At 72.3% G+C, this 57,671-nt stretch carries 50 protein-coding genes (1 of these 50 running past the window's edge); 31 read left to right on the top strand and 19 right to left on the bottom strand.

From position 1 onward, the window contains the following. Positions 1–549: the 5' portion of an aldo/keto reductase gene (locus OO60_RS09940; protein WP_003096817.1), read on the bottom strand. Its footprint begins 417 nt before the window's first position; only the first 549 of its 966 coding nucleotides appear in the window; the start codon lies at positions 547–549; its stop codon lies off the left edge, out of view. Position 550: 1 nt separating this feature from the next. Next, complete coding sequence (locus OO60_RS09935; protein WP_003096815.1) at positions 551–1,336, bottom strand: SDR family oxidoreductase; 786 nt, start codon at positions 1,334–1,336, stop codon at positions 551–553. A gap of 204 nt (positions 1,337–1,540) precedes the next feature. On the opposite strand from OO60_RS09935, the gene OO60_RS09930 reads away from it, so the two are divergent. From OO60_RS09930 to OO60_RS09910, 5 genes are read left to right on the top strand one after another with little or no spacing between them, the layout of a single operon-like run. Then, positions 1,541–7,369 (top strand): type I polyketide synthase, encoded by a 5,829-nt coding sequence (locus OO60_RS09930; RefSeq protein WP_003096813.1) that lies wholly within the window; start codon positions 1,541–1,543, stop codon positions 7,367–7,369. Continuing rightward, positions 7,363–11,181 (top strand): beta-ketoacyl synthase N-terminal-like domain-containing protein, encoded by a 3,819-nt coding sequence (locus tag OO60_RS09925; RefSeq protein ID WP_003096811.1) that lies wholly within the window; start codon positions 7,363–7,365, stop codon positions 11,179–11,181. Before OO60_RS09930 ends, OO60_RS09925 begins: the two co-directional genes overlap by 7 nt. Next, entirely contained in the window at positions 11,178–11,468 is a 291-nt protein-coding gene (locus OO60_RS09920; RefSeq protein WP_003096809.1) for a phosphopantetheine-binding protein, read from the top strand. Before OO60_RS09925 ends, OO60_RS09920 begins: the two co-directional genes overlap by 4 nt. Then, the gene (locus tag OO60_RS09915; protein ID WP_033261247.1) at positions 11,456–12,232 is read left to right on the top strand and encodes an alpha/beta fold hydrolase; all 777 of its coding nucleotides are present in this window, start codon (positions 11,456–11,458) and stop codon (positions 12,230–12,232) included. Before OO60_RS09920 ends, OO60_RS09915 begins: the two co-directional genes overlap by 13 nt. Further along, the gene (locus tag OO60_RS09910) at positions 12,229–13,338 is read left to right on the top strand and encodes a glycosyltransferase (protein WP_033261246.1); all 1,110 of its coding nucleotides are present in this window, start codon (positions 12,229–12,231) and stop codon (positions 13,336–13,338) included. Before OO60_RS09915 ends, OO60_RS09910 begins: the two co-directional genes overlap by 4 nt. Before the next feature lie 24 nt (positions 13,339–13,362). On the opposite strand, the gene OO60_RS47740 is transcribed toward OO60_RS09910, so the two are convergent. Next, positions 13,363–14,145: a helix-turn-helix transcriptional regulator gene (locus tag OO60_RS47740; RefSeq protein WP_081655919.1), complete on the bottom strand. Its 783-nt coding sequence runs from the start codon at positions 14,143–14,145 to the stop codon at positions 13,363–13,365. Between the two features lie 101 nt (positions 14,146–14,246). Between OO60_RS47740 and OO60_RS09900 the strand changes: the two genes are divergently transcribed. Continuing rightward, the gene (locus OO60_RS09900; RefSeq protein ID WP_155848955.1) at positions 14,247–14,741 is read left to right on the top strand and encodes a hypothetical protein; all 495 of its coding nucleotides are present in this window, start codon (positions 14,247–14,249) and stop codon (positions 14,739–14,741) included. Here OO60_RS09900 and OO60_RS09895 read toward each other — a convergent pair whose 3' ends face one another. Together OO60_RS09895 and OO60_RS09890 are read right to left on the bottom strand one after the other, a co-directional pair. After that, entirely contained in the window at positions 14,742–15,575 is an 834-nt protein-coding gene (locus tag OO60_RS09895) for an ABC transporter permease (protein ID WP_003096796.1), read from the bottom strand. It lies immediately after the preceding gene. Then, entirely contained in the window at positions 15,572–16,501 is a 930-nt protein-coding gene (locus OO60_RS09890; RefSeq protein WP_003096794.1) for an ATP-binding cassette domain-containing protein, read from the bottom strand. The genes OO60_RS09895 and OO60_RS09890 overlap by 4 nt, the downstream gene beginning before the upstream one ends. Before the next feature lie 251 nt (positions 16,502–16,752). On the opposite strand from OO60_RS09890, the gene OO60_RS09885 reads away from it, so the two are divergent. From OO60_RS09885 to OO60_RS09825, 13 genes are all read left to right on the top strand, one after another. Then, positions 16,753–18,327, top strand: coding sequence for a DUF6801 domain-containing protein (locus tag OO60_RS09885; RefSeq protein ID WP_033261244.1), 1,575 nt, complete (start codon positions 16,753–16,755; stop codon positions 18,325–18,327). A gap of 8 nt (positions 18,328–18,335) precedes the next feature. Next, positions 18,336–19,055, top strand: coding sequence for a hypothetical protein (locus OO60_RS09880; RefSeq protein WP_240490658.1), 720 nt, complete (start codon positions 18,336–18,338; stop codon positions 19,053–19,055). Then, positions 19,052–19,846 carry an MlaE family ABC transporter permease gene (locus OO60_RS09875; protein WP_003074743.1) on the top strand — a complete coding sequence of 265 codons (795 nt, stop codon included), beginning with the start codon at positions 19,052–19,054 and terminating at the stop codon, positions 19,844–19,846. The genes OO60_RS09880 and OO60_RS09875 overlap by 4 nt, the downstream gene beginning before the upstream one ends. Further along, positions 19,847–20,662: an MlaE family ABC transporter permease gene (locus OO60_RS09870; RefSeq protein ID WP_003074741.1), complete on the top strand. Its 816-nt coding sequence runs from the start codon at positions 19,847–19,849 to the stop codon at positions 20,660–20,662. It abuts the gene before it with no gap. Beyond that, positions 20,659–21,855, top strand: coding sequence for an MCE family protein (locus OO60_RS09865; protein WP_003074740.1), 1,197 nt, complete (start codon positions 20,659–20,661; stop codon positions 21,853–21,855). Before OO60_RS09870 ends, OO60_RS09865 begins: the two co-directional genes overlap by 4 nt. Further along, entirely contained in the window at positions 21,852–22,868 is a 1,017-nt protein-coding gene (locus OO60_RS09860; protein ID WP_033261242.1) for an MCE family protein, read from the top strand. Before OO60_RS09865 ends, OO60_RS09860 begins: the two co-directional genes overlap by 4 nt. Further along, complete coding sequence (locus tag OO60_RS09855; RefSeq protein ID WP_033261325.1) at positions 22,865–23,860, top strand: MCE family protein; 996 nt, start codon at positions 22,865–22,867, stop codon at positions 23,858–23,860. The genes OO60_RS09860 and OO60_RS09855 overlap by 4 nt, the downstream gene beginning before the upstream one ends. Further along, positions 23,860–24,858, top strand: a complete 999-nt coding sequence (locus OO60_RS09850) for an MCE family protein (protein WP_003074734.1) — start codon at positions 23,860–23,862, stop codon at positions 24,856–24,858. The genes OO60_RS09855 and OO60_RS09850 overlap by 1 nt, the downstream gene beginning before the upstream one ends. Beyond that, complete coding sequence (locus OO60_RS09845) at positions 24,855–25,826, top strand: MCE family protein (RefSeq protein ID WP_003074732.1); 972 nt, start codon at positions 24,855–24,857, stop codon at positions 25,824–25,826. Before OO60_RS09850 ends, OO60_RS09845 begins: the two co-directional genes overlap by 4 nt. Next, a complete protein-coding gene (locus tag OO60_RS09840; RefSeq protein WP_003074729.1) occupies positions 25,826–26,932 on the top strand; it encodes an MlaD family protein in 1,107 nt (368 codons plus the stop codon). The genes OO60_RS09845 and OO60_RS09840 overlap by 1 nt, the downstream gene beginning before the upstream one ends. Continuing rightward, entirely contained in the window at positions 26,929–27,426 is a 498-nt protein-coding gene (locus tag OO60_RS09835) for a hypothetical protein (RefSeq protein ID WP_003074727.1), read from the top strand. The genes OO60_RS09840 and OO60_RS09835 overlap by 4 nt, the downstream gene beginning before the upstream one ends. A gap of 131 nt (positions 27,427–27,557) precedes the next feature. After that, entirely contained in the window at positions 27,558–28,025 is a 468-nt protein-coding gene (locus OO60_RS09830) for a hypothetical protein (protein WP_240490657.1), read from the top strand. A gap of 103 nt (positions 28,026–28,128) precedes the next feature. Continuing rightward, complete coding sequence (locus OO60_RS09825) at positions 28,129–29,205, top strand: KR domain-containing protein (protein WP_051767667.1); 1,077 nt, start codon at positions 28,129–28,131, stop codon at positions 29,203–29,205. Between the two features lie 173 nt (positions 29,206–29,378). Here the strand turns inward: OO60_RS09825 and OO60_RS09820 are convergent, their stop codons facing one another. The 3 genes from OO60_RS09820 to OO60_RS09810 all read right to left on the bottom strand — a co-directional run bounded on the left by OO60_RS09820 (position 29,379) and on the right by OO60_RS09810 (position 33,078). Further along, entirely contained in the window at positions 29,379–30,572 is a 1,194-nt protein-coding gene (locus tag OO60_RS09820) for a PucR-like N-terminal domain-containing protein (RefSeq protein ID WP_004559192.1), read from the bottom strand. Between the two features lie 38 nt (positions 30,573–30,610). Next, the gene (locus tag OO60_RS09815; RefSeq protein ID WP_004559193.1) at positions 30,611–31,957 is read right to left on the bottom strand and encodes a PucR-like N-terminal domain-containing protein; all 1,347 of its coding nucleotides are present in this window, start codon (positions 31,955–31,957) and stop codon (positions 30,611–30,613) included. Between the two features lie 215 nt (positions 31,958–32,172). Further along, positions 32,173–33,078, bottom strand: coding sequence for an alpha/beta fold hydrolase (locus OO60_RS09810; protein ID WP_004559194.1), 906 nt, complete (start codon positions 33,076–33,078; stop codon positions 32,173–32,175). A 223-nt stretch (positions 33,079–33,301) separates the two neighbouring features. Between OO60_RS09810 and OO60_RS46390 the strand changes: the two genes are divergently transcribed. Then, complete coding sequence (locus tag OO60_RS46390) at positions 33,302–33,475, top strand: hypothetical protein (protein ID WP_155849014.1); 174 nt, start codon at positions 33,302–33,304, stop codon at positions 33,473–33,475. A 154-nt stretch (positions 33,476–33,629) separates the two neighbouring features. Here the strand turns inward: OO60_RS46390 and OO60_RS09805 are convergent, their stop codons facing one another. Further along, positions 33,630–34,829: a PucR family transcriptional regulator gene (locus OO60_RS09805; protein WP_004559195.1), complete on the bottom strand. Its 1,200-nt coding sequence runs from the start codon at positions 34,827–34,829 to the stop codon at positions 33,630–33,632. A 192-nt stretch (positions 34,830–35,021) separates the two neighbouring features. Between OO60_RS09805 and OO60_RS09800 the strand changes: the two genes are divergently transcribed. Continuing rightward, complete coding sequence (locus OO60_RS09800; RefSeq protein ID WP_033261240.1) at positions 35,022–36,218, top strand: PucR-like N-terminal domain-containing protein; 1,197 nt, start codon at positions 35,022–35,024, stop codon at positions 36,216–36,218. On the opposite strand, the gene OO60_RS09795 is transcribed toward OO60_RS09800, so the two are convergent. Next, entirely contained in the window at positions 36,201–36,668 is a 468-nt protein-coding gene (locus OO60_RS09795; RefSeq protein WP_003099459.1) for a GtrA family protein, read from the bottom strand. The two genes, OO60_RS09800 and OO60_RS09795, sit on opposite strands and share 18 nt — an antisense overlap. A gap of 39 nt (positions 36,669–36,707) precedes the next feature. Between OO60_RS09795 and OO60_RS09790 the strand changes: the two genes are divergently transcribed. Next, positions 36,708–37,298 (top strand): hypothetical protein, encoded by a 591-nt coding sequence (locus OO60_RS09790; RefSeq protein ID WP_003099462.1) that lies wholly within the window; start codon positions 36,708–36,710, stop codon positions 37,296–37,298. A gap of 299 nt (positions 37,299–37,597) precedes the next feature. Here OO60_RS09790 and OO60_RS09785 read toward each other — a convergent pair whose 3' ends face one another. Together OO60_RS09785 and OO60_RS09780 are read right to left on the bottom strand one after the other, a co-directional pair. Next, positions 37,598–38,782 carry a lipase family protein gene (locus OO60_RS09785; protein WP_003099465.1) on the bottom strand — a complete coding sequence of 395 codons (1,185 nt, stop codon included), beginning with the start codon at positions 38,780–38,782 and terminating at the stop codon, positions 37,598–37,600. Next, the gene (locus tag OO60_RS09780; protein WP_240490773.1) at positions 38,779–39,342 is read right to left on the bottom strand and encodes a hypothetical protein; all 564 of its coding nucleotides are present in this window, start codon (positions 39,340–39,342) and stop codon (positions 38,779–38,781) included. The genes OO60_RS09785 and OO60_RS09780 overlap by 4 nt, the downstream gene beginning before the upstream one ends. Positions 39,343–39,675: 333 nt before the next feature. On the opposite strand from OO60_RS09780, the gene OO60_RS09775 reads away from it, so the two are divergent. From OO60_RS09775 to OO60_RS09765, 3 genes are all read left to right on the top strand, one after another. Further along, complete coding sequence (locus OO60_RS09775) at positions 39,676–40,905, top strand: DUF6801 domain-containing protein (protein ID WP_003099472.1); 1,230 nt, start codon at positions 39,676–39,678, stop codon at positions 40,903–40,905. Positions 40,906–40,982: 77 nt separating this feature from the next. After that, positions 40,983–42,023 (top strand): DUF6801 domain-containing protein, encoded by a 1,041-nt coding sequence (locus OO60_RS09770; protein ID WP_003099474.1) that lies wholly within the window; start codon positions 40,983–40,985, stop codon positions 42,021–42,023. A 34-nt stretch (positions 42,024–42,057) separates the two neighbouring features. Further along, positions 42,058–43,395 carry a DUF2252 domain-containing protein gene (locus OO60_RS09765; RefSeq protein WP_240490774.1) on the top strand — a complete coding sequence of 446 codons (1,338 nt, stop codon included), beginning with the start codon at positions 42,058–42,060 and terminating at the stop codon, positions 43,393–43,395. Here the strand turns inward: OO60_RS09765 and OO60_RS09760 are convergent, their stop codons facing one another. After that, positions 43,396–43,755 carry a hypothetical protein gene (locus OO60_RS09760; RefSeq protein WP_003099480.1) on the bottom strand — a complete coding sequence of 120 codons (360 nt, stop codon included), beginning with the start codon at positions 43,753–43,755 and terminating at the stop codon, positions 43,396–43,398. Positions 43,756–43,952: 197 nt separating this feature from the next. On the opposite strand from OO60_RS09760, the gene OO60_RS09755 reads away from it, so the two are divergent. From OO60_RS09755 to OO60_RS09735, 5 genes are read left to right on the top strand one after another with little or no spacing between them, the layout of a single operon-like run. Beyond that, on the top strand, positions 43,953–45,155 hold the full coding sequence (locus OO60_RS09755) for a PP2C family protein-serine/threonine phosphatase (protein ID WP_003099482.1): 1,203 nt from the start codon (positions 43,953–43,955) through the stop codon (positions 45,153–45,155). Beyond that, a complete protein-coding gene (locus tag OO60_RS09750; protein WP_003099486.1) occupies positions 45,145–46,707 on the top strand; it encodes a sensor histidine kinase in 1,563 nt (520 codons plus the stop codon). The genes OO60_RS09755 and OO60_RS09750 overlap by 11 nt, the downstream gene beginning before the upstream one ends. Next, positions 46,704–47,144 (top strand): response regulator, encoded by a 441-nt coding sequence (locus OO60_RS09745; RefSeq protein ID WP_003099490.1) that lies wholly within the window; start codon positions 46,704–46,706, stop codon positions 47,142–47,144. The genes OO60_RS09750 and OO60_RS09745 overlap by 4 nt, the downstream gene beginning before the upstream one ends. A 34-nt stretch (positions 47,145–47,178) precedes the next feature. Continuing rightward, positions 47,179–47,535, top strand: a complete 357-nt coding sequence (locus OO60_RS09740; protein WP_003099492.1) for an STAS domain-containing protein — start codon at positions 47,179–47,181, stop codon at positions 47,533–47,535. Between the two features lie 11 nt (positions 47,536–47,546). Continuing rightward, the gene (locus OO60_RS09735; protein ID WP_003099493.1) at positions 47,547–47,960 is read left to right on the top strand and encodes an ATP-binding protein; all 414 of its coding nucleotides are present in this window, start codon (positions 47,547–47,549) and stop codon (positions 47,958–47,960) included. A gap of 44 nt (positions 47,961–48,004) precedes the next feature. On the opposite strand, the gene OO60_RS48175 is transcribed toward OO60_RS09735, so the two are convergent. Beyond that, positions 48,005–48,136, bottom strand: coding sequence for a hypothetical protein (locus OO60_RS48175; RefSeq protein ID WP_276204589.1), 132 nt, complete (start codon positions 48,134–48,136; stop codon positions 48,005–48,007). Positions 48,137–48,291: 155 nt separating this feature from the next. Here OO60_RS48175 and OO60_RS09730 point away from each other — a divergent pair, with 155 nt between their 5' ends. Next, a complete protein-coding gene (locus OO60_RS09730) occupies positions 48,292–52,086 on the top strand; it encodes a tetratricopeptide repeat protein (RefSeq protein ID WP_033261238.1) in 3,795 nt (1,264 codons plus the stop codon). A 40-nt stretch (positions 52,087–52,126) separates the two neighbouring features. On the opposite strand, the gene OO60_RS09725 is transcribed toward OO60_RS09730, so the two are convergent. From OO60_RS09725 to OO60_RS47735, 5 genes are all read right to left on the bottom strand, one after another. Continuing rightward, the gene (locus OO60_RS09725; RefSeq protein WP_003055401.1) at positions 52,127–53,749 is read right to left on the bottom strand and encodes a phospholipase C; all 1,623 of its coding nucleotides are present in this window, start codon (positions 53,747–53,749) and stop codon (positions 52,127–52,129) included. Between the two features lie 29 nt (positions 53,750–53,778). Beyond that, positions 53,779–54,972, bottom strand: coding sequence for a Dyp-type peroxidase (locus OO60_RS09720; RefSeq protein ID WP_003055399.1), 1,194 nt, complete (start codon positions 54,970–54,972; stop codon positions 53,779–53,781). Then, positions 54,969–56,174: an EfeM/EfeO family lipoprotein gene (locus OO60_RS09715; RefSeq protein ID WP_051767666.1), complete on the bottom strand. Its 1,206-nt coding sequence runs from the start codon at positions 56,172–56,174 to the stop codon at positions 54,969–54,971. The genes OO60_RS09720 and OO60_RS09715 overlap by 4 nt, the downstream gene beginning before the upstream one ends. A 177-nt stretch (positions 56,175–56,351) precedes the next feature. Then, positions 56,352–57,128 carry an ArsR/SmtB family transcription factor gene (locus tag OO60_RS09710; RefSeq protein WP_003055395.1) on the bottom strand — a complete coding sequence of 259 codons (777 nt, stop codon included), beginning with the start codon at positions 57,126–57,128 and terminating at the stop codon, positions 56,352–56,354. A gap of 78 nt (positions 57,129–57,206) precedes the next feature. Continuing rightward, positions 57,207–57,671: hypothetical protein (locus tag OO60_RS47735; protein ID WP_244885506.1), on the bottom strand; the 465-nt coding region annotated here is incomplete at its 5' end.

Here is a 57,671-nt window from a genome sequence, read left to right as displayed (position 1 = left end):
CACCTGCGCCTCGGGCACCCGCCACAGCATCGAGTAGTGCGGCTGGTTGGCGATCAGCGGCACGTCGTACCGCTGCGCCGCCTCGTGCGCCTGGAGCAGCTGCTCGGCCGTCCACTCCGACGTCCCGGCGTACCGGATCTTCCCCTGCCGCACCAGGTCCGACAGCGCGAGGAACGTCTCCGCGACCGGCGTCCGGTAGTCGAAGCGCAGCAGCTGGTAGACGTCGACGTAGTCGGTGCGCAGGCGGCGCAGCGAGCCTTCGAGGGACGCGAGCACGTGCTTGCGGCTCAGCCCCGCGTCGTTCGGGCCCGGGCCCTCCGGCCAGAACACCCCCGTGCACAGCACCAGATCGTCGCGGCGCACCCCGGTGAACGCCGCGCCGAACGCGGCTTCCGCGGCGCCGCCGTCCCAGGCCGCCGCGGTGTGGAACGTCGTGACGCCGGCGTCCAGCGCCGCGGCTACGCAGCCCGGTGCGTCGTGCGTGAGCCAGTTGCCGTAGGCGATCTCGCTGACGGCGAGCCCGCTCGCGCCGACCCTGCGGTACTCCACTTCAGCCTCCCACGGCCATCTCGTCGATCCACGCGTCGACCGCGCCGGCCTTGCGGGCGAAGGACTCCCGGACCGATTCGTGCGGCAGGATCAGGAATTCCTCGGTGCCGAGCCCGCGGACGACCGCCTCGGCGACGTCGTCGGGCTCGATGAGCGGGGCCGCCGCGGCGATGGCCAGCGCGGCCGGGTGGCCGGCCGCGATGCCGGGCTCCAGCAGCGCCGTCCGGACGCCGAGCGGGCACAGCGCGCTGACCCGCACCCCGCGCGGCCGGTAGGTGATCGCCAGCCACTCGGCGAGGCCGACGGCCGCGTGCTTGGTGACCGAGTACGGTGCGTCGCCGGGGATGCCGAGCAGGCCGGCGCCCGACGCCGTGATCAGCAGGTAGCCTTCGCCGCGCGCCAGCATCGCGGGCAGCACCGCTTGTGCGGCGTGGACGTGCTGCATGACGTTGATCTCCCACGACTTCTGCCACTGCTCGTCGGCCGCGTGCACCCCGGTGCCGAACGCGGCGCCCGCGTTGGCGCAGAACACGTCGAGTCGGCCGAACTCGGCGCGAGCCGCCGCGACCAGCGCCTTGAGGTCCTTTTTGGACGTCGCGTCGGCGGTCACCGCGACGGCCCGGCCGCCCGCGGCCGCGATCTCCGCCGCCACCCGGGCGGCCCCCGCGGTGTCCACGTCGGACACGACCACGCCGGCCGCCCCTTCGGCGGCGAAGCGGCGGGCCATGGCGGCCCCGATTCCGTGTGCCGCGCCGGTCAGCACGACCACGCGTCCGGTCAGTTCCACGCGGGCTCCAAAATCTTGGGTTCGAATTGTCACTCAGGTGCGGGAAATGCATTTCACGGTTGCGATCCAGGTGATAAAAGTGCTGGTAGGAGCGGTGATCCGGCCTGTTCCACGGTTTTGCACGTTAGCACGGCTATTGCGTTTCGGGTATCGGGTGCGTTATTCCTGAAGATCGCAACGACCCGACTGCAGGAGGTCCCGCCGATGGCCGAGCTCGTCCCGCCGTCGCACGTTCGACGGCTGCGGTGCCTGGGGGTCGGTGGTCCCGGCGAGGTCGCCGCGGTCGCCCGCGGCGGTGGCCTCGGCGTGCTCGACGGCGCCGATCCGGAGGACCTGCGGCTGGTCGCGGCCCGGGTGCGCGTGCCCTACGGGGTGCGCACGGACGGTCCGTTGCCCGATGGCGCCGCCTTCGCCGTCCGCACGAAAGGACCGTGGGCGGGCGCGCTCGCCGAGGTGGCGGACCTGGCCACGGCCGCCGAGGCCGTTCACGGCGGCGCGCTGGGCCTGGTCGCCCGCGGCGGCGAGTTGAGCGACTTCGTTCTGCTGCAACAGCTTCTGGGCGCCTTCGACGTCCCGGTGTGGGGCAGCGTGGCCGGGCCGCGGACGGCGGTGGGCGCGCTCGCCGGTGGGGCGGCCGGGGTCGTCGTCAAGTCCACAGAGGACGTTCGGCGGATCGTCGGCGCGCAGGTGCCGTCGCCGGTGCTCGGGACGCGCCTGTGCCGGACGCTGGGGACGCCGCTGCCGGTTGTCCAGGGCCCGATGACGCGGGTGAGCGACCAGCCGGGTTTCGCGGCCGCGGTCGCCGACGCGGGCGGGTTCCCGTTCGTCGCGGTGGCCACGGCGAACGGTGCGCGCACCACCGACCTGCTCGCCCGGACCGCCGAGCGCCTCGGCGACCGGCCGTGGGGCGCGGGCATCCTCGGCTTCGTGCCCGACGATCTGCGCGCCGCCCAGCTCGCCGCGATCCGGGCCGCGCGGCCGCGGTGCGTGCTGGTCGCGGGCGGGAAGCCGGGCCAGGCCAAGGCATTGGAGGCCGACGGGATCGCCACGTTCCTGCACGTGCCGTCGCCAGTGTTGCTCCGCCAGTACCTCGACGCGGGGATCCGCCGGTTCGTCTTCGAGGGCGCCGAATGCGGCGGGCACGTCGGCCCGCGCTCGAGTTTCGAGCTCTGGGAAGAACAACTGGCCGTCCTCGGCGCGGCGGACGACGTCGAGGTGCTCTTCGCGGGCGGAATCCATGACGCCCGCTCGGCCGCCATGGTCGCGGCGATGGCGAAGCCGCTCGACGCCGTCGGCGTCCTGATGGGCACGGCGTACCTCTTCACCGCGGAAGCCGTGGAGCACGGAGCGATCACCGGTCTGTTCCAGGAGCGCGCGCTCGCCGCGGACACCACCGTGACGCTGGAAACCGCGCCGGGCCACCGCACGCGCTGCCTGCCCAGCCCGTACACGGCGGAGTTCGAGCAGGTCAAAGCCGGTCTCGACGCGACACCGGAGGCGTGGCAGCGGCTGGAAGAGCTGAACACCGGACGGCTGCGCGTCGCGAGCAAGGGCGTCCGCCGCGACGGCGAGCCGATCGACGCGGCCACCCAGCTGGCCGAGGGGATGTTCATGGCCGGCCAGGTCGCCGTCCTCCGGGACCGCCGGACGACGATCGCCGAACTGCACCGCGAGGTCACCGCGGGGAAAGCCTTTACTCACGCGGAAGAGCCGGTCACCGGGGACTCCCGTGACATCGCGATCATCGGCCTGGCCTGCACGTTCCCCGGTGCGCGCGACCTCGGCGCGTTCTGGTCGAACGTCCTGCGCGGCGAAGACGCCGTCACCGAAGTTCCCCGCGAGCGCTGGGACCCGGACGTCTACTTCGGACAGTCGACGTCGAAGTGGGGCGGGTTCCTGCCCGCGCTGGACGTCGATCCGCTGGAATTCGGCATCCCGCCGTCGGCGATGGGAAGCATCGACCCGGCCCAGCTGGTGTCGCTGGAAACGGCGCGCCGCGCGCTGGCCGACGCCGGGTACGCGGACCAGAACTTCGACCGCGAGCACACGAGCGTCGTGTTCGGCGCGGAGGCGGGCGGCGACCTGGCGAACGCGGGCACGCTGCGGTCCCTGCTCGACGGCTACTTCGACGAGGTGCCGCCGGAGCTGCTCGCCCAGCTGCCCGAGCCGTCCGAGGACAGTTTCCCCGGCACGCTGGCGAACGTCATCTCCGGCCGGATCGCCAACCGCCTCGATCTCGGCGGCGCGAACTACACGGTGGACGCCGCGTGCGGCTCGTCGCTGGCCGCGCTCGACCTCGCGGCCAAGGAACTGCGGGCGGGCACGAGCTCGCTGGTCCTCTGCGGCGCGGTCGACCTGCACAACGGCATCCACGACTACCTGATGTTCACGTCGGCCGGTGCGCTGTCCCCGACGGGCCGCTGCCGCCCGTTCGACGCGGCGGCGGACGGCATCGCACTGGGGGAGGGCGTGGCGTGCCTGGTCCTCAAGCGACTGTCCGATGCGGAGCGTGACGGCGACCGGATCTACGCGGTGGTCAGAGGAATCGGCGCGGCCAGCGACGGAAAGGCGCTGGGGTTGACGGCGCCCCGCCCGGAAGGCCAGCACCGGGCACTGACGCGCGCCTACCGGGACGCGGGGGTGTCGCCGGCGGAGGTCGGGCTGGTCGAGGCCCACGGCACGGGAACGGTGGTCGGCGACGCCACCGAGCTGCGGACGCTGACGGATTTCTTCGCGGCGGCGGGAGCCCGCCCGGGGTCGTGCGCGCTGGGCTCGGTGAAGAGCCAGATCGGCCACACGAAGTGCGCGGCGGGCCTGGCGGGGTTGATCAAGGCGGCGCTGGCCCTGTGGCACGAGGTGGTCCCGCCGACCCGGCACCTGACGACCCCGAACGCGGCCTGGGACGCGACGGCGAGCCCGTTCACGTTCACCACGACGGCCCGGCCGTGGGCGAACCCTGCCCGCCTGGCGGCGGTGAGCGCCTTCGGCTTCGGCGGGACGAACTTCCACGCGGTCCTGGCCGCGGGCCCGGTGGCCCCGGATCGGCGACACGGGTTGCGGGACTGGGCACCGGAAGCGGAGGAGCTGCTGACGGAGCTCCAGCGCGAGACGGCGGCCGGGCGCGCGGGTTCGGCTGCCGCTGCCGCGCGGCCCTTGGGCGCAGCCGCCTCCGGTCTGCCGCCGGACTCCGCTGCTCCCGCCGAATCCTCCGGCGTGCCGCGGCCGGACTCCGCTGCCCCTGCCGATCCCGGCAAGGTCGCCTTCCTCTTCCCCGGCCAGGGCAGCCAGCGCCCCGGCATGCTCGCCGAACTCTTCGTCCACTTCCCCGAACTCGCCGAAGTCCTCCGCCTCGCACCCGACGTCGCCGCCACCGCCTTCCCTCCCCAAGCCTTCACCGCCGACGCCGTCGATGCCCAAGAAGCCGCCCTCACCGACACCCGCGTCGCTCAACCCGCCCTCGGGCTCGTGGAAACCGCCGTCGCCCGGTTGCTCACCCAGCTCGGCGTGCGCCCCGACTTCCTCGCCGGGCACTCCTACGGCGAGCTCGTCGCCCTCTCCGTCGCCGGTTCCTTCGACACCGAGACCCTCCTGCGCCTCAGCCGGGCCCGCGCGCAAGCCATCGCCCAGGTCGCCCGGCCCGGGACCATGGCTGCCGTCAAGGCGAACCGGGATGCCCTCACCGCCACCCTGATCGGCCCGGATGTCGTCGTCGCCAACCACAACGCACCCGAACAGGTTGTCCTTTCCGGACCGGTCGCCGCCGTCGAGCGGGCCGTGCGGCGGTTGCGGGAAACCGGCATCTCCGCCCAGCGGATTCCGGTCGCCTGCGCCTTCCACAGCCCGCTCGTCGCCGCCGCGGGGGACGTCTTCGCCGCGGAACTCGCCAAGGAAGCCATCGAACCACCACAACGGCCGGTGTGGGCGAACCGGACCGCCGCACCGTACACCGACGTCCGCAGCGAGCTCGCCGCGCAGATCGGCGCCCCGGTCCGCTTCCTCGACCAGATCGAGGCGATGTACGCCGCCGGTGCCCGGACCTTCGTCGAGGCCGGACCCGGTCGCGTGCTTTCCCGCCTGGTCAAGGAGATCCTCGGCGACCGTCCGCACACCGTCGTCGCCTGCGGTCCCGACCTCAACGGCTTCCTGACCGCCCTGAAAACCCTTGCGCGAGCCGGTGTCGACGTCCGGACCGAACGTCTGACGCGGCCGCCGCGGCCGGCGCCGTCCAGCACCGCCTGGGCCGTGGACGGGCGGTCCGCCCGCGCGCCGGGGTCCGATCTTCCCGCCCTGCCACCGGCCCGACGAATCCGGAGTACCGCCATGACCCAGCCCGCCGGCCGTGACCAGGTGATCGTCGACTTCCTGCGCACCACCCGCGAACTCGTCGCCACGCAACGCGAGGTCATGCTCGGCTACCTGGGGGCCGCGGTCCCCGCTCCGGCTCCGGCGCCGGTGGTGATCGAGGAACCCGAGCCGGAACCCGTGACCGAACCCGCGCCGACCGACGTCCTGAGCACCGTGATCGGCGTGATCAGCGAACGCACCGGCTACCCGCCCGAGATGATCGCCGTCGACCTCGACCTCGAAGCCGACCTTTCGATCGACTCGATCAAACGCACCGAAATCGCCGGGACGCTGCTGAGCCGGCTGGGCCTGCCCGCCGACGACCGCACCGACCAGCTCAGCCGCGACCGCACGGCCGGGGCACTGACCACGCACCTCGAGAGCTGGCTGTCCCCGGCACCCGCGGCCGCCCCGCCGCGCCGGTACCGCCTCGAACGGGTTCCGGTGCCGCTCGACCCCGATCCGGGGCGGCTGCGCGGCAAGACCGTGGCCGCGCCGGACGACGCCGTTCGAGCCGCCTTCGCCACGGCCGGGGCGGAGGTCGTCGCCGGGGACGCGGACATCACCGTGCTGTTCGCCCGTGACCTGACGGAGGTGTTCACCCGGCTCAAAGCGCTGCGAGGGACGGTCCTCGTGGCCGCGGAGCCGGACACCGTGCCGGGGCTGCGCGGCCTGGTGCGGTCGGCCGCGCTGGAGCGCGACGGCGTCACGCGGCTCGTCGAGGTCACCCAGGACGTGGCGAAGACGCTGGTGGACGAGGCCCTCAGCGACGGCCCGGCCTTCGTCGGCCACGACGACGCCGGCCGGTTCACGATCGAGCCGCGGCCGGCGGACCTCCCGTCGATCGCCTACGCCGGCGCCGGTCCGGGCGGCGGCGAGCTCGCCGCGCTGGGTCTCGGCCCGGACTCCGTCGTCCTGCTGGTCGGCGGTGCCCGCGGGATCACCGCCCGCGCGGCGGTGGCCTTCGCCGCGTCCGGGTGCCGGCTCGAACTCGCCGGGCGGACCCCGTGGCCGGGCGAGCCGGACGACCTGCCCGAAGACCCCGCGGCGATGCGGGCGGTGCTGGCCGGCCGCGGCGGCTCGGTCGCCGGCATCGAAGCCCGCGTGCGGACCGTCCTGGCCCAGCGGGAGATCGGCCGCACCCTCGGCGAAATCCGCGCGGCGGGCGGGAACGCCGGCTACACCTCGCTCGACGTGCGCGACCCGGACGCCGTGCGGCGCCTCGCCAAGGACCTCCCCGGCCGGCTCGACGGGGTCGTCTTCGCCGCCGGGGTCATCGACGACAAGCTCATGGCGGACAAGGACGAAGCGTCGTTCCGCGCGGTGTACGAGACCAAAGTGGACGGTGCGCGGATCCTGCTCGACGCCCTCGACGCCGAACCCGGGTTCGTCGCGTTCTTCGGCAGCATCGCCGCGGTGCTCGGCAACCGCGGCCAGACCGACTACGCCGCCGCGAACGACGCGCTCGAAACGCTCGGGGCGAACTGGCCCGGCCGGGTGGTGACCGTCCACTGGGGACCGTGGGCGCCGGACGGCGACCACGGCGGCATGGTGTCGCCGGAGCTGGCGCGCGAGTACGAACGCCGCGGCACCGGCCTGCTCGACCCCGCCGAGGGCACCGCCGCCCTGCTGCGCGAACTCGCCTACGGGACGGACCGGTCGGTGCTGTACACGGCGTCGCTGTGGTGATCCCGGTCGCCGTCGTCGGCATGGGCGTGTTCCTGCCCGGCGCATCCACAGTGGACCAGTACTGGCGGAACCTGGTGGACGGCACCGACGCCGTCACCGACGTGCCGCCGCACCGCCGGGACCCGGAGTTCCACGGCCGCGACGGCGCCGCGCCGGACCGCACCCACGGCCGCCGCGGCGGCTTCACCCCGGACACCCTCGACTTCGACCCGGCCGCCCACGGCGTCCCGCCGACGTCACTGGCCGGCACCGAGCCGGACCAGCTCACGGCGCTGGCCGTCGCCGTGACCGCCGTCGACGACGCCGGCGGCACCGGCCGGCTCGGCGACCCGGAGCGGGTCGGCGTGGTGCTCGGCCGCGGCGGGTACCTCTCGCCGGGGCTGCAGGGCTTCGACCAGCGGGTCCGCACGGTCCGGCAGATCACGCGCACGGTCGGCGAGCTGCTGCCGTCGGCCGGGCCGGACGTCCTCGACCGCCTGCGGACGGCGCTGCTCGAACCGCTCGGCGAGTTCCGGCCCGAGACCGCCGCCGGGCTGGTGCCGAACCTCGCCGCGGCCCGCGTGGCCAACCGGCTCGACCTCGGCGGCCCGGCGTACACAGTGGACGCCGCCTGCGCGTCCTCGCTGGTCGCCGTCGACCAGGCGATCGGCGAGCTGACCCGCGGCCGCTGCGACGCCGTGCTGGCCGGCGGGGTGCACCAGACGCAGGACGACACGCTCTGGTCGCTGTTCACCCAGCTCGGCGCGCTGTCGCCGAGCCAGCGGATCAGCCCGCTGTCCCGCGCCGCCGACGGCATGCTCATCGGCGAGGGCACCGCGATCGTCGTGCTCAAGCGGCTGGCCGACGCCCGCCGCGACGGCGACCGGGTGTACGCCGTGATCCGGGGCAGCGGCACCTCGAGCGACGGGCGGGGCGCGAGCCTGCTCAGCCCGTCGGTGGCCGGGCAGACCCTCGCGCTGCGGCGGGCCTGGGCGGGCCGCGATCCCGCGGAAATCGGCCTGCTGGAAGCCCACGGCACCGCCACCCCCGCCGGGGACGCCGCCGAGCTGACCACCGTCGCCGACGTCTTCGGCCCGGCCGGCGGGCCGCGCGCGGTGATCGGCTCGGTCAAGTCGATGATCGGGCACACCCTCCCGACCGCCGGAGTCGCCGGCCTGGTCAAGGTGGCGCTCGCCCTGCACCACGGCATCCTGCCGCCGACGCTCAACTGCGCCGACCCCCACCCGCTGCTGGACAAGACGCGGTTCCGGGTGCTGGCCGAGGCCGAGCCGTGGGGCGCGCTGCCGCGCGTGGCCGCGGTCAACGCGTTCGGCTTCGGCGGGGTCAACGCCCACGTCGTGCTCGAAGCCGGTGACCCGGCGCCGAAGCGGCGGGTCCGCGTCGACGAGCCGGAACGCGTCCTGCGGCTGGCCGCGCGCACCCCGGAGGAACTCCTCGACCGGCTCGACCGGCCCGGCCCGGGTGACGGCCCGTGCCGGCTCGGGATCGCCGGCCCGGACGACCGCAAGCTCGCCACGGCCCGCCGGGTGCTCGCCAAGGTGGCCGCCACGGGCCGGTCGTGGCACGGCGGCGGCGACGTCTGGTGCAGCGTCGACCCGCTGCTGCCCGGCGGGAAGACGGTGTTCGTCCACCCGGGACTGGAAGCCGGCGGCGAACCCCGGCTCGACGACGTCGCAAAGCACTTCGGCCTCGATCGTCCACAGTGGTCGACGGCGAGCGTCCTCGACCGCGCGGCGAGCGTGTCGGCGGCCGGGCTGCTGCTCGACGACGTCCTGCGGCGGCTGGCGGTCCGGCCGGACGCGCTGGCCGGGCACAGCGTCGGGGAGTGGACCGCGATGCAGGCCGCCGGGATGTACACCGCGGCGCCGGACGCGCTGGCGCGGTACTGGCCGGACGGCTTCGAGCTGCCCGAAGCGGACTACCTCGTGCTGGGCGCCCCGGCGGCCCGCGTGGCCGGGCTGCTGTCCGGTGACCTGGTCGTCTCCCACGAGAACGCGGCGCGGCAGACCATCGTGTGCGGGCCGCCGGACGCCGTCGCGGCCTTCGCGGCGACCTGCCGTGACCAGGGGATCGTGGCCACGACCCTGCCGTTCCGGTCCGGGTTCCACACCCCGCTGATGCGGCCGCACCTCGCGCCCTTCGCCCGGCTCGTCGCGGACCTGGACCTGCGCGCACCGAAGCTGCCGGTGTGGTCGGCGACGACCGCGCGGCCGTACCCCGCGGCCCCGGACGGCGTCCGGCGGCTCTACCTGGACCACCTGCTGCGCCCGGTCCGGTTCCGGGAGCTGACCGAGGCCCTGCACGACGCCGGGTTTCGGGTGTTCGTGCAGGTCGGCGCGGGTCAGCTCGGCTCGTACGTCACCGACACGCTCGGCGAGCGGCGGCACCTGGTCGTCGCGGCCGCGTCCGGCACCCGGCCGGGGCTCGCGCAGCTGCGGCGCCTGGCCACCGCGCTGTGGACCGAGGGCGGCGACCCGGACCTCCCGGCGCTGGAACCCCGGCGGATCCGGCTCACCACCGGGAACTCCCTGCTCTCGCTGGGGGAATCGGCCCGCGGGCTGCTCGACGCGCCGAGCCTGCCCGCCGGGGTCCCGGACCCGATCGTCGCCGAGTTCACCGCGTTGCTCACCGAGACCCGCCGGGCCGCGGCGGACGTCGTGGCGGCCGCCCGCCGCCGCGTCGAGTCCACAGTGGAGGTTTCGACGGCGGCCATGCCGCACCTGCGCGACCACCGGTTCTTCCGGCAGCGCGACGGCTGGCCCGACGAGTCCGACTTCCGGCCGGTGGTCCCCGCGACGACCCTCGTCGACCTCGCCTGCCGGACGGTCGAGCGCACCTGGCCGGGCACGACGGCGGCCGCGGTGCGGGACGCGGTGTTCTCGCGCTGGCTGATCGCGGCTCCGGCCCAGCGGGTGCCGCTGTCGCTGACCCGCGACGGCGACCACGTCACCGTCGAAATCGGGCCGTACGCGCTGATGACCGTCGAGCTGGGTGCGTTCGCGCCGCCGCCGTCCCGGGCCGCGGTGCCCGGGCCGGAGGCCGCGCCGCCGCTGACCGCGGCCGAGATCTACGCGCGGCGGGAGATGTTCCACGGCCCGGCCTACCAGGGCGTTGCCCGGCTGACCGGCCTCGGCGAGCAGCACATCCGCGGCGAGCTCGTGGTCCCGGACGCGCCCGGCGGGCTGCTCGACAACGTCGGCCAGCTGCTCGGCTGCTGGCTGATGGCCACCCGGTCCGACGACCTGCTCGCGTTCCCGCGCTCGATCGGCAGGCTCACCTGGCACGGGCCGGAACCGGGCCCGGGGACGCGGCTGGAGTGCCTGGTCCGGGTCCGGCTGCCGCGGCCGGACGTCCTCGAAATGGACGCCGAGCTCGTCCGGGACGGTCGGGTGCTGGCGAGCGTCGAAGGCTGGCGGGACGTCCGGTTCCCGTGCGACCGCGCGGCCCACCGCGTCTACGCCTTCCCGGCGGAGCACCTCCTGGCCGAACGGCGGCCCGACGGCTCGGTCGCGGTCACCGACCGCTGGCCGACGGTCGCCGCCCGGGACATCTACGCCGGGATCTACCTCGGCGCGGCCGAACGCGCGGAGTTCGCCGCCGTCCCGCCGCGGCAGCAGCGCGGCTGGCTGCTGACGCGGATCGCCGTGAAGGACGCCGTCCGGGCGCGGCTCGGCGAACCCGTCTACCCGGCGGAAATCCGCGTCCACGACGACGGCACGGTGTCCGGGCGGTACCGGGACCTGCCGGGCTTCGCCGTCTCGACCGAGCAGATCGGTGACACCGCCATCGCACACATCAGGAGCACGCCATGACCATCGACCACGCGTCCGCCACCTTCGACGTCGTCGCCGAGCTGCTCGCCGAGCTCGTCGGCGACGCCGAAGTCCTCGGCATCGAGATCACCCCGGACACGACGTTCCACGAGGACCTGCAGCTGGAGAGCATCGACCTGGTGACCTTCGCGAGCATCCTGGCCGAGCACTTCGGCGCGGACGTCAACCTCGCCGAGTACCTGGCGGAAAAGGACCTCGACGACGTCATCGGGCTCACCGTCGGCGACATCGCCCGGTTCGTGGGGGAGCGCACGTGCCCACGATGACCGTCAACGGGCTGCGCACGAACGTGCAGCTCGTGCCCGCCGGCGGCACCGAGACCGTGGTGTTCCTGCACGGCATGGGCACCGACAGCCTGGCGAGCTTCTACCTCACGCTGGCGCCGCCGGTCGCGGCCGCCGGCATCGACGTGATCAGCTACGACCTGCGCGGGCACGGCAAGACCGAACGGCCGGAACGCGGGTACACGCTCGGGGACTTCGTCGCCGACCTGGACGACCTGCTGCGGCAGCTCGGCGTCGACCGGCCGGTGCACCTGGTGGGCAACAGCTTCGGCGGCACGCTGGCCTACAGCTACGCGGTCGCCTGCCCGGAGCGGGTGCGCAGCATCGTGTGCATCGAATCCGAGCCCGCGACCGAGAGCTGGGCGGAGAAGATGAGCGCGATCCTCGCCCACACCGTGCGGTTCCTGCAGGTGGAGGAGAGCTTCGACTGGATCGAGGCGAACTTCAGCGCCCACCACCGGCGGCTCGCGCGGCTGGCGGCCGAGCGGATCACGTCGACGAAGATGGCCGAGGAGGTGCCGCTCGGGCCGTTGCTGACCTGGGCGCAGGTGGCCGCGATCGGCTGCCCGGTACTGTCCATTTTGGGCAGTCACGGCTACCAGGCCGACGACCTCGGAGCGCTGACGTCGCTGCTGCCGCACGGCGAGCTGCACGTGTTCGAGGGGCAGGGGCATTCGGTGCTGGTGGAGCAGCACCGGGAGGTGCGCGAGCTGGTGCTCCGCTGGATCGAGCGGCACGCGGCGTGAGGTTCCTGCTGGTCGTGCCACCGCTCGCCGGGCACGTGACGCCGTTGCGCGCGGTGGCTTCGGTGCTCTCGTCGCGGGGCCATTCCGTGGCGTGGTGCGGTCCGGAGCCTGCACTGTCCACTTTGGTTACGGGCCCGGTGTTCCCGGCCGGGGATTCGGCGCCGTTCTCGTTGTCGTTGCGGCCACCGGGACTGCGCGGGTTCGCCGCGCTGAAGTACCTGTGGGAGTCGTACCTGGTGCCGCTGGCGGACGCGATGGTGCCGGGGGTTTCGGCGGCGGTGTCGGCGTTCGCCCCGGACGTGGTCGTGGTGGACCAGCAGGCGATGGCGGGCGCGCTGGTGGCCGCGCGCCGCGGCCTGCCGTGGGCGACGTCGGCATCGACGTCGACCGAGCTGGCCGATCCATTGGGAGCGTTGCCGAAGATCGCCTCCTGGGTCACCGGCCTGCAAGCCGGGCTGCGCGTGCGCCACGGCGTCCTGCTCGGTGACCTGCGGTTTTCGCCGCACCTGGTGCTGGCGTTCACGACCAGGGCGCTGGCCGGGGAGTGCCGCCTGGCGGTGCCGGTGTCGTACGTCGGCCCGGCGCTTCCCGAAGCTTCGGGCGATTGGTCTCTTGTGGACGATCGCCCGCTGGTCGTGGTGACGCTGGGCACGTCGAACGCGGCGGCCGGGTCGCGGTTCCTCGCGGAGAGCGTGGACGCGCTGGCCGGACTGCCGGACGTGCAGGGGCTCGTGGTCGACCCGGCGGGCGAGCTGATCAGCGAAAGCGTGCGGCTGGCCCGCCGGATCCCGCAGGTGGCGGTGTTCGAGCGGGCATCGGTGGTGGTCTGCCACGGCGGCCACAACACGGTGTGCGAGGCCCTGTCGGCGGGGGTCCCGCTGGTGGTGGCCCCGATCCGCGACGACCAGTCGATGCTGGCCCAGCAGGTGGTCACGGCCGAGGCGGGAGTCCGGATCCGGTTCGACCGCGCGAAGGCGGCGGACATCCGGACGGCGATCGAGTCGGCACGGGAGTACGCACCGGGAGCGGCGCGGATCCGCGAGTCGTTCGCGGCGGCCGGTGGTGCGGAAGCGGCCGCCACCCGCCTGGAATCGCTGGGTTCGTGACCGGCCTCGTCACGCCACGTCGGCCTACTCAGCGGGTATCGGATCCAGAACCAGGTGCGGCAGCACGAGCTCGACCGCCTCAGTGCGGGTGCGGACGCCGGTGCGGTCGAAGATGTGCTCGAGGTGCTTGCGCACGGTGCCCACCGAAACGAACAGGCGCCGGGCGATTTCGGCGTTGCTCAGCCCTTCGGCTACGAGCCGGACGACTTCCAGTTCCCGCCGGGTGAGCCGGGGCATCTCGGCAGGCTGTTGCCGGGAACGGAGGTAGACCTCGTGGAGGTGGGGCCGGAGCAGCTGAAGGATGAGCCGGTCACGCTCGCCGAAATCGGGCCCGCCGTCGCGCCAGATCTGCATCCGCCGGGTGCGCCCGAACGGAGCAGGCAGGGAAACCAACAGGCTGAAACGATGTCCCTGCGGGCCGTAGAGATCCGCGAACATCGGCGCGCTCCGCAGTTCTCTGGCGGTGTAGAAATCGGACCAAAGGGTGACGCTCGTGAGATCCCCGGTGCGGTCCGGATAGTTGCACGGCAGGAAGTTCCGGCGCAGCCTCCAGAAGTCACTGTTCGCCCGGCTGTCGCCGGCACCGTCGAACTCGAGCTGCCGCTCGCGGCCGGCGACCGTCTGGAACACCGGCACTTGTTCGCCGGTGACGTCGAGTTCTTTGAAGACCAGGGAGTCGCACGGAACCAGCGTGCAGAGCGCCTCGAGCGCGGCCCACGGCATGGCGCCGGTCGGCTCGTCGCGCAGGCCTTCCTCCGCCACTCGCAGAAGGCCGCGGAGATCACGTTCGGAAAGTGCCGTGGTCATCGGACCACCCCCTCGCCGCGCCCATCTTACGCGGCAGGCGCCTCGAAATACGCCTTAAGGCGAATATCTTCTCCGCTCCGGCAGTCGCACCATCGAGGGCGATGGGCGGAGGAGGAACCATGTCAGCACTTGCCGAACCGGAAGTGCCGGGCGAGGAGGACCCACGGGCGGTGCTCCTGGCCTCGGTCCGGGCAAAACGCGGGAAACTGGAGGCATATTTGACGCGGACCACGCATCGCCGGCGCACGTTGTCGAACCTCACTGTCGTCGCGGGAACGCTGGCCGCGGCCCTCACCGCGGCACCGGCCCTAGGCGGAAAGCCGGTTGCGGACTGGCTGACGGTGACTTTCGGGCTGAGTTCGCCCGCCTGGCGGCTGCTGTGCGCGGCCGCGATGCTCTGCTCGCTCACCGCCACGATCGCCACCCAACTGGTGAAGTCCCGCAACTTCGACGAGTGCCTCAGCCGCGCGCAGGCGGCCCGAGCCGGTCTGGAGGTGCTCGAGGTCGGCTTGGCTTCGCGAAGCATCGAATACGCGGAAGCGGCGGAGGAGTACCGGGGCTGTGCCGAAGACCTGAGTTTCGTGGACGGCCCGTGATCACGCGCGGTTGCGGAACGTGCGGGCCGCCAGCAGCGAGCCCGCCACCGCGGCCACCGCGGCGATCACCAGGGCCGTCAGCACCGACCAGCCGATCGGGCGGCCCAGCGCCAGCGCGCGGGTCGCGTCGATCGCGTACGTCAGCGGGTTGACCGCCGAGACCGCGCGGACCCACGCCGGCATCGTGTCCAGTGGCATGTACGCGCTCGACGAGAACATCAGCGGGAACATCACCACGAACGACGCCGCCTGGAGGGTTTCCGCCTTGCGCAGCCACGTCGTGATCGCCACGAACACCCAGCTCAGGCACCAGCCGACGACCAGCGTCAACGCCAGGGCCGCGAGCAGGCCCGGCACCCCGCCCGCCGGGCGGAACCCCAGGAAGACCACGCTCGCCAGCGCCGTCACCGCCAGCTGGACGGCCAAGCGGGCCGCGTCGGCCAGGGTGCGGGCGAGCAGGACCGAGAACAGGGCGATCGGCAGGCACCGCAGGCGCCCGGTGAAGCCGCCGTAGATCTCCGCCAGTAGGCCCGCGCCCGAGCTCATCGCCGTCGTCATCGCGATGTTGACCAGCGTCGCCGGCACCAGGAAGTTCACGTAACCCTGGTACGCCGCGACCCCAGGGAGCTCGCCGACGCCGCTGAACACCTGGCTGAACAGCAACAACAGCACCACCGGCTGCAGCAGCCCGAAGAACACCAGGCGGCGGTCGCCGAACGCCGTGCGCAGGGACCGGGCCGTCAGGACCCGGACCTGTGTCCAGAACCCGGATTCCGGCCACGCCGCCGGGTCGCCGAGCGCGGTGACGGCCGCGCGGTGCCGGGCCTGCGTCACGACGCGGCCCGGTGCAGGGACAGGTAGACGTCGTCGAGCGTCGGCTCGGTCACCGTCAGGTCCCGCAGCGGTGCGCCCGCCGCGTCGAGCGCGCGGACCAGCACCGGGATGTCACCCGGGCCGGACAACGGGACGGTGAGCACCAGCCCCGCCCGGCCGGCCGCGAGACCCAGGCGCGCCAGCGCGTCCACCGCGCGCCGCAACGCCAGCTCGGTGCCGAACGTGCACGTCGCGGTCCGGGTGCCGAGCCGGGCCTTGAGCTGCGCCGGTGTTCCCGACACGGTGATGTGCCCGAACCCGAGGACGACGACGTGGTCGGCCAGCCGGTCCGCCTCCTCGAGGTACTGGGTGGTGAGCACGACGGTCGTGCCGCGCGCGGCGAGCCCCTCGACGATCGTCCAGAGCCCGGCCCGGCTCAGCGGGTCGAGACCGGTCGTCGGCTCGTCGAGGAACAGCACCTGCGGCGCGCCGACGAGCCCGGCGGCCAGGTCCAGCCGCCGCCGCATCCCGCCGGAATACGTGCCCGCCGGCCGGTCGGCCGCGTCTTCGAGGCCGAAGGCCGCGATCAGCTCGGCCGCCCGGGCGAGCGCCTGCCGCGGCTTCGCGCCCAGCAGGCGGGCGATCAGCACGAGGTTCCCGCGGCCGGACAGGGCGTCGTCGACGGCGGCGAACTGCCCGGTCACGCCGATCCGCCGCCGGACCGCGCGGCCGCGCTGCACGACGTCGTGGCCGCAGACCCGGGCGGTGCCCGCGCTCGGCCGGACCCGCGTGCTGAGGATGTCGATCAGCGTGGTCTTCCCGGCGCCGTTGTGGCCGAGGACCGCCAGCACCGTGCCCCTGGCGACGGTGAGGCTGATCCCGGCGAGCGCGGTGACCGCGCCGTACTTCTTCTCGAGGTCCGTCACGGCGATGACCGGCTGGGACATGGCCGCTCCTTTCCTTGCCTGGTGAAAGGTATCGGGACGTGTGTTCCCGTGCAAGAAGATCGACACCATTCGCCGGACGCGTGATAATTTTCGCGGAATGGAATCGTCTCCGCGTGATAAGCCCTGACCTGCGTGATCGTTCGGGCGTCGGCGCATGCCATGCGTGTGACAAAGAATCGTGGGCCGCTTGTTCCGCCGGAAACGCAGAGGTAGCTTTGCCGAAATTCCCCCATTTCCCGAGGTGACGAGCCGTGAAGTTTTCGTGGAAGTCGAGAAAGCCCGCCTACGGTCTCGCCGTCGCGACCGCCGCGGGCGTGGCGGCGACCGTCGCGCTCGTCGGCGCCGGCCCGACGCAGGCCGCCCCGGTGAGCCTGACGCTCAACTACAACTGCCCGTTCCCGCTCATCGGCGACCAGGTGCTGTCGGTGAAGATCGACACCAACCTGCCGGACAACGCCGTCGCGGGCGCCTCGTCGACGCCGATCACCTTCGACGTCGACGTCACCGTGCCGGAGACCGCCACCGAGGGCCTCGCGCTGGTCGGTGCCACGTCGCTGGACGGCTCGGCCAAGGCCGCGGCCGTGCTCAAGTACCCGGTCGACAAGACGCTGAACCTGAACCTGCCGCTGACGATCGCGTCGACGCCGGTGCCGCCGTCGGGCGCGTTCCACGTCAAGAGCAGCGGCAAGGCGCCGGCGGTGACGTTCCCCAGCCCCGGCACGGCGTCGGTGACGGTCGGGAACTTCAGCACCACGATGACGCCGCGGACCGCGGACGGCCAGCCGACCGACCTCGGCACGTTCACCTCGGACTGCGTCGCCGTCCCGGGCCAGAACCAGCAGCTGGGCACGTTCGAGATCAAGCCGGCGGGCGGCACCACGACCCCGGCCACGCCGACGACCCCGACCACGCCCACGACCCCGACGACCGAGCCCACGACGCCGACCACCGCGCCGACGACTCCGACGACCCCGACGACGGAACCGACGACGCCGACGCCGACGACGCCGACGACCGAGCCGACGACGCCGACCACGGAACCGACGACGCCGACGACCGAACCCACGACGCCGACCACTGAGCCGACGACGCCGACCACCGAGCCCACGACTCCCACGACGGAACCGACCACACCCACAACGGAGCCGACGACTCCGACGACCGAGCCGACCACGCCGACGACGGAACCGACGACGCCGACCACGGAGCCCACGACTCCGACAACGGAACCGACCACGCCGACCACCGAGCCGACCACGCCGACGACCCCGACCACGGAACCGACCACACCGACGACCCAGCCGACCACCCCGCCGGGCGGCATCGACGTCAAGTACTCGGTCAAGGGCAAGTCGTTCCTCAAGCAGCTGCACGCCACGCTGCCGCTCGGCCCGGGCACCCTGGACGCGAAGCTCGACGCGGCCTCCGGCAAGTTCGGCGCCCAGCTCGCGCTGCCGAAGTCCGACGTGAACTTCCGCGTCCTCGGCTTCATCCCGGCGTCGGCGACGGTGAAGCTCGTCCAGGCCGGCGCGATCAACGGCACGCTCACCGCGGGCTCGGTCAAGGCGAACGCCCAGGTCGACGTCCAGCTCACCAAGGTCCGCGTGTTCGGCTTCCCGATCCTGTCGTCGAAGTCGTGCCACACGGTCAAGCCCGCGGACGTCCCGCTCACCTCGGCGCCCGGGTTCGACCCGCTCAAGGGCGGCAAGCTGACCGCGACCTACGGCATCCCGCCGTTCACCGGCTGCGGCTTCCTGACCGGCCTGATCACCGGCATCACCTCCGGCCCCGGCAACAAGCTGGACGTGACCCTCACCAAGAAGTGAACTGGACAATGCTGACCCGATACGCACTGCCGCTCGTGCTGGCAGTGGCCGCGTTCTCGCTCGGCGCCGCGCAAGCCGCGCCGGGCGGGAACGCCCCGGTGCCCCAGGCGGCGACGCAGATCCCCTTCGGGTTCACGCTCGGGGACGCGCAGCAGCCGACCACGAGCCACGTGGCCAAGCTCGGCTCCGACATCGCCTTCCCGCCGGGCACCTTCGACGGCTTCCTCGGCGGCCTGACCAGCACCGTGCCGATCACCGGCAAGCTCGCCATCCCGCCGGCGGACGGCTACTTCGTCGCGTTCCGGTTCATGGCCACCACCGGCCGGGTCGAGATCGTCCCGGACGGCGACGCAGCCGGAACGGCCACCGTCCACACGGGAAAAGACAAGGACTGCAAGGCCACGCAGACGAACATCTGCGCCGACACCGACGTGACCGCGAAGGTGTTCATCAAGCTCTCGGACGTCGAAGTGGACGGTCACCCGCTCGACGTCGGCTCGGACTGCCGGACGGCCCAGCCCGCGGCCGTCACGATCAAGGCGCTGGTGCCGATCTCCCCGCCCGCCCCGCCGGTGAAGGTGACGTCGACCTTTACCACACCGCCGTTCGCCGGGTGTGTCGGCCACGAGGACGTCAGCCGGTTGCTCACCGGCCTGGTTTCCGGGCCGGGCAACACCTTCGTCTCGAACCTCCAGCTGCGCTGCTTCAGCTCCGGGTGCAAGCCATGACGACGTTCCTCAGCGAAGCGCCGCAGAAGGCCGCGAACGGCCTGCGCGAATTCGGCCGGATGTGCGCGATGGGCCTCGACGTCCTCGTCGCCATGCTCCGCCGCCCGTACCAGGTCCGGGAGTTCGTCCAGCAGTTCTGGTTCATCGCCAGCGTGTCCATCGCGCCGGCGATCCTGGTCTCCATCCCGTTCGGCGCGGTCATTTCGCTGCAGCTCGGGTCGCTCACCAGCCAGATCGGCGCCCAGCAGTTCAACGGCGCGGCGAGCGTGCTGGCCGTCGTGCAGCAGGCGAGCCCGATCGTGACCACCCTGATCATCGCCGGCGCGGGCGGCAGCGCGATCTGCGCCGACCTCGGCGCGCGCACCATCCGCGAGGAGATCGCGGCGATGGAGGTGCTCGGCGTCTCGCCGATCCACCGGCTGGTCGTGCCGCGCGTGCAGGCCGCCGTCGGGGTGTCCGTGCTGCTGAACGGCCTGGTCAGCGTGGTCGGCGTGCTCGGGGGCTACTTCTTCAACGTGATCGTGCAGGGCGGCACCCCCGGCGCCTACCTGGCCAGTTTCAACGCCCTCGCGCAGCTGCCCGACCTCGTCGTCAGCTCGATCAAGGCCGTCATCTTCGGCTACCTCGCCGGGGTGGTCGCGGCCTACCGCGGCCTGAACCCCAAGGGCGGCCCCAAGGGCGTCGGCGACGTCGTCAACCAGTCCGTCGTCATCACGTTCCTGCTGCTGTTCTTCGTCAACACCGTGCTCACCGCGCTGTACCTGCAGCTCGTCCCGGCGAAGGGAACCTGAGTGACCGTCCTCGGCAAACCCGGCGACCGGCTGTTCGACCTCGGCGACCAGCTGCTCTTCTACCTCCGCGCGCTCGCCGCCGTCCCCGTCGCCGTCACGCGCTACTTCCGTGAAGTGGTGCGGCTGCTGGCCGAGGTGACGTTCGGCAGCGGTGCGCTCGCGGTGATCGGCGGCACGATCGGCGTGATGGTCGGGCTGTGCGTGTTCACCGGCGTCACCGTGGGCCTGCAGGGGTTCAGCGCGCTGAACCAGATCAACATCTCGGCGATGACCGGCTTCCTGACCGCGTACTTCAACACGCGCGAGATCGCGCCGCTGGTCGCCGGGCTGGCTCTTTCGTCCACTGTGGGCAGTGGGTTCACCGCGCAGCTGGGCGCGATGCGGATTTCCGAAGAGATCGACGCGCTGGAGGTGATGGCCGTGCGGAGCATGCCGTACCTGGTCACCACCCGGATCGTCGCCGGGTTCATCGCGATCATCCCGCTGTACGTGGTCGGGCTGCTGATCTCCTACCTCGGCTCGCGGCTGACCACGGTCGTCTTCTTCGGACAGTCCGGCGGCACCTACGACCACTACTTCACGCTGTTCCTGCCGCCCGGCGATGTGCTGTGGTCGTTCGGCAAGGTGCTGGTCTTCAGCGTCGGTGTGATCCTGACGCACTGCTTCTACGGCTACCGCGCCAGCGGCGGCCCGGCCGGAGTCGGCGTGGCGGTGGGCCGGGCCGTGCGGACGTCGATCGTGCTGATCAGCGTGCTCGACCTGTTCCTGTCCCTGGCCATCTGGGGTGCGACGACCACCGTGAAGGTGTCCGGATGAGCCGGTTCCGCACGCAGCTCGCCGGGGTCGCCTTCCTCGGCGTGCTCGTCCTGCTCGGCTGGCTCGCGGTCGCCATCTACGACAAGGACTTCGACGACGCCGAGCTCGTGACCCTGCGGGCGGACCGGGTCGGCAACCAGCTCGCGCCGACCGCCGAGGTCAAGGTGAAGGGCGTGCCGTTCGGCGAGGTCAGGGCGGTGCGCAGCACCCGCACCGGCGCCGAGATCGACCTCGCGCTCGACCCGGCGAAGATCGGGACGCTGCCGGGGAACGTGTCCGCGCGGCTGCTGCCGAAGACGGTGTTCGGCGAGCGGTACGTCAACCTCGTCCTGCCGGTCAGTCCACGGGGGACACTCAGGGCGGGTGACGTCATCGGGCAGGACCACTCCACGAACGCGATCGAACTGGAACGCGTCCTCGGCGACCTGCTGCCGCTGCTGCGCGCGGTCCAGCCGCAGAAGCTGAACAGCTCGCTCGGCGCGATCTCCCAGGCCCTCGACAACCGCGGGAAACCGCTCGGCGACAGCATCGTCCGGCTGCAGGACCTCCTGGGGCAGGTGAACCCGCTGATGCCGCAGTTCAAGGCCGACGTCACCGGGCTCGCGAACGCGGCCGACGTCTACACCGGCGCCGCCCCGGACATCCTGCAAGCGCTCTCCGACCTCGCGACCACGGCTAAGACCATTGTGGACACCCGGGCCGATCTCGACAGCCTCTACTCGAGCGTCACCAGCGCCACCGGCCACCTGAACGAGTTCCTGCGGAAGAACAAGGACAACCTCATCGGCGTCGCCGCCGCGAGCCGGCCCACCCTGGAACTGCTGTCGCGGTATTCGCCGGAGTTCCCGTGCCTGTTCGACGCGGTCAACCGGCTCAAGCCGCTGATGGAGCAGGCCCTCGGCAAGGGTACGAACGAACCCGGCCTGCACGTGAAGCTCACCGTGCAGGACCCGCGCGAGAAGTACGTCCCCGGCCGGGACACCCCGCGGTTCGACGCCACCGGCGGCCCGAAGTGCTACGGCGGCGGCGCGGCGGCCGCGGGCCCGGCCGACGGCGATCTCGGCCCGGCGAACTCACCCGGCGAACGGCAGCTGGTCGCGGAACTCCTGCGCCCGGCGCTGGGTGACGTGCCCGACTGGAGCAGTGTCCTCATCGGACCGGCGCTGCGCGGGACGGAGGTGACCGTCCGATGAGGAGCGTCGTGGGGACCGCTGTCAAGGGCCTGATCTTCTTCCTGGTCACCGCGGCTGCGACGGCCGTGCTCGCGATCACGATCGCCAACTCCGGCGTCGGGGCGACGATCGGCTACACCGCCCGCTTCACCGACGCGACCTCGGTCAACCCCGGCGACGAAGTGCGCGTGGCCGGGGTCCGGATCGGCCAGGTCGATGCGGTGCGGGTGGTCGAGCACCGCCTGGCCGACGTCGCGTTCTCGGTCGGCCGCGCGCACCGGCTCACCGCGTCGGCCTCGGTCACCATCCGCTACCGCAACCTGGTCGGGCAGCGGTACCTCTCGATCGACCCGGGCGCCACCGACACGTCACCGACGCTCGCCGAAGGGGCGGAAATCCCGCTGGAACGCACCAAACCGGCGCTCGACCTCACCGCGCTGTTCAACGGCTTCAAGCCGCTCTTCCAGGCGCTGTCGCCGAACGACGTCAACCAGCTGTCGTTCGAGATCATCCAGGTACTGCAGGGGGAGGGCAGCACGATCGAGAGCCTGCTGCGGCACACGGCGTCGCTCACCTCGACCCTGGCGGGCAAGGACGCGCTGATCGGCCAGGTGATCGGCAACCTCAACACCGTGCTCGACACGCTGAACGCCCAGGGCGACCAGTTCGACACGCTCGTCGACACCACCGCCCAGCTGGTCACCGGCCTCGCCGCGGACGCGAAACCGATCGGGCAGGCCATCGGCGGCCTCGGCGAGCTGACCACCGCGACCGCCGGCCTGCTCCAACAGGGCAGGCAGCCGCTCAAGGACAGCATCACCGCGCTCGGCGACCTGTCGAAGAACCTGGCCGACAACACCCCGGTGTTCCAGCAGTTCGTCGACAACCTGCCGAAGAAGCTCGACCGGATCGGCACGCTGTTCTCCTACGGCTCGTGGGCGAACTTCTACCTGTGCGCGGTGCGGACCGACGCGAAACCCGCGCCCGGCGGCCCGCCGCCGGGCATCCCCGTGACGGCTGCGAGGTGCCGGTGAAACCCTTCCGCAGCCGCAACCCGATCGCCGTCGGCGCGGTGACCGCGCTGGTCATGGCGCTGATCGGCAGCGCCACCTTCTTCTCCGACGACCTGCCGCTGATCGGCGGCGGCACCACCTACCAGGCCGAGTTCCGCGAGGCCGCCGGGCTCCGGCCGGACGACGAGGTGCGCGTCGCCGGGGTGAAGGTCGGCGAGGTCACCGACGTGCGGCTGGCCGGCGATCACGTCGAGGTGCTGTTCCGCGTCCGCGACACGTGGGTGGGCAACCGGACGACCGCGGCGATCAAGATCAAGACGTTGCTGGGCCAGAAGAACCTCGTGCTCGACCCGGTCGGCAACGCCGAGCTGAACCCGGACCAGCCGATCCCGGCCGAGCGCACGAGTTCGCCCTACGACGTCACCGCGGTCTTCAACGACCTGGCGAGCACGGTCGGCGCCATCGACACCGACCAGCTCGCCGAGGCGTTCCGAGTGCTGTCCGACACGCTCGGCGCCTCCGCGCCCAGCGACGTCAAGACGGCGTTCAACGGCATCGCCGCGCTCTCGCAGACGCTGGCGTCCCGCGACGACGAGCTGGTCAAGCTGTTCCAGAACACCAACCAGGTGTCGAAGACGCTCGGGCAGCGGTCCGACCAGATCCAGACGCTGATCCGGGACGGCAACACGCTGCTCACCGAGCTCAACGCCCGCAAGGACGCGATCGCGCAGCTGTTCAGCGGCATCAAGAACCTCTCGATCCAGCTGCGCGGGCTGGTTGCGGAGAACCAGAAGACGCTCGGCCCGGCGCTCGACCAGCTCGACCGCGTCGCGACCGTGCTGCAGCGCAACCAGGGGAAGCTCGAAGACAGCCTGCGCCTGGCCGGCCCGTTCTACCGGCTGCTCGGCAACGCCGTCGGCAACGGCCGGTGGATCGACACCTACATCTGCGGCCTGATCCCGACCGGCACCACGCCGGGCAGCTGCCGGCCGCCGAAGAACGGGGGACGCTGATGGCCCACCAGCTGATCGACCTGGGCGCGGCGGCGCGGCGGCGGACCAGGATGCGGGCCCTCACCCTCGGGGTCGTGCTCGCGCTCGTCGTCTCGGCGGCGTGGCCGGTGGTCACCGCGCCCGCCGAGCGCCTCCTGTACGCCTACTTCACCGCCGCCGTCGGCATTTATCCCAACTCGGACGTGCGCGTGCTCGGCGTCGCGATCGGGTCGGTGTCCAAAGTGGAACCAAACGGTACCGACGTCAAGGTGACGATGAAGCTGAAGCCGGGGGTCCAGCTGCCCGCCGACGCCGGGGCCGTCGTCATCACGCCGAGCCTGGTCGCCGACCGGTACGTGCAGCTCACACCCGTCTACCACGGCGGGCCCACGCTGGCCGACGGCTCGTCGATCCCGCGGGAGCGCACGGCGACCCCGGTCGAGGTCGACGACCTCCTGCACAGCCTCAACCAGCTGATGTCGGTGCTCGGGCCGAACGGCGCCAACAAGGACGGCGCGGTGAGCGAGGTTCTGACCCGGTCGGCGGACTACCTGAACGGCACCGGGCAGACCATCGGGCAGGCGATCAAGAACCTCGGCGAGTTCGCCCGCGCCGCGAGCGATTCGAAGGACGACCTGTTCGGTTCGGTCGACAACATCAGCAAGTTCACCGCGATGCTGGCGGCGAACGACGGGCAGGTCAAGCAGGCCATCTCGCAGATCGCGTCGCTGAGCAAGGTGCTGGCCGACCAGCGGGACCAGTTCTCCGGCGCGCTGACCGAGCTGACCCAGGCACTGAGCGTCGTGCAGACGTTCATCAAGGACAACCGCGGCAAAGTCCAGTCCGATGTGGACAAGCTGGCCGACGTCACGAAGGTGCTGGTTAACCAGAAGGACTCGCTGTCCGAGGCGCTCACCGCGGCGCCGAACGCGCTGTCGAACCTCCTGGGCGCCTACGACCGGGCGAACGGGACCATCGACGGCCGCGGCAACCTCCTCGAGTTCCCGGAGCAGAAATGAAGTCGACGGCCAAACTCGCCGCGGTGATCGCCCTCGCGCTGGTGACGACCGGCTGCGGCAGCGGGGTGAGCGTCTACGACATCCCGCTGCCCGGCGGCGCCGCGCTCGGCGACCACCCGATCCACGTCACCGCGAGCTTCACCAACGTCCTCGACCTCGTGCCGCAGTCCGGGGTCAAGGTCAACGACGTCCCGGTCGGCCAGGTCGTCAAGGTCGAACTGGCCCCGGACTCCCGCAGCGCGGTCGTCGAACTGCTGCTCAACGGCGACGTCGATCTGCCCGGCAACGCCGTCGCCCGGCTGCGGCAGGCCAGCATCCTCGGCGAGAAGTTCGTCGAGCTCGCTCCGCCCGACGACGCGACGCCGTCCGGCCGGCTCCTCGACGGCGCGTCCATCCCCCTCGACCGCTCCACGCTGACCCCCGAGATCGAGGAGGTCTTCGGCGCGTTGTCGCTGCTGCTCAACGGCGGCGGGGTGGCGCAGGTCCAGAACATCAGCCACCAGCTCAACGACGCCCTCGGCGGCAAGGAGACCGCGGCCCGCAGCCTGCTGTCCAGTTTGGACGCCTTCGTGCGGGGGCTCGACGAACACCGGAACGAGATCACGCGGGCGATCGAAAGCGTCAACAAGCTGGCGGCGACGCTCAACGCCCACACCGGCCAGATCACCACCACGCTGAACGGCCTGACCCCCGGCATCGGCGTGCTCAACCAGCAGCGGACGGCGCTGGTCGGGATGCTCAAGGCACTGGACGGCCTGACCACGGTCGCCGTCGACACGGTCAACCGCAGCAAGGACGACCTGGTCGCCGACCTGAAGGCCCTCGAACCGCTGCTGCGGCGGCTGGCCGACTCCGGCGACAAGCTCCCGAAGGCGATGGAGATGATCTTCACCTTCCCGTTCCCGGACGCCGCCCTGGACACGATCCGCGGCGACTACCTCAACGGGTTCCTCGAGGCGGGCCACTGATGCTGACCCGGTTCGTGCGCGTCCAGGTGACGCTCTTCGTCGTCATCGCCGTCGTGGGCGTCGCCTACGTCGGGGCCACCTACGCCGGTCTCGACAAGGTGTTCTTCGACCGCGGCTACACCGTGAAAGCGCAGTTCCCGACCGGGGGCGGGATCTTCACGAACGCCGAGGTCACCTACCGCGGGGTGCCGATCGGCCGCGTCGGCGAGCTGCGGCTCACCCCGGCCGGGATGGAAGCCGACCTCGAAATCGACGCCGGCACCGCGCCGGTCCCGGCCGACACCGAGGCCGTCGTCGCGGACCGGTCGGCCGTCGGCGAGCAGTACGTCGACCTGCGGCCGCGCACCGACGGCGGGCCGAAACTGCACGACGGATCGGTGATCACCCAGGCGGACACGAAGATCCCGCTTCCGGTCGACGTCGTCCTGTCGACAGTGGACACTTTCGCCGCGTCGGTGCCGAAACCGGCGCTGCGCACGGTCGTCGACGAGCTGTACAACGCGACCTCCGACGCCGGCCCGGCGCTGGACCAGCTGATCGGCCGCGGCATCGAGTTCGTCCAGGCGGCGAGCGCGCACGTCGCCCCGCTGACCCGGTTCGTCACCGACGCGCACACGGTGCTCGACACGCAGGTCCAGCAGGCGGGCGCGATCCGGGAGTTCGGGGCCAACGCGAAGCTGCTCGCGTCGACGTTGAAGCAGTCCGACGGTGACCTGCGCACGCTCATCCCGGCGGTGCCCGCGGCCGCCAACGAGGTCAGCGCGCTGATCCGCGACGCCGGCCCGGACCTCGGCCTGCTGCTGGCGAACCTGCTGACCACCGCGGACGTCCTGGAAGCCCGTCGGGACGGGGTCCGGCAGCTGCTGATCACCGCGCCGGAGGCGGTCGCCGCGGCGGGCACCGTCGTGCGGCCGGACGGCGTCCACATCGGACTGTCACTGACCTTTTTCGACCCACCGCCGTGCACCACCGGGTACACGACGCCGTACCGCGACGGCCTCGACACGTCGGTCCGCCCGCTGAACACGGCCGCGCGCTGCGCGTTGCCGAAGGGTGACCCGACGAACGTGCGGGGCTCGCAGAACGCACCGGGAGGACGGCCGTGAGAATTTTCGCCGTGCTGGCCGCGGTCTTGGCGACCGTCGCGGCCGGCTGGTCCGGGTTCACGTGGTGGCAGGCGGCGCACGACGACGGCGTCGCACGCGCGGTCGTCCGGGAGGAAGCGTTGCAGGCGGGCCGGACGGCGGTCGCCGGACTGACCACTTTGGACTACCGGCAGGCCGCACCGGGGTACCAGCACTGGCTGGACCTCTCCGGCGGCCCGCTCCACGACGAGCTGGCGGCCGACCGGCCGGGCAGTCTCGACCGGATCGCCCAGGCGAAGACGGTCACCACCGGGAAGGTCACCGACGCCGCGGTGACCGAAGTGGACACCGGTGCGGGCACGGCGAAGCTGATCGCGTCGGTCGAGCTGGTCGTCACACCGGACGGCGGGGACGCGGTGACCAAGCGCAACCGGTTCCGGGCCGACCTGACGCGCGGCCCGGACGGCTGGCGGGTCACCGGGCTCGGCCAGGTTCCCGTGGGGGAGGCACCATGACGGTCCCGACGAAGAAGCGAGCGGTCAAGGTCGCCGGCCGCCACCACGCTCGTGAGTGTTTAGACGGGTTAGAACCCGTCTTACCACTCACGACCCCCGGGCGACGGCGGCGGGCGTGGGGGGTGTTCGCGGTGGTGGCCGTCGTGATGGCCGGGCTCGCCGGGTGGTTCACGCTCGAAGCGCGCGGCACGAGCGCCGTCGTCGCGCACAACAGCGCGCTTTCCGACGTCGCCGGGACCGCGGACGCCGCGAAGCAGATCAGCGCCGCGCTCGGCACGGTCTTCTCCTACCGCTACGACGACCCGGCCAAGAGCGAACAGGCCGCGAAGGACGTCCTGACCGGGCCCGCGCTCGCCCAGTACGAACAGCTCTTCGGCCAGGTCCGCAAGCTGGCCGCCGACCAGAAGCTCGTGGTCACCTCGACCGCCGTCGCCACCGGCGTGAAGCTCCTGGACGGCGATCGCGCGGCGCTGCTGGTGTTCCTCGACCAGACCGGCACGAGGGGCGACGGGCAGCGCAGCACCGGGGCCGCCCAGCTGAGCGTCACGGCCGAGCGCGTCGCCGGGAAGTGGCGCGTCACCGGGATGGCCGCGGCCTGAGGATGCGCGAGGAAGCCATGACCCTCTCGAAGCTGCCGGCCCGCCCGCCGCGGAGCGTCGTCGTGCCGCCCGCGGGCCCGCATCACCGGGACGGGGGCGGCCGGTGGTGACCGGGCCGGCGCTCTCGCCGGGCGTCCCGTTCGCCACGTCGTCGTCCGAGGTGTCCTGGCCGGAGGCGCCGCTCCCGTTGGCGTCGCCGTCTCCGCCCGGCGCGTGGCTGCTGCTCACCGACGAGCACCCGGCCGCGCTCGGCCGGGCCGTCGCGCTGGCACTGGCGCTGGCCGCGGCGGGCGACGACGCGCTTTCGCTGCCGCGCGACGACCTCGACGAGCTGCCGGGTTTCCTGGCCGAACGGCCGGTGCGCGGGGTCGTCTTCCTGACCGGGGCGCCGTACGCCTACCACGACCCGGAGGCCGCGCAGGAGCTGCTGCTGTCGGTGCTGGAGGTGGTCGCGCGTCTCGGTCCCGGCGTCCGGTTCCACCTGCTCACGCAGTCGGGCGGGGAGCCGGGGCTGCTGTTCCTGCGCGGGCTGGTGCGCGTCCTCGCGGTGGAACGGCCGGAGCTGCGGGCGAGCCTCGTCGACTTCGACGCCCGCGCGGACCTGGGGTTCCTGGTGCGCGAACTCCGGGCGGACACCCCCGACGACGACGTCCGCTGGCAGCACGAAGTCCGCTACGCGGCGCGGCCGGCCCGCGTCCCGTTCGCGGCCGAGGTGCCGGGCGGGCCCGGCGCGTACGTGGTCACGGGCGGCCGCGGGCCGGCCGTCGCCCGCTGGCTGGCGGCCACCGGCGCCACCCGGATCGTCCTTTCCGGACGGAGTCAGGTCGTCGTGCCCGGGGTGGACACGGTGGTCGTCCCCGGCGACATCGCCGCCCCGGGCGTCGCGGACCGGCTGGTCGCCGCGGCCACGGCGGACGGCCTGCCCCTGCGCGGCATGGTCCACGCGGCCGAGGCGCTCGCCGACGACGTCGAGACGGTCTGGCGGCCCCAGGTCCTCGGCGCCTGCCGCCTGCACGAGGCCACGGCAGGCAGCCCGCCGGACTGGTGGCTGCTGGCGTCGTCACCCGCCCCACCCCGCCTGGCCCCCGCGACGGCCGCCGCCTGGCTGGACGCGTTCGCCGCCTGGCGCCGCGCCCGCGGCCTCCCCGCCACCCTGGTCCACTGGCCCACCCTCCCGTGATGCCCCGCCAATCACGCGTGATGCCCTCCTGATCACGCGAGATGCCCCAAGCCGCACGTGATGCCCTTCCAAGCACGCGAGATGCCCCTTTCCGCACGCCGAGCTCGCTGTGCGGAAAGGGGCATCATGCGTGATCAGAGGGGCATCACGCGTGATTGGCGGGGCATCAGCCGTCAGGTGAGGGTGGCGCGGAGGGCGAGGATCATCTCGAACCGGTCGTCCGGGCGGCGGAGGTGGTCGGCGAACAGGGCCTCCAGCTCCTGGGCGCGGGCGCGGACCGTCTGGGGGTGGATCGCGAGGCGGTCGGCGACCTCGCGGACGTTGCCGCACGTCTCCAGCCACGCCAGCAGTGTGTGGGCCAGGCGGTTGTACTGCTTCGGGGTCAACGCCGTCAGCGGCGCGAGCCGGCGCCGGGAGACCTCCGTGACCAGGAACGGCTCCTTGCGCAGCCACAGCGTCGCGAGGTGGTCTTCGCACCAGGTCAGTGGCTCGTCCGGCAGGACGTCGCCGACCAGCCGGAGCGCCTCCTGGGCCGTCGCCAGCGAACTGGCCGCCTGGCGGGGCGGCACCGGCGGCCCCACCGCGGCCCGCTGCCCGGTCAGCGCCGCGGCCAGCGCACGGCGGTCCGCCGGTGCGGGCAGCAGCAGCCGTGGCGTGCCGTCTTCGAGGTCCTCCAGCGCGTTCAGCCCGGTGACGTCGGCAGGCCCGTCGAGCGCCACCGCGACGAGCCGGTGCGGCAACGGCCACTCGGCCGCCGTCGCGGCTTCCTGGACCGTCCGCGACGGTGACGGCGGGTCCGCCAGCAGCAGGTCCAGCAACCGGCGCCGCCGCCGTTCCCGCGCGCCCGCCGCCCGCGCCTGCGCCGCCGCGTGCCCTTCGATCGACAACGCCGACAGCTCGTCGATGTAGGCGAAGATCGCCTCCGCGAGCAGGCACAGCGTCGCCGACGGCACGCCGGCCCGCGTCCCCACCTCCGCCATCCGCCGCCAGGTCACCCGCGCGCCGACGCGGTAGGCGGCCTGCAGGACGTCGAGGTTGCGGCCCTGCGCGAGCTCGTGCACGCCGAGCCCGACGAACACCTGCCGCCGCTCCTCCGGCACCGGGCCGGACGTGGCGATCCGGTCGACGAACTGCAGGATCGCGGCCTGGACGCCGGCCCGCAGCGCCTTGCCGAACGCGCCGTCGAGGGGTCGCGCGTAGTCCGGGATGGTCCGCTGGATCTCGCGCAGCACCTCGTCGGCGACGTCGAGCAGCCGCGGCCGGAACACCCCGGCCAGCTCGCGGGGGAGCATCGCCCACAGCTGTCCCGGCCGGCCGTCACCGCCGAGCATCGGCCCGTAGTTCGTTTCGACGGGCGGTCCCGTCATCGCCCACCCCGTTGTGGAAGACATTGTGGAAGAGGACTTCAGGAACCGAGAAGGGCCTCCGCGCGCAGCGCGATCTCCATGTCGAGCCGGTCGTCGGCGTTGTGCAGCCGGTCGCCGAACAGGTCGACCAGCTGGTGCATGCGGTACCGGACGGTCTGCGGGTGCACCTTCAGCTTCTTCGCGATCTCGGGCGCGCTGCCGCGGGACTGCAGCCAGATCAGCAACGTCTCGCCGAGCCGCGCCCGCTGCTTCGGCGTGAGGTCCTTGAACGGCTCCAGGCTGCGTGCGCACAGCTCGCGGACGAGGAATTCGTCGGCGAGCAGCCACAGCGTGGACAGGTGGTCGGTGCAGCGGGTCACCGGCGCGTCCGGCAGCACGCCGCGCTGGACGAGCTTCAGCGTCCGGCGGGCCCAGAGCAGCGACCGCGGCGCGTCGGTGAGCCGCACGGCGGGCCCGATCACCGCGCGCCAGCCGGGCAGCCGTTCGGCGAGGTTCTTCAGGTGCCGGTCCGGGTCGCCGGTGACCAGGCACGGCTCGCCGCCCTCGAGGTCGACGAGGACGTCGGAGTGCAGGTCGGGCGCGGCGAGGCTGTGCTGGTCGGCGCGGGGTTCGAGGGCGACGACGGTGACCTCGGCCGGCAGCGGCCAGTGCGCCGTGGCGGCCTGCGCGGTGATGGTCTGCGGCGCGGACGGCGGGTCGGCGAGCAGCAGTTCCAGCAGCCGTCTCCGGCGCCGGGCGCGGGTGCCCGCCGCGCGCGTCTGCGCCGCCGTGTAGCCCTCGATCGAGAGCGCGGAGATCTCGTCGACGTAGGCGAAGATGGCCTCGGCGCTCGTGCACAGCGTGTCCGCGGAGACGCCGGCGGCCTGCCCGAACTCGCTGATGTGCCGCCACGCGACCCGGCCGCCGACGCGGTAGGCGGTCTGCAGGCAGTCGAGGCTGCGGCCCTCGTTGAACTCGATCTTGCCGAGGTTGCGGAAGACGGTCGTCCACGTCTCCAGCGGCACGGCGTTCGGGGTGCCGACACTGTCGAGGCACTGGATGATCGACTGCCGGACACCCTGCGTGATGATGTGCCCGAACGCGCCTTCCAGCGGCTGGCGGTACTCGGGCACCGCCCGCTGGACCTCCTGCAGGATGGCCCGCGCGAGCGGGTCGACCCGCGGCTTGAAGCGGACCGCCAGTTCCCGCGGCAGCGACGCCCAGAGCCCGATGGCGCCGGAAGCGCGTCCCGGCCGTCGGTCCACCGGGCTGCGCGGGGCAGGTGGGTAGGCGGGCCGGGCCGACACGGACTGCTGCCGGTAGGCCGGTCCGGAAGAGCGCTCGCCGGGGTTCGGCCGGCCGGCCCGCAGGGCGGGGGCGGCGAATCCGGTGTCCACGTCGGTCATGTTTTTATCCTTGCTGGCAACAAAAGCGGCCTCTTCGCCGGGACAGCCGATCCGGATTTTGTGGCTCAGGCAACATAATTTCGCGCGAACGGCACTGTCAACGGGTTGTCCGCTGACTTTGCGGTAACCCGTCCGGACTACACCCGAACGGGTGGAAGCGCGCGGGGCCAGGTGACACTTCCGGCGCGGGCGAATGGTGCGCGGATGACAACTTTTCAGGAGGCCCGGTTCGCGGCTGTCAGCCGCGTGACGACGTCGTCGAGAGTCAGCCGCGCGGGGGTGGTCCCGGTGACGAACTCGTTCAGCAGCACGCAGAAGCGGTCCGGGTCGGCCACGTGCGGAAAGTGTTTCACGTTTTCCAGTACCGTCAAGCGGCTGCCCGGCAGCAGGGCGGCCGTCCGGTGCGCGTGGCTCACCGGGATGAGCGGGTCGCGCGCGCCCCAGACGAGCAGCATCGGCACGGCTTCGGCCAGGTAGAGCTTGTCGGCGGCGCTCGCGCGCTGGCCGCGCAGGTCGATCAGGCTGCGCGCGATGAACAGGAACGCCCGCCGCCGCGCGGGATCGGCCAGCGACGCGAAGTGCCGGGCCAGTTCCCGCGTTTCGGGCTTGCGCGGCCCGGCGATCCGCGCGGCGGCCCGCGCGATCGCCAGTGTCACCCGGTTCACGGCCAAGGCCAGCACGGCCGGCGCGCCGGGCAGCGCCGTGGCCCGCAGCACCGGGCTCATCTCGGAGCCGAGCCCGGCACTGGCGACCAGCACGAGCCGGTCGCACATTTCCGGGAACTGGTAGGCGAACTGCAGGGCGATGCCGCCACCGAGGGAGTGCCCGACGACGGTCGCGTGCCGCACCCCGGACAGGGCGAGGATGTCGCGCACGGTGCTGGCCATCGCGCCGAGGCCGTAGTCCGCGCGCGGTGCTTCGGAGCCACCGTGCCCGGGCAGATCGGGCGCGAGCACGCGGCGGCCGAGCGTGGCGCACCGGTCCAGCACCGGCGCCCAGGTCTCGGCGCTGCCCGCGATCCCGTGCAGCAGCACGATCGCTTCGTCGCGGGCACCGGTGGCGGGCAGGTGCTCGTGCAGCCGGATCCGGCGGCCGTGCAGGGTCAGGGTCTTGACGGTCATCGGCAGCCCTTTCTCGCGAGATCCGAAATTAGGACATCGGCGGCGCTTCGGGGATGTGGGGAAGGCCACTGCGCCGAATCGTCGGCCGAGCATGACAAGAAGGGCGCGGAAAAGGCGGCTGCGCGTGCGGGTTTTCCAGGCGTCACCGGGAATGCGTATCGACATTCCGCGGGCGGTTGGTAATCCTCGGTGACATGGTCGCAATGACGCACCGGACGCGCTGATGTCCTGCCGCGCGAGTTTCCATTTCGTCCACCAGGGCACCGGCCTGCCCCGCCGCCGCCCGGGCCGCAGACCGTGGCGGCGGGTGCTCCCGATGCCGGTGCGCGCGCTCGACCGCGCGGTGCGCGCCGGGCATGGGCCGGCCGCGCCCGGTGACACGGCGGCGGCGCGGTGAGCCTGCGGTGCGGGGTGAGTCGCGCAGGACGGGTGCCTCGGCGCAGGTGAGCTGCGGCGCCCGGAGCACGCCGCGCGACGGACGCGGAAGAGCCTGCGAGCAGGAACGGCGCAGGTGAGCCGCTCGGCCCCGGCGAGGGTGGCGCCCGTCCCGCTCAGCCCTCTGAGGGCCGGTGCGCGCGCATCAGGCGTTGCGCGCGCAGGGCCAGCTGCATACCCAGCCGGTCGTCGGCGTCCTTCAACCGGTCGCCGAACAGCTCCTCCAGCTGGCGCAAGCGATTGCGGACCGTCTGCGGGTGCACGCCGAGCCGCTGCGCGATCTCCGGTGCCCCGCCCCGCGTCTCCAGCCAGGCCAGCAGCGTCTCGCTCAGCCGTTCCCGCTGCTTCTCGCTGAGCGAAGCGAACGGGTCCAGGCTCTGCCGGGCCAGCTCCGCCGCCAGGAAGTCCTCGGCCAGCAGCCAGAGCGTCGCCAGGTGGTCGCGGCACCAGATCAGCGGGCCCGGGACGTCCGGGCCCGACAGCAGCAGGGCCCGCCGGGCCGTGCGCAGCGCCGCCGGGGCGTCCGCCAATGGCACCGTCGGGGACACCGCCGCGCGCCAGCCGTCTAGTTTGGCCGTCAGCGGGGCCAGGTCCGCGTCCGGGTCGCTGGTCAGCAGGTACGGCTCCGGGCCGTCGAGGTCGGCCAGGACGCCGTCGCCGAGCAGGTCCGCCGGGAAGTCCGCTGCGTCCGGGGCGCGCTCGAGGGCCACCATCGCCGCCGTCTCCGGCAGGGGCCAGCCCGCGCCGCCCGCCAGCCCGGCGATGCTGCTCGCCGCCCCCTCCGGGGCGCCCGCGATCAGCTCCAGCAGGCGCCGCCGCCGGACCGGGACCGCCCCTTCGGCCTCGGCCTGCGCCTGCTGGTAGCCCTCGATCGCGGTGGCGCACAGCTCGTCGACGTAGGCGAAGATGGCCTCCGCGGCGACCGAGATGACCGCCGGGTCGACACCCGCGGCGAGCACCGCCGGGTGCATCGCCCGCCACGCCACCCTGGCCCCGATCGTGGCGCTGTCCTGCAGCGCGTCGAGGTTGCGGCCCTCGGTGAACTCGATCCGGCCGCGGCCGCGGTAGAACTCGATCCACGGCTCGTGCGGCAGCGCCGGCACGCCCATCGAATCGATGCAGTGCTGCACCGCGTACTCGACGCTCTTCACCAGCACCTTGCCGAACACGCCCTTCAGCGGCTGGCCGTAGGCCGGGACCGTGCGCTGCACCTCCTGGATCATCGAGGCCGCCGCGTGCCCGACGTGCGGGCGCAGGCCCGCGCCCAGCGCGCGCGGCAGCGAGGCCAGCAGGCGGAAGCTGCGGTACTCGACCACGAATCCCCCTTGGTGTGCGTGGGCGCCGAGCGTATCCGACGCCGGTGTCACTGAAAAATCAACGATCGGTTCCCGGAAAGGGTGACGGTCACACGTCCTTTTGACACGGACGGGTGCGCGTTCTACGCTCCGTGTCAGAGGGGCGGGGGCTATTTCTGCGGTACCAATTCCCAGCGGAGGACTGAATTCCCCATGCGCGGTTCCGCTGCCTCGGACGGCTCCGTGTGGTCCCGGCTGCCGCACGAACTCGGCGACGCGGTGCGCCCGCGGATCCCGGAGATCGCCCGGGCCTGCGTCGACGCGATCGCCGCCGAGATTCCGGAATATTCCCGGAGCTTCGGCCACGGTCCGCAGCGCGCCGTCGCGATCGAGCAGGCGCGGCGCGGCATCGAGCGGGACGTCGACCGCGTCGGCACGCCCGCGATGTGGCAGTCCGACCGGCTGGCCGAGTTCCGCGGCCACGGGCGCGAAGCGTTCCACAATGGTCTCAGCCGCGAGGCCGTGCAGGCGGCCGTGCGCGTGTCGAGCCGGGTCACCTGGCGGTGGATCGCCGACATCGCGCGGGAAGCGGGCCTGTCCGGTGACGTGCTGTACGGCGCCGCCGAAGGGATGTTCGCCGACGTCGAGACGTCGATGGCCGCCGTCGCGGAGGGCTACCGCGCGGCCGAAGCCGCGGTCGCCGGGACCGGCGAACGGCACCGCCGCCTGCTGCACGCGCTGCTCGGCGGCCGGATACCTGCCGAAGTGGACAGTCTGATCGCCGCGTCCGGGCTGCCGGTGCCCGAGCGGGTCGCGGCGGTGGCGTTCCGCGCGCTGCCCGGTGCCCCGGAGTTCCCGCCGGGGCTGCTGCCGGAGCACGTCCCCGCCGACCCGGCAGGCGACCCGCCGGCCGCGCTGACCCCGGCCCCGGACGTCGACCTGGCCGGCCTCGGCGGGCTGCCGCCGGGCTGGACGGTCGCGGTCGGGCCGCTGGTGCCGCCGTCCGAGGCACCCGAGTCGTTCCGGATCGCCCGCCGGGCGGCCGACCTGGCCGCCCGCGGCCTCCTCGACGCACCGGGCCCGGTGATCTGGTGCCGCGACCACGTGACGACGCTCCTGCTGCTCGCCGACGAGTTCCTGCTCGCGCAGCTGGCTTCGACGACGCTGGAGCCGCTGTCCGGCCTGTCCGGGCGCCGCCGCGAGCAGCTGGCCGAGACGCTGCTGGCGCTGGTCCGGACCCGGGGGAGCGCGCCGGAGCTGGGGCGGCTGCTCGACCTGCACCCGCAGACGGTCCGGGCCCGGCTGAAGAAACTGGCGGAGCTGTTCGGCGACCGGCTGGACGACCCGGCCGAGCGGCTGCGGCTGGAGCTGGCGCTGCTGGCCGAGCGCGCCCTACCGGACCAGGGCTGAGGCCCGCCGTGGTGCGGTCGCGGCCGGCCGCGGGAACACCCACCGCCGGTAGCCCCACCAGCGGAACGCCGTCCCCAGCAGGGTGCCGAGCAGCATCCCGGCGACGAAGTCCGCGACCTCCTGCGTGGCGTAGCCGACGTACGGAACGGCCAGGTGCAGCAGGTACCGCGACACCAGCGGCGGCACGAGGTTCACCGCCACCGCACCCGCGTTCACGGCGAAGAACAGCGTCGCCTCCCGCACCCGCCCGTGGCCGCCACGCGTGGCGAACGACCAGCGGCGGGACAGCAGGTACGCGAACGCCGTGGCAGCGACGGTGGCGACCGCGAGGGCCGTCACCGGCTTCTCCCGGAACACGGTGAACTTCAGGCTGTAGTCGCCCAGTAGGGTGACCCCGTACGCGGCCGAGCCGACGACGGCGAAGCGGAGCAGCTCTCGCGGCTCGGGCATGGTTCCTCCAGGTGGCGCCGACAGGGCGGAGGTCTTTCGATGGCACGGACGGGCGGGGAGGGCGAACTTCCCTCGGTCGCCGAACTGGTGAACCTTTCGCAGACGAGACCGCTGGTGATCCGCGGCGAGCTCGACGCGAAGCTCGCCGAGGAACCGGCCACCGCACCCGCGCCCGACCCCCTGGCGGTGCTGGACGCGGAGCTGGCGGCCGACGAGCGTCCCGAGGAGGCCCCGCCGGCCGACCGGTCCCGCCGCGCGAAGCCCTACGTCCTGGCGGCGGGCGCGGCTGTCGGGCTCGGCCTGGCGGCGGTCGTGCTGTTCCAGCCGCACCAGGTGGGCGGAACGGCGGTACCCCCACCGGGCGCGGCGGTCCCGGCACCGCCACCGCCCACGACGTCGAGCGAAGGGGTGGTGACGATGAGCGCCTCCGCGGCACCCCCGCCGCTCACCGCCCAGGTGCGCGACTCGCCACCGGAGACCACGAGCATGCCGTCCGCGGCGGGCCGTAAACCCGCCCACGCAGAGCCCCCGGCCCCGTCGACGGCGTCGCCGGAGGACCAGTGGCGGGAGTACGTGAGCTCGGTGATCAGCTCCTGGCAGCAGCACCCCCGCGGCAACCGCAACCACTGACCGGCGGGCTTCGGCGGCAGGGCTTGCGGGTGCGACGGCTCGCGGCGGCCGCCGGAAACTGTCGGTGGTTGCCGGTAGCGTGGAAGTCGGGGGGCGGCGCCCCGGCCTGCTCGCGGTGGAGTGAGCTGCTGAGCGGTGGTTTGCCGGAGCCGCCGAGCCCGGTTTCCCGAAAGCTCCGCGGTCGGCGGCGCCGAGCGGTGGTTCGCCAAGCGCCTTCGCGGCCGGAGCCGTTGCGCCCGGTCCGCCGGAACCCCGCGGCCGCAGCCGCCAAACGGCCGCCCCCGCCCGCAGAGCCCCGATCAGCAGCTCGCCGTCGCCGGTTTGCCCGCTATCCGGTCCTTCACGAACGCCAGCACATCCGCGTTGCCCGTGTACACCAGCGTGATGTGGTCCGTGTCGTACGTCTTCCACGTCTCCCGGACCCCGGCCGCGCAGTACGCCTTGTGCAGCGCGTCCGCCTGCGCGAACTGCACCAGCTGGTCGCCCGTCGCGTGGTACAGGAACACCGGTACCCGTGGTGGCGTCCCGCCCAGCTTGTTCTCGTTCAGCCGCGCCACCCACGCCGGTTTGATGTAGCCCGGCGAAGTCGTGTAATCCCCGATCTTCTGGTTCGCGTACGTCGTGAGCAGCTCGAACGTGCACGCGCTCCGCTGCATCTCGGCCAGCTTCGCGCGGCCGTTGTCACTCAGGAACGAGTCCAGCTGCAGCTCCGGGTACGCCCGGTCGAGCCCCAGCAGCGCGTACGCGAACACGCCGAAGCCGAACTTGCCGTCGAGCTGCAGCGTCACCTGGACCAGGTCCGCCGGTACCCCGCCGGCCGCGATGCCGACCAGGTTCAGCTCCGGTGCGTACGCCGGCTGCAGCTCGCCGGCCCACGCCGCCGCGCCGCCGCCCTGGGAATACCCGCGGAACACCACCTTCGCCGACGCCGACAGGCCGGCCGCCGGGAGCCGCTGGGCCGCGCGGACCGCGTCGATCACCGCCGGCCCCTCGGAGCGGCCCACCACGTACGTCGTCTTCGGCTGCGGCTGGTAGCCCTCGTAGTCCGGGACCGCCACCGCGTACCCCGCGTCGAGCAGGTCGTCGAGGCCGGGCTGCTCGTAGAACGCGCCGATGTCGATCATCGCCGACGGCGTGCAGGCGAACGCCGGGCCGTGCGTGCCGGGGGCGAACGCCACGATCGGGGCCGTCGCGCGGTCGGCGCTCTTCGGCACCAGGACCGTGCCGGTGACCGCGTCGGGCTGCCCGAGCGCGTTCGTCGACAGGTACATCACCTGCCACGCGTCGACCGACGCCTTGCGCGGGCCCGCGGAAGACGGCCGCCACCGCAGCACGTCACCCGGCTTGCCCGCCGGCAGCGGGGACGGCGGGACGTAGAACGAGTCGTCGGCGGGACCGGGAGCGGGCGCGGCGGCGGCCGCGGGGGCGAACGCCGTGGTCAGGACCAGCGCCACCAGCGCGGCGAGCACGCGGCGGCCGGTCACGAGCCCGTCCCGTAGACGCGCTTGCAGGTCGCGGACTCGCTGAAGGCGAGGTTCAGCTCCGGGTTGGCCTTGAGGTCCTTGATCGGGCCCTCGGGGTCGCTGAGCTTGCCCATCGTCGCGTCGGCGTCGGAGATGACCCGGCGCAGGCCGGCCTGGTCGGTCACCGTCGCCTGCTCCATCCGGGTCTTCGTCTCGGCGAGCTTGCCCTGCGTCTCGGTGAGGTTGCCGGTCGCTTTGTCCACAACGGACTGTCCATCCGGGACGGGCGGGACGCCGGCGGTGCGGATGCCGCCCGCCATGTCCTCGAGGGCGGACCCGAGCCTGCCGAGGAAGCCGACCATCGCGTCCCGGGTCTTCACCGGGTCGGCGTCGTCGACCGCGGGCGGCTGGGCGAGCTTCGCCGAGCCCGCGGCGACGCCGGTGCACACCTTGTCGACCCAGGCCAGCGCCGCCGGATCGGCGTGGCGGCCCGGGTCGGGCGGGGTGTCCGAAGCGCACGCGGCACACGACAGAAGCGCGGCCGCCGACATCGCGAGCACCGCGCTGTGCATTCTTTTCATGGGTTTCGAAGCTACGCGGCGCGCTCCGGCGCGAGCAAGAACAGAATAGCCGTTTGGCACGCGCGTCAACATTCCGGAACGCGGTTTTGTCACGCGCATCAGCGGTTCGCCGGTGGCGCTGTGCTGGGGAAACCTTCCCCGGACTGCTAGGAAACCGGTCGCGGTGGCGTGCCGGTGTGACAATTTGCCGTGCCCGCGTGACCTTTTTCCGGCAAGCACTTGATCGGAACGAGCGGCGCTCGTTAGCTTACCGTTCGGTAGCGATTTCCGGACGGTCATTTCCAGGGAACGCTCCGCCGTTTCGTATCACTGTTGATACACGGAAGGACCATCGTGAGTCACCCAACTGGCAAGAAGAAGACGGTCGCGGCCGCCGCGGCCGCGGGGGCGGTCGGGCTCATCGCCACCGCGCTCGTCGTCGGGGCGCAGGCCAGCGCCGCCGACCCGATTTCGCTGACGCTGAACTACCACTGCACGTTCCCGCTGGTGGGTTCGCAGTCGCTGAAGGTGGTGATCAACACCGACCTGCCGACCACGGTGAACACCGGGCAGCCGACCGGCGCGTTCGACATCAAGGCCGTGTCCACCATCAACGCGGACACCGTCAGCGGCCTGAGCCTGATCGGCGCCACGACGCTCGAGGGCACCGCCACGGCGAGCGCGACCGTCGCGGCGCCGAGCCTCAACCTGCCGGTCAGCGTCCCGATCACGCTGGACAAGACGAACATCCCGGCGTCCGGCGAGATGAACATCAACGCGGCGGGCAAGACGCCGTCGCTGACCTTCACCCAGCCCGGCCAGGCGAAGATCACCGTCGGCGACCTCAACCTCAAGGTCACCCCGCGCAAGGCCGACGGCTCGGTCACCGGCATCACGCCGGACGGCACGATCGACGCGCCCTGCACGCAGGACAGCGGGCAGAACAACACCCTGGCGACGATCACCATCAACGGCGGTGGCGGGACGACGACCCCGCCCACCACGACCCCGCCGGTCACCACGCCGCCGATGACCACGCCGCCGGTGACGACCCCGCCTACGACCACGCCGCCGGGCGGGGGCATCAAGTACTCCTTCGGCATCACCGGGCAGACCGCGCTCAAGTCGCTCGGCAGCACCGCGCCGATCACCGGCTCGTTCGACGCCGACGTGGACCTGGCCAACAAGAAGTTCACCGGGAGCCTGCAGCTGAACCCGACGCACACCGACTTCAAGCTGTTCGGCTTCCTGCAGGGCAGCTCGGACGTCAAGGTCGTGCAGAACGGCCCGCAGACCGGTGAGCTCGTCGGCACCGGCTTCAAGGCGCACATCAAGTTCGACACGTTCCTCACCACGGTCAACCTGTTCGGCATCCCGATCAGCACCGACCCGAAGTGCGGCACGACCACCCCGTCGACCAGCGAGATGACCACCGGGCCCGGCTTCGACCTGCTCAAGGGCGGCAAGCTGGCGGGCACCTACTCGCTGTCGGCGCTGAAGAACTGCGGTCCGTTCAACGACATCATCAGCGCCTTCGCCAAGAGCGACGGCAACTCGCTGGACCTGACCCTCGCCAAGAAGTGACCGATCTGCCGGCCCCCGCTGCGCGCTGCCTGTGCCGCGGCGGGGGCCGGTGCCACGCCTCGAGAAAGGGAGCGCCCGTGCGGATCGCCCGGTCGTTGCTCGCCGCCTGCGTGCTCGCCCTCGCCTTCGCGACGCCGGCGGCGGCGTCCACGCCGATCGACGAGCAGCTCGGCTTCACCTGCCCGTTTCCGCTGATCGGGCTGCAGAAACTGGACGTGGAGATCAAGGCGTCGTTCGAAGTGCCGTCCGCGCCGGGTGGCACGTTCACGACCGCGGACCTCGCGGTGGCGGTGACCGTGCCGGACAAGTCCGCCCGCGGTCTGGCCCTGGTCGGCGCGGCGAGCATCGAAGGGACGGCGTCCGCAGGGGTGACGCTGGCCAACGGCCCGCTGACGCTGCCGCTCGCCCTGCCGCTGACGGTGGCGAAGACCGCCGTGCCGCCTTCGGGGGCGTTCACCACGAACGCGTCCGGTTCGGTCCCGCCGGTGCGGCTGCCGAACGCGGGGAAGACCACCCTCACGATCGGCGGCTTCAGCACCCGCCTCACGCCGAAGAAGGCGGACGGCTCGTACACCGGGCTGGGCTCGTTCACCTCGGACTGCACGCTCGACCCCGGCCAGGACCCGGTGCTGCTGAGTTTCGACCTGGGGGCTGCCCGCGACTACGGCGTGACCGGCTCGACGACGGTGAAGGCGCTGGGGGCGAGCGCGCCGCTCACCGGGTCCTTCGCGGGGTTCAGCCCGGGATTCGACCGGACGCGGGCGGAGTTCAAGGTGTTCGGGTTCGTGCCCGGGACAGCCGACCTGCAGTTCGGCCCGGACGGCCCGCAGACCGGCGAAATCACCGGTGACGGCTTCGTTGCGCACGCGAAGCTCGCGCTGGCCTTGCCGCAGGTGACGCTGTTCGGGCTGCCGGTCGCGGACGCGGGGTGCCGGGCGAGCGCCCCGATCCCGGTCGACCTGAAGACGGGACCGGGCTTCGCGCTCGCGTCCGGCGGGCCGGTGAGCGGGCAGTACACGGTCCCGGCGCTGACCGGGTGCGGCACGTTCACCCCGTACCTGAGCTCCCTGGTGCAGGGCGACGGGAACACGTTCGCCCTGACGTTGACTGCGCGCTGACCCCCGCTCACCTCCAGCCGGTATTGGTGGAGGAATGCGCCGAACCACTGTGGGGACCCTGGTCGTTGTCACGCTGCTCGCCACCGCCGCGCCCGGGGAGGCGGCCGGCCTGAGCCGGGACCCCGTGGCGGTGATCTACGACCGGGACCACGCGCTTCACGTGCTCGACGGCGGCGCCACCGACGACGAGCTGACGCTGCGCACGCAGACGCTGGCGTCGAGCGCGTGGGCGTTCTTCCGCGGCACGTCCCCGCTGTACTACCGCGACCTCGGCGAACTGCCGGCGTCCGCCTACGCCACCGCGGGCGGCGACGTGTGGCTGACCGGCGACGCCCACCTGGAGAACACCGGGGCCGACCGCGGGGCCGACAACGAGGAGCAGTTCGCCGTCACCGACACCGACGACGCCTGGCGCGGGTCGTGGACGTGGGAACTGCGCCGCGAAGCCGTGTCGATCGTCCTCGCCGGGCGGGCGGACGGCCGCAGCGCGAGCCAGATCGCCGCCGATGTCGACACGTTCGTCGCCGAGTACGCCCAGTGGATCGCGAAGTTCCACGGGACGAACGACGAAGCGACCTGGCGGCTGACCTCGAGCAACACCTCCGACCTCGTCGGTGACCTGATCGACGATTCCGCCGGTGACAAGCGGGCCGACCTGATCGCCAAGTGGACCACCGGCGGCCACTTCAAGGACGACCCGCAGCTCCAGGCCGTCCCGGCGGCCACGCGCACCCAGCTCGTGAACGCGGTCGCGGCCTACCGGACCACCGCGGGCAAGCCGCTCAAGGCGTCCGAAGCCGTCGTGAAGGACGTCCGCCGCCGGACCGGCGCGGGCACCGGGAGTCTGGGCCGCTTCCGCTGGTACGTGCTCGTCGAAGGGGACACGACGGCGAACTCCGACGACCGGATCCTGGAACTCAAGCAGCAGGTCGACCCGGCGCCCAAGCAGCTCGCGCCGAACGCCACCACGCTGACCGGCGGCCAGCGCCCGGCGCTGGCCCTGCGCTGGCTGGCCAACCAGTCGGACCCGCTGGCCGGCTGGGCGAGCGTGGGCAGCACGCCGGTGCTCGTCAAGGAGAAGTCGCCGTTCGCCGAGGACCTGAAGATCGGCGACCTGACGACGTCCGCGATCTGGGACGACACCGTCCGGGACGTCGGGCGCCTGCTGGCCGCCGCGCACTCCCGCGCCGACCAGGACATCGCCGGCACCGGGCTGGCGTACTCGGCGGACGCGGCGATCGACGGCGCGATCACGTCCGTCTCCGGGCTGCAGGCCGAAACGCGGGCGTTCGCGACGAGCTACGCCGACCAGGTCACCAGCGACTGGCAGGCGTACGTCACCGCCAAGAACAGCGGCCGCCCGCTGTTCTGATCATCGGCGCGGCCGGAACATCAGCGTGAACCCGGCGCCGGAGAGGACCAACGCGGCCAGGAAGAAGCCGCCGTGCACCAGGTTGCGCGTCACGACGTCCCCGACGAGCTGCACCACCAGGTCCACGATCCCGAGCCCACCGGCCACCGCGAGCACGGGACGGGCACCACGCCGGCCCCGGAACGCCGCGTGGACGAGCAACGCCCAGAGCCCGCCGCAGCCGGCGAACAGGAAGACGGCGACCGGGAGCGGGACGGCCCCGGTGATCGCGGTGTGGCTGCCGGTCAGCCGCCCGGCCAGCGACCCGAGGAACCAGCACGCCGCCGCACCCCACCAGGCGAGTGCCGCGGACCGGGCCATCCGGGCAGCGTAGGCGCGAAATGCCCGGTTCGGCTCCGGCCGTGACCCGAACCGTTATCGACCCGGTGTCACACCGGGGTGCTATAAAACGCTTCCCCGGTGGGACCGGTTTCGCGGCCGTAGGCGGCGGTGGCCGGTGCCGCTAGGGTTGATCGTCTGGAAGTGCTGGCTCAAGAGCAGCCGAACGGGAGACGCCGGTGACCGCCGCGCTCGACTCATCGTGGGATCCCCGCACGCGCCTGCGGGTGCTGCTGATCGAGGACGACGACGGCGACGCGCTGCTGGTCGAGGAAATGCTGGCGGACACGGCCGTGCCGTACTCGCTCGAACGCGTCGAAACGCTCGCCGCCGCGCTGGGCGGCCCGCTCACCGCCGACTGCGTCGTGCTCGACCTCCAGCTGCCCGACGCCATGGGGCTGTCCGGCCTGACCAAGCTCGGCCAGCACGCCCCCGGCGTCGCGGTGGTCGTCCTGACCGGGCAGCACGACCAGGCCACCGGCGTCGCCGCGGTCGCCGCCGGCGCGCAGGACTACCTCGTCAAGGACCAGGTCGACGGCCCGCTGCTGGTGAAGGCGCTGCGGTTCGCCCGCGAACGCAAGCGCGCCGAGCAGGTCGAGCAGCAGTTCCTCCAGCAGCAGCTGCTCGCGCGGGAGAACGCGCGGCTCGAACGCGGCCTGCTGCCCAGCCCGCTGCTGCGCGACCCCCACCTCGACCTGGCCGCCCGCTACCGGCCCGGCCGCAACGGCTCCCTGCTGGGCGGCGACTTCTACGACGCCATCGAGCTCGCCGACGGCACGGTGCACATGATGATCGGCGACGTCTGCGGCCACGGCCCGGACGAGGCCGCGCTCGGCGTCGCGCTGCGGATCGCGTGGCGCTCCCTCGTCATGGCCGGCCTGCCGATGGCCGACGTGCTGAGCATGGTCGAGCGGGTGCTGGTGCACGAGCGGATCGAGCCGCTGTTCGCCACCGTCTGCATGGTCGTCGTCGCCCCGGACCGGCGGTCCCTGCGCCTGTCGCTGGCCGGGCACCTGCCGCCGCTGCTGCTCACGCCGGGGGACGGGCACCTGCTCTCCGGCGAGCGCCTCGGCGTCCCGCTCGGGGTCGTCGAGGGCGCCAAGTGGGACGCACTGGACGTCCCCCTGGAGCCGGGGTGGTCGCTGCTGCTGTACACCGACGGCGTGTTCGAGGGCCGTGTCGGGGCCGGGTCCGAGCGGCTGGGCCACGAGCGGATGGCCGCCCTGGTGCTCGACATCAAGCGCTCGACCGGGATCCACAGCCACGCGCTCCTGGACGAGCTCATCGCCAGGGCCGAACGGCTCAACTCCGGCCCGCTCGACGACGACGTCGCCCTCGCCCTGCTCAGCCACGACCCGGGAGACACGGCCGATGAGCGGTGACGCACGCGGCTGGCCGATCGGCCGCCGCCTGGCCATCCTCGCCGCCGTCGAGGCGGTGCTGCTCGTCGCCGCGCTGGTCGCCGGCGGGATCGCGCTGCAGAACCTCACCGAGGCCCGGACGCGCCTGCTCGACGTGATCGGCCCGCAGCGCCTGGCCGCGATCCAGCTGTCCACCGCGCTGCTCAACCAGGAAAGCGGCGTCCGCGGCTACCAGCTCGGCCGCCAGCCGGAGTTCCTCGTCCCCTACACCGACGGGATGCGGGCCCAGGAAGCCGCGGTCACCCAGCTGCGGCAGCTCGGTGCCGACCCGGGCACCGCGATCGGCGACGACCTGGCCGCCGTGCTGCGGGCGGCCACCGCCTGGCAGGACGCGGCCGCCCCGACCATCGCGCCCGGCGCGCCCCCGGTCACCGCGGCCCAGGTCGAGCGCGGCCGGACGCTGTTCGTCGACGTCCGCACGGCCCTCGACGCCCAGCTCGACCACCTCGCCGCGATCCGCGACGCCGGCCGCGCCGACCTGGACGGGGCGGCGAGCTTCCTCAACGCGATGTTCGTGGTCATCGGCGCGCTGGTGCTGCTGCTGTTCGTCGGCCTGTTCGCCGGGCTGCGGCAGGTGATCACCCGGCCGATCCTGCGGCTGGCCGGCGAGGTCCGCCAGGTCGCCGACGCCGACATCCACCACCCGGTGCACGGGAGCGGGCCGCGCGAAATCGCCCAGCTCGGCGCCGACGTCGAGGCGATGCGGCAGCGCATCCTCGACGAGGTCGCCGAGCTCGAACGGGCGCACGCGCTGCTGGACCGGCGCACGCGCGAGGCCGAGGAGTCCAACGCGATGCTGGACCGCCGCACCCGCGAACTCGAGCGGTCGAACGCCGACCTGGAGCAGTTCGCCTACGTCGCTTCGCACGACCTGCAGGAACCGCTGCGGAAGGTGGCCAGCTTCTGCCAGCTGCTCCAGCGGCGCTACCAGGGCCTGCTCGACGAGCGCGGCGAGCAGTACATCGAGTACGCCGTCGACGGCGCGAAACGGATGCAGGTGCTGATCAACGACCTGCTGGCGTTCTCGCGGGTCGGCCGGAAGCCGGGCGAGCACGTCGTGGCCGACGCGGGCGCGCTGGTCGACGACGCGCTCGCGAACCTGGAGGTGGCGCTGTCGCTCAGCGGCGGCAAGGTCTCCCGCGGCGAGCTGCCCGAGGTGCGCGTCGAGCCGGCGCTGATGACGGCGGTGTTCCAGAACCTGATCGGCAACGCGCTGAAGTTCAAGGGCGAGACACCGCCGGAGGTGCGGGTCACCGCGGAACGCGACGGCGGCGAGTGGGTGTTCTCGGTGGCGGACAACGGGATCGGCATCGACGCGGAGTACGCCGAACGGGTGTTCGCGCTGTTCCAGCGGCTGCACACGCGCTCGGCGTACCCGGGCACCGGCATCGGGCTGGCCCTGTGCCGCCGGATCGTCGAGTACCACGGCGGCCGGATCTGGCTCGACACCGAAGCCGCGGACACGACTTTCCGCTTCACCCTGCCCGCCCTCGAGGACAAGGGGAACGCATGACGCAGGTGCCTGCCCCGATCGACATCCTGCTCGTCGAGGACGACCCCGGGGACGTGCTGATGACCCGGGAAGCGTTCGCGCACCACAAGATCCGCAACCCGCTGCACGTCGCGGAGGACGGCGTCGAGGCGCTGCGGTTCCTCCACCGCGAGGGGCCGTTCCGGGAGTCGCCGCGGCCGGGGCTGATCCTGCTCGACCTCAACCTGCCCCGCAAGGACGGCCGGGAGCTGCTCGGCGAGATCAAGCAGGACCCCGCGCTGCGCACGATCCCGGTGGTCGTGCTGACGACTTCGGAGGCGGAGGAGGACATCCTGCGCAGCTACGAGCTGCACGCCAACGCCTACGTCACCAAGCCGGTCGACTTCGAGAAGTTCGTCGAAGTGGTCCGGAAGATCGACGACTTCTGGGTCACCGTCGTGCAACTCCCGCACCGGTAGCCGTTTCGCGGTGAGTGGGGCACGATGGGAGGCCGTGACCCCTTCGACCCCGGAGCTGCCCGCCAGCGAGCTGGCGGTCACGCTGGACTGGCGCGGCCGCACCGCGGTGCTCGCCGTCGCGGGCGAAATCGACCTGGTCAGCGCACCGGAGTTCGGCGAAGTCGTCGACGTGGTGCTGGCCCGCGAGCCGGAGAAGCTGGTGGTCGACCTGCGTGCGGTGACGTTCTTCTGCTCGGCGGGGCTGCAGGTGCTCGCGGCCGCCCACCGCAGGCTGGCCGAGCACTCGCTGCGGGTCGTGAGCGATTCGGCGGTGACATCGGGACCGCTGCGGACGACCGGCCTCGACACGTGGATCGGCGTCCACACCACGGTCGGCGAAGCACTCGAGTGAGGCGAACGCGGATGCAGGAACCGTTCCGGTGCCACGGTGTGCCCGCGGTCCCGGCCGCCCTCCGCCGCCTGCGTCACGACCTCATGGCGTGGGTACTGGCGGCGGGCATCGACGAGCGCCGCGCCGGCGACATCGTGCTGGCCAGCTACGAAGCACTGGCGAACGTGGCCGACCACGCCTACGACGGCACGGGGGACGGCCTGGTGGACGTCGACGCCTCGGCGTACCCGGACCGCGTCGAGGTGGTGATCACCGACCACGGCCAGTGGCGGGCACCGGTCCCGGACACCCAGCCGGTTTCGTTGCGGGGCCGGGGTTTGCTGCTGCTGCGGGCGAGCGCGGACCGGGCGGACATCTCGTCGGGCGATGCGGGCACGGTGGTGACGCTGGCCTGGGACCTGGACCCGGTCCCGGACGCGCGCTGAACGGGAACAGGCCCGCGGCCGGGCGGCCGCGGGCCTGGCCACGCTCAGCGCCGCCGCCGGGTCCGCTTGCGGCGGCGCAGCCGCCACCGCCGGGTGCTCGCCGAGCCGAGTTTCACGGCGAGGTCCAGACAGGTCAGCACCTGCGCCGCGATTTCGAGGTGGTCACGGATTCCCATGCCGGTCACATCCTTCGTTCGAGTAGCGATGTATCCGGAGTACGGGCGGAGGGCATTGTTCGGGGCGTTCGCCGAACGTTCGCCGAACCCGGCGCGACGGCGCCCGGGCCGGGCGTTCGTTCGACGTTCGGCGGCGAACAGCGAGGAGGGGTTCGGTGAAGGGCAACAGGCTCGACCCCGTGGACCGGAACGCCCCGCCGGCGATGCGGGAGCTGGCGCAAGGACTGCGCCGGGCGATGGCCGATGCCGACTACACGGTCCTGCGAGCGCTGGCTGAAGACGCGCGACTGGCGGCGTCGACCGTTTCCAACGCGTTGAGCGGAAAGAGCGTGCCGTCCTGGCGCACGACGCAATTCCTCCTGAGGACCTGCGGCGTCGAGCCCGGCCTCGAGTGGTCCAGGGTCTGGGAGGCGGCGAGGGACGCCGAACAGTCGCTGGACGGCTCCGCCGCCGACGAACCGGAGCTCGACCGCGACGCAGTCGTCGTCTCGCGGCAGCCCGAGGTTTCGATCTGGCCGCCCACGGGCAACCTCCCCGCCCGGGTGCGGGGCCGGGATGCGATCCTCGCCCACCTGACCGGGCTGGTCGCGGAGCCGAAGCCGATGCTGCAGGTCCTGCACGGTCTGGGTGGCTGCGGCAAGACGACCATCGCGCTGGAGACGGCCCGGCTGGCCCGTGAGGCCGACTACCCGGTGTACTGGGTGTCGGCCGCCGAACGCGGTGGGCTCGCGGCCGGGATGCGGGAGATCGCCCGTGAACTACGTGTCCCGGCCGACGAGCTGGGGCAGTCGTGGACGGGCCGGGCCGACGTGATGGACCTGCTGTGGCGGCACCTCGATGCCGCGCGCCAGCCGTGGCTGCTGGTGGTCGACAACGCCGACGATCCCGAGATCCTGGCCGCGCCCGGGGGAAACCCCGGCGACGGGACCGGGTGGGTCCGGCCGAGCCGGGCCGGGACCAGCCTGCTGACGTCCCGGGTGGGCAGCCCCGAGGTTTGGGGCAGCCAGGCCGAGCGGCACCAGATCGGCGTGCTGGCCGACGACGACGCCGCGGACGTCCTCGTCGACCTCGCCGGCCACGCCGGTGACCGGGCGCAGGCGCAGGCCCTCGCCGAACGGCTCGGCGGCCTGCCGCTGGCGCTGCGCTCGGCGGGCAGCTACCTCGGCCGCACCGCGCGCGGGGCGGGCTTGCTGCGCGGCCCGGCCCGGATCGCCACGTTCGCCACGTACCGCCAGGCCCTCGGCGACATCGGCACGGACCTGCTCGACGAAGGCCTGTCGCGGCCGAACGAAACCGACCGGCTGGAGCGCCTGCACCGCGTGCTGATCAGCCGTACGTGGGAGATGAACCTCGATCTCCTCGACAGCCAAGGGATCACCCAGGCCCGTCCGCTGATGCGGTTGATCTCTTGCTTCGCGCCGGCCCCGCTTCCGGCCGAGCTCCTGGTCCAGGACGGCCCGGGCGCGCCGTCGGTGGACGACCTCGAGCGGGCGCTGGAGGCGCTCGTGGACCTCGAACTGCTTTCGGTGCCGCGAAGCCAGGGGACGGAGACGGACGCCCTGGCCACCAGCTGCGTCGTCGTCGGCCACCGGCTGGTCCTGGAAGCGACCCGGAGTCGGCTGCTCAAGTCGAAACCGGCGGAGCAGCGGAGCACCTGGCGGGCCGCGGCGCGGCTGATCACCAAAGCGGCCGAGCCCGCGCCGGAGTCATCGGAGAACTGGAACTGGTGGCGGGTGGTCCTGCCGCACGTGGCTGCGCTCGTGGCCGCCGTGCCGGATACGGACGAAGACCTGCTCGTCGAGGTCCTGCGGGCCGGGGTGCGCGCGTTCGCGTACATCTCGTTCTCAGGCACCTTCGACGGCGCTAGCGCCTACTGCGAGCTCGTGCTGAAGCGCGCCCTCGTGCTGCCCGAGAACCACCCGGTCCGGCTCGCGGCCCGCCACCGCGCGCTGCTCAGCGGTTCGGCTTCGAACGACCAGGCGGTGCGAGAGTTCACGGACATCCTGGCGCGGCAGGTCGAGGTGCTCGGTCCGGACGCCCCCGACACCCTCATCACCGATCACCAGCTGGCGCAAGCCCTCTCGGAGACTCAGGGCAGGCTGGTCGGGCTCCGCGCGATGCGGAGAGTGGCGGCACGGCGTGCGGAGCTCTTCGGTTCGGCGGACCCCTACACGCTCGTGTCGCAGAGCGAACTCGTCTCGATCCTCTTCGCGCTGGATCGCCGGGACGAAGCCGAAGAGCTGCTGCGTAGGGTGGTGGACGACTGTCGGCGCCTGCTCGGCGAGTCGGATCACTACACGATCATCTGGACGGCCAGGCTGGCCCGGGCGCTCATCCGGCGCGGTGCGGCCGACGCCGACCTGGAGCAGATGTTCCCGGGGTACGACCGGCGGGTCACGCCGCTGGCGGCGCGGATCGAGGTCGCCCAGGTGATGGGTTTGCTCGGACGGCTGCCGGAGGCGGAACGCGAATACCGCGAGATCCTCGGCCAGCTCGCTGCGGCGGGGCTGCAGCGAACCGACCGGTATCGGACCACGCTGCGTTCGCTCGCCAGGAACCTGATCAAGCAGGGCAACGAAGCGGAAGCCCTCGAACTGCACGCTCGGGTCGTCGAGTCCTCGGGTGATACCGGCATCTTCGGGTTCGCTGTGCGCTTCGACCACGCCGTGCTGCAGCAGGACACCAAGCGAGTGGAGGAAGCCGAGCACGGATTCCGCGCGCTGCTGGAGAACGTCGCCGAGGTGGAGGCCGAAGAACGGGGGTGGGAGCTGGAGGTTCGCGAACGTCTCGCGTCGATGTTGACGGCGCAGAACCGGGAGGTCGCCGCCGAGCGGGCGGCACGCGTGGTCGTGGAGCAAAGCCAGGAGGTGCTCGGGTCGGTGCACCGGCGCACCCTCACGGCTCTCTGGGACCACGCGCGATGCCTGGAGCGGCTAAGCCGTCCCAGAGCGGCTCTCGCCGCCTACCGCGATTGTCTTCGCGCCGAATCACAGGTACTTCCCGCGGACAACCTCAACTTGCTCATCACCCGGGTGAAGATCATCCGCCTGCGGTTCGAGCTGGACGAAATCGGCATCGAAGCGGCGCTGGCCGAGTTCTCCGCCCTGCCGTGGGAAGACAAGAGCAAGCGGCGTGAAACCGAACACCGGGCGCTGGTGGTCGCCGGCGCGCGCAAGCAACGTTTCGGTGATCCCGAGGCGGCAGTGCGCTGCCTCGAAGATCTCGAAGCCCGGTACCGCGAAGACGGGACGGCCGACGCGCTGCGCGAGTTGCTGTGGGACTTCACCCTACTGCTGGACGACCTGGACCGGCCGGCGGAAGCACTCGCCAAATGCCGCGCGTACCAAGACCTCCTTTCGGCCCTTCCGGAGCGCGAGACGAACAGTGAACTGCTCGCCGCCCGGCGTGCCGTCGGCTTACAGCTGCAACTCGGGGAGATCTCCGAAGAGGAGGGCATCCGGCGGTATGAAGGCATGCTCGAGGGGTACCGCGACGAGTTCGGGCCTTTCGCGGACGCCGTGCTGCAGCTCCGGCGGCGCATCGCCCGGCTGCGCGCCGATGTCGATCGCGCCGAACGCGAGCTGCGTGAGCTGGTCGGGATCTGCCGCGAGCGTCGTGCCCCCGAGGACTTCGCGAGCAGGTCGATGTCCTGGCACCTGGCGGTCTTCCTGATGGACCGGGAACGCTTCGAAGATGCGCTGGTCGTGCTCGAGGAGTGCCACGCCGTGCAGCTGGCCACCTTCGAAGACGCCAAACACCTCGATATCCTTCGGGCAAAGGGTCGGATCATCCTGTGCCGCTCGAAGCTGGGACTCCTGGGCACCGATGCCGCGGCCGCCGAGTACCGGCAGCTTCTGGCCGATGTCGTCGCCGTGGGGCCCGAAGGTGCCAAGACCGCCGTAAAGGTCCGGGAAGCGTTACGGGAGCTGGACGAATCACCGGCCGCCTGAAAGCGCGGGCGGGCACGGACCCGTGCCCGCCCGCACGACCTCAGCTGTGGGTCACCGCTCCGGTCTTCGGGTCCAGCTCGACCTTCCGGGCCTTCGGCCACCAGAAGTCGAACATCCCGTTCAGCGACCCCGCGCGCGTGTCGAACGACGAGTCGCCGATGCGGCCGGCGAACCAGTTCTCCTCGATGAACTTCAGCACCGACGTCTGGTCCGTCAGCGTGTGGTCGACGTGGTTGACCTTGCTGAACGGCGAAATCACCAGCAGCGGCAGGCGCGGGCCGTAGCCGCAGCGGTCCGCGTACGTGCCCACCGTCGTCGCCTTCGCCGTGCAGACCGACTGGTCCTGCGAGGCGTCGTGGGAGCCGTTGAGGATCGGGGACTTCTGGTGGTCGTACCAGCCGTCCGAGTCGTCGTAGGCCAGGACGATCGCCGTCGAGCGCCAGTCCGGGGACTGCTGGATCTTGTTGATCTCGCTGACCACGAACTGCTGCTCGTCCAGCGGGTCCGAGTAACCCGCGTGGCCGTCCTGGTACTCCGGGGCCTTCAGGAAGCTGACCGCGGGCATCGAGCCGGCCTGCAGGGCGTCGTTGAAGTCGCTGATGTCGTACTGGTGGTTCGCGCGGTCGGTCTGGCCGATCGCGTGCACCGACGTCGGCGCCAAGTGCTTCGGGTTCGCCGTCGACGGGTAGTACTGGAACGGCTCGTGGTGCGGGCTGTAGTCGACGACCGCGTTGCCGCCCACGTTCGTGTGCTTCTGGCCGCACACCGCGTAGCCGCCCGCTTCGCCGGTCGGGCGGAAGCCGCCCTGGAACCAGCCCCACGTCACGTGGCGCTGGTTGAGCAGGTCGCCGATGTTGCGGCCGTGCATCGTGGCCAGGTTGTCCTTGCTCGTGTGGTTCTTGTCCGAGCAGTCGTCCCAGGCCGGGTCCGGGTCGTTGATGACCGTGCCGACGCCGTTCGCGTCCGGCGACTGCACCGCGTACGCGTCGCTGACCGGCGTGTGCGTCACCGGGTCGACCGCCTGGGCGCCGTGCGTCTGGCCCGAGATCAGGTTGAGCGCACCCGGCGTCGACGGGCCGAACACCGTGTTGAACGAGTTGTCGTTCAGCGCGTAGTGCTGGGCGTAGTTCCACATGCCCGTGACGGTGTTGCCGTCGTAGTAGTCCATCACCAGGCCGGGCTCGCCGAACAGGATCGGCTGGCCGGTGCACTTGTCCGTCTCGGTCTTCTCGACGAACTTGTCCATCTTGCCGCCGTTGAAGGCGGCCTGCTCCGCGCCGTAGTTGTGGTTCTGGTCGCAGGTCATGGCCTGCTCGTGCGTCAGCCGCTTCGGGTCGTACGCGTTCGGGTTGGCGGTCAGCAGCTTGTGGTCGAGGCCGTTGACCTTCGGCGTGCCGTGCGCGGCGGTGAACGGGGTGCCGTCGGTGTTGGCCGCGTCCGGGTAGGTGCCGAAGTAGTGGTCGAACGAGATGTTCTCGCCGAAGATCACCACGACGTGCTTGATCGGGGTCGCCGTGGGGATCCACTGCGCCGGGAACGGGTGCAGCGGCTGGGCGTCCGCGGTGCTCGCCGCGGAGCCGGTGGCGACGGCCAGGACGGCCACCGAGGCGAGGGCCCCGGCGCCGAGCAGGCCACGCCGTCGCCGGCGGGTTCTGGTGTCCACTGTGGATTTCCTTTCGTGGTGGGGTTCGCTCACGCGAGCAAGGAGCGCCCGAAGTGGTCGTCCGGGCCGGTGACGCCCGGCAGCGCGAAGAAGTAGCCGCCGCCGAACGGGGAGATGTAGTCGGTCAGTGGTTCGCCGGCCAGCCGTGTCTGGACCGCCTCGAACTGGCGCTCGAGGTCCTGCTGGTAGCAGACGAAGAGCAGGCCCATGTCCAGGTTGCCGTTGCTGTCGACGCCGCGGTCGTAGTTGACCGCGCGGCGCAGGATCCGGCTGGCGTCGGTCTCCGGCGTGCGCGGATTGGCCTTCCGGATGTGGCTGGTCAGCGGGATGACGGTACCGATGGGGTCGTCGGCGTAGCGGGGGACGTCGGTCTCGGCGGTGCCGTCGAGCGGGGCGCCGGTGTCGCGGCGGCGGCCGAACATGTTCTCCTGTTCGGCCAGCGAGACCCGGTCCCAGAACTCCACCAGCATCCGGATCAGCCGGATGACCTGGTAGCTGCCGCCCGCGGTCCACGCGGGTTCGCCGGTCGTCCACACCAGACTGTCCAGTTCGGACTCGGTGGGGTTCGAGGTGCCGTCCTTGAAGCCCATCAGGTTCCGCGGGGTGCCCTCCGGCCGCGGCGGCGAGCTGAAGCCGTTGAGCTTCCAGCGCAGCTGCATGCCGCCGCGGGTGGCGCGGGCGATGTCCCGCAGGGCGTGCAGCACGGTGTCGGTGGAGTTCGCGGAGAGGACGAGGCTGAGATCGCCGTGGCACTGGGCGGGGTCGAGGGCGTCGTCCGGGAACGTCGTCATCGGCTTCAGCTTGGCGGGCTTGAGTTTCGCGAGCCCGTACCGGTCGTCGAACAGGCTCGCCCCGACGCCGAGGATGACCCCGAGATCCCCGCCGGGCACGACGGGCCCGAGCACACCGGAGTCGGCGGGCGGCGCGGTGATGCCGAGGGACGCGGGCGCGCCGCCGCCGGTGAGGAACCGCGCCCGGTCGGTGATGGCACGGAACAGCTCGGTGAGCTCGGCCTTGGAGGAAGCCACGGCGTCGAAGGAGGCGACGATGGTCTGGGTGGGCGGTTTGCGCAGGATGGCGGCCTGGTTCCGGCCGTGGAAGGGCACCGGAGAGGTGCTGTCGGTGACGGCGGAGGACGCCCCGAGCCCGGCCCCGGCGGCCACGGTGAGACCGGCACCCATGGCGGCCCGGCGGAGGAAGGAACGGCGGGGGAGGCCGGTCACGAGGTCCTCCTCGGCTCGGCGATCGCCGCGATCGGGGCCAGGAGTTCCGTCAGCTCGCTCACGTCCGCGTTCAGCTTCTGCCGCTCCGGGCGGCTCAGGTCCGCGGGACGGCGCCACGTTCCGTCCGGGCGGTGGGCCGCGTCCAAAGCGGACTGCGTCCGGTTCAGCCAGCTGTCCACCTTGGACAGGTCTGGGTACCGCGGCGCCAGCAGCGGTCGCAGCACATCGAGCACCGCGCGGGTGCCGTCGAGGTTGGCGCGGGCGGTGGCCAGGTTCGTGCCGCTGCCGTAGTCGGTGCGGGCGGTCAGTTCGAACTGCAGGGTGTTCTCCATGATCTCGTGCGCGCGCAGGCCCAGGTCGTTGCCGTCGACCTGGCTGGTGGCGAAGGACGTCTGCAGTGCGCGGGCGTCGGTGTCGAGCTGGTCGGCCACGGCGGCGAGCGCGCCCAGGTCTTCGCCGTGCCAGAGGCCCTGCTCCAGGCGGTGGAAGCCGGTGAAACCCGGGTCGGCCGCGCCGCCGGGGAGGCCGTCGGCCGTTCCGTTCAGCGCGCCGTCGGAGTCGCCGAACGCGTCGTAGGCCGCGCCGAGCCGCTCGTACGTCAGGTGGGCCGTCAGCCAGGCCGCCTGGCTCGCCGCCCGGTCGCCGCCGTGGACCGTGGTCTTCAGCGCGCCGGTGTTCGCGACCAGCTCGGCCAGGCCCGTCGTGACGTGCTGCTGGTACGCCTTGAGCGGGCCGAGCAGGTCGTCGTGCGTCACCGGCGCGACACCCGGGCCGGTCCGCTCGGCGCCGCCGGTGACCTGCACGGCGGGGCCGACGATCGCGGCCGCGTCCTCGGGCAGGCAGCGGAACGCGTAGCTGCCGTTGCCCAGGTTGACCTGCAACGGCCGGGTCGTGGCCGCGCCGAGGCCCTCCACCTCGCCGTAGATCACGCCGGTCGCCGGGTCGATCAGGTCGACCTCGGCGGTCACCGACCCGGTGTTGTGCAGGCGGAACGTCTGCGGCCCCGGCTTCGGGTCCGCCCAGCCGGTGCCGCACGCCGAGCGCGAGACCGCGATCTCGGGGTCGCCGGCGGCCGCGCTGTCCGGCAGGAACGCCACGACGGTGGCCGCCCCGGCCGCGAGCAGCAGCACCACCGCTCCCGCGATCCAGCGAGCACGTACTGACCCCGGCACGCGCACTCTCCCGTCACTCGATCGGACCATCACCGGTCACGGATTATGCGAGCCTATCGCCCGCAAAACCGCATCGGATCCAATCGAAAGAGGGAAGTTCACCCGGTCTTCAGCCTGCCGAACACGAAAGAGGGAGGATTCAGACGTATCCCTGTGTCAGTTCTGCGTGTTCTGTCTCGTTCGGGATGTTCGACCGGTTTGGCCAGGTCACGGCAGCGGGACGCCGGTCTCGAGCAGCGTCTTGAGGCTGGACAGCAGCGCGGGCCAGCCCTGGCTGCACATCGCCAGCGTCGTGCTGTCGTCGTCGAAACCGTCGTGCAGCACCGTCAGCTTCACCATTCCGCCCTGCGGTTCGAGGGTGAAGGTCACCTTCGTCCGGCTTTCCCGCTGCAGTTTCGCGAGCGTTTCCGCGTCGACGCCGTTCGCGTCAGCCCATTCCGCCGTGAAAGTGTGCCAGGTGTACGACAGCCTGTGAAAGGGTTTCGATTCGAGGACGACCTGCTCCGGGTCTGCCGTTTTTGCGCCGCTCTCGGCCCAGGTCATCGACGAGCCCGGTGCCCAATCGGTTTCGAAGGAAACGCCCCAGTACTGGCGCGTGAAAGCCGGATCGGTAAGCGCTTGCCAGAGCTTTTCCGGCGTCGTGTTGATGTAGGTCGTGTAAGCGAACTCGTTCATCGGTGCGGACTCCAAAGCTCGTTTCAGGTCGGCCAGCGCGCCGGCCCGCCGCCGGTCGTAGCGGGTCATCCAGCGCTCGGCGATCGCGTTGATCGGCGCGGCGTCGAGGTGGTGCAGCTTCTCCCGGCCGCGCCAGGTGGTCGTGACCAATCCGGCCGCTTCGAGCACGCCGAGGTGCTTGCTCACCGACTGGCGCGCCATCGCCAGCCCCGCGCACAGCTCGCGCAGGGTCTGGCCGTTGCGCTCGTTGAGCACGTCCAGCAGCTGACGGCGGCTGGGATCGGCCAGCGCCTTGAACACCTCGTCCATCGCGCCTCTCCGCAGACATGCAGCCGGTTGGCTGCCTATTCAAGATAGGCAGCCAACCGGCTGCATGTCAACCGGGGGTCACCGGAAGCGGATCACCGTGATGCCGGCGAGGACGAAGAAGACGAGGAAGACCAGCGTGCCGGTCTGCCCGCCGGAGGAGCGGGTGATCACCTGGTCGACGGCGCCGGTCAGCCGCACGCCGCACTCGGCGACGACGGTGTGCCGCCCGGCTTCGATCCGGGTGAACTCGACCGGCGCGGTGAAGGCGCCCGAGCCGTCGGCGAAGGCGGAGCCGACCTCGGCGCCGTCCGACATCAGCGTCACCATGCGGCCCGGCTGGCAGCCCTGCCCGGACGCGGAGAGCGTCTCGCCGGGCTTGATGCTCGGGCGGTCGAGCACCAGTTCACCGGGCTTCGGCGCGGTGCTGGACGTCGTCGGGACGCCGGGCGTGGCCGGGGTGGTGGTCGTCGGCGGCGCGCTCGTGGTGGTCGGCGGGGTGGTGGTCGACGGGGTGGCGGGGGTCGTGGTGGTGCCCGGCCGGGT

Origin of the sequence: Amycolatopsis vancoresmycina (assembly GCF_000716785.1) — a bacterium.
In the GTDB taxonomy this organism is placed as follows: domain Bacteria; phylum Actinomycetota; class Actinomycetes; order Mycobacteriales; family Pseudonocardiaceae; genus Amycolatopsis; species Amycolatopsis vancoresmycina.
The sequence above is the reverse complement of the archived record's forward strand: the minus strand, read 5'-3'. Positions and strand labels throughout refer to the sequence as shown.

What these genes read in the sequence shown, in the direction of transcription:
- OO60_RS09860 (WP_033261242.1), top strand. Translation starts at nt 21,852, where the DNA reads ATGAGGAGCGTCGTGGGGACCGCTGTCAAGGGCCTGATCTTCTTCCTG.
- OO60_RS09710 (WP_003055395.1), bottom strand. Translation starts at nt 57,128, where the DNA reads ATGGACGAGGTGTTCAAGGCGCTGGCCGATCCCAGCCGCCGTCAGCTG.
- OO60_RS09880 (WP_240490658.1), top strand. Translation starts at nt 18,336, where the DNA reads ATGCTGACCCGATACGCACTGCCGCTCGTGCTGGCAGTGGCCGCGTTC.
- OO60_RS09930 (WP_003096813.1), top strand. Translation starts at nt 1,541, where the DNA reads ATGGCCGAGCTCGTCCCGCCGTCGCACGTTCGACGGCTGCGGTGCCTG.
- OO60_RS47740 (WP_081655919.1), bottom strand. Translation starts at nt 14,145, where the DNA reads ATGACCACGGCACTTTCCGAACGTGATCTCCGCGGCCTTCTGCGAGTG.
- OO60_RS09890 (WP_003096794.1), bottom strand. Translation starts at nt 16,501, where the DNA reads ATGTCCCAGCCGGTCATCGCCGTGACGGACCTCGAGAAGAAGTACGGC.
- OO60_RS09865 (WP_003074740.1), top strand. Translation starts at nt 20,659, where the DNA reads ATGAGCCGGTTCCGCACGCAGCTCGCCGGGGTCGCCTTCCTCGGCGTG.
- OO60_RS09815 (WP_004559193.1), bottom strand. Translation starts at nt 31,957, where the DNA reads ATGACCGACGTGGACACCGGATTCGCCGCCCCCGCCCTGCGGGCCGGC.
- OO60_RS09715 (WP_051767666.1), bottom strand. Translation starts at nt 56,174, where the DNA reads ATGGTCCGATCGAGTGACGGGAGAGTGCGCGTGCCGGGGTCAGTACGT.
- OO60_RS09800 (WP_033261240.1), top strand. Translation starts at nt 35,022, where the DNA reads ATGCGCGGTTCCGCTGCCTCGGACGGCTCCGTGTGGTCCCGGCTGCCG.
- OO60_RS48175 (WP_276204589.1), bottom strand. Translation starts at nt 48,136, where the DNA reads ATGGGAATCCGTGACCACCTCGAAATCGCGGCGCAGGTGCTGACCTGT.
- OO60_RS09795 (WP_003099459.1), bottom strand. Translation starts at nt 36,668, where the DNA reads ATGCCCGAGCCGCGAGAGCTGCTCCGCTTCGCCGTCGTCGGCTCGGCC.
- OO60_RS09765 (WP_240490774.1), top strand. Translation starts at nt 42,058, where the DNA reads ATGCGCCGAACCACTGTGGGGACCCTGGTCGTTGTCACGCTGCTCGCC.
- OO60_RS09920 (WP_003096809.1), top strand. Translation starts at nt 11,178, where the DNA reads ATGACCATCGACCACGCGTCCGCCACCTTCGACGTCGTCGCCGAGCTG.
- OO60_RS09850 (WP_003074734.1), top strand. Translation starts at nt 23,860, where the DNA reads ATGGCCCACCAGCTGATCGACCTGGGCGCGGCGGCGCGGCGGCGGACC.
- OO60_RS09760 (WP_003099480.1), bottom strand. Translation starts at nt 43,755, where the DNA reads ATGGCCCGGTCCGCGGCACTCGCCTGGTGGGGTGCGGCGGCGTGCTGG.
- OO60_RS09900 (WP_155848955.1), top strand. Translation starts at nt 14,247, where the DNA reads ATGGGCGGAGGAGGAACCATGTCAGCACTTGCCGAACCGGAAGTGCCG.
- OO60_RS09745 (WP_003099490.1), top strand. Translation starts at nt 46,704, where the DNA reads ATGACGCAGGTGCCTGCCCCGATCGACATCCTGCTCGTCGAGGACGAC.
- OO60_RS09810 (WP_004559194.1), bottom strand. Translation starts at nt 33,078, where the DNA reads ATGACCGTCAAGACCCTGACCCTGCACGGCCGCCGGATCCGGCTGCAC.
- OO60_RS09750 (WP_003099486.1), top strand. Translation starts at nt 45,145, where the DNA reads ATGAGCGGTGACGCACGCGGCTGGCCGATCGGCCGCCGCCTGGCCATC.
- OO60_RS09790 (WP_003099462.1), top strand. Translation starts at nt 36,708, where the DNA reads ATGGCACGGACGGGCGGGGAGGGCGAACTTCCCTCGGTCGCCGAACTG.
- OO60_RS46390 (WP_155849014.1), top strand. Translation starts at nt 33,302, where the DNA reads ATGTCCTGCCGCGCGAGTTTCCATTTCGTCCACCAGGGCACCGGCCTG.
- OO60_RS09845 (WP_003074732.1), top strand. Translation starts at nt 24,855, where the DNA reads ATGAAGTCGACGGCCAAACTCGCCGCGGTGATCGCCCTCGCGCTGGTG.
- OO60_RS09780 (WP_240490773.1), bottom strand. Translation starts at nt 39,342, where the DNA reads ATGAAAAGAATGCACAGCGCGGTGCTCGCGATGTCGGCGGCCGCGCTT.
- OO60_RS09735 (WP_003099493.1), top strand. Translation starts at nt 47,547, where the DNA reads ATGCAGGAACCGTTCCGGTGCCACGGTGTGCCCGCGGTCCCGGCCGCC.
- OO60_RS09875 (WP_003074743.1), top strand. Translation starts at nt 19,052, where the DNA reads ATGACGACGTTCCTCAGCGAAGCGCCGCAGAAGGCCGCGAACGGCCTG.
- OO60_RS09840 (WP_003074729.1), top strand. Translation starts at nt 25,826, where the DNA reads ATGCTGACCCGGTTCGTGCGCGTCCAGGTGACGCTCTTCGTCGTCATC.
- OO60_RS09820 (WP_004559192.1), bottom strand. Translation starts at nt 30,572, where the DNA reads ATGACGGGACCGCCCGTCGAAACGAACTACGGGCCGATGCTCGGCGGT.